Annotated in this window: 39 protein-coding genes and 1 pseudogene (1 of these 40 running past the window's edge); 21 read left to right on the forward strand and 19 right to left on the reverse strand. The window is 64.4% G+C overall.

What is annotated here, in order from left to right; translation table 11 throughout:
• Positions 1 to 450, forward strand: partial view of a polysaccharide biosynthesis/export family protein gene (locus ACN0V4_RS07905; RefSeq protein ID WP_417674856.1) — the 3' portion only. 645 nt of this gene lie to the left of the window's left edge; the window shows 450 of its 1,095 coding nt (coding positions 646-1,095); its start codon lies beyond the left edge, outside the window; the stop codon is at positions 448 to 450.
• Positions 451 to 454: 4 nt separating this feature from the next.
• Positions 455 to 2,461, forward strand: coding sequence for a capsular polysaccharide biosynthesis protein (locus ACN0V4_RS07910; protein ID WP_417674752.1), 2,007 nt, complete (start codon positions 455 to 457; stop codon positions 2,459 to 2,461).
• A 75-nt stretch (positions 2,462 to 2,536) separates the two neighbouring features.
• On the opposite strand, the gene ribD is transcribed toward ACN0V4_RS07910, so the two are convergent.
• The 4 genes from ribD to ACN0V4_RS07930 all read right to left on the reverse strand — a co-directional run bounded on the left by ribD (position 2,537) and on the right by ACN0V4_RS07930 (position 5,089).
• Positions 2,537 to 3,619, reverse strand: coding sequence for a bifunctional diaminohydroxyphosphoribosylaminopyrimidine deaminase/5-amino-6-(5-phosphoribosylamino)uracil reductase RibD (gene ribD, locus ACN0V4_RS07915; RefSeq protein ID WP_417674858.1), 1,083 nt, complete (start codon positions 3,617 to 3,619; stop codon positions 2,537 to 2,539).
• Between the two features lie 20 nt (positions 3,620 to 3,639).
• Complete coding sequence (gene nrdR, locus ACN0V4_RS07920) at positions 3,640 to 4,107, reverse strand: transcriptional regulator NrdR (protein ID WP_417674754.1); 468 nt, start codon at positions 4,105 to 4,107, stop codon at positions 3,640 to 3,642.
• 133 nt (positions 4,108 to 4,240) lie between these two features.
• A complete protein-coding gene (locus tag ACN0V4_RS07925; RefSeq protein ID WP_417674756.1) occupies positions 4,241 to 4,657 on the reverse strand; it encodes a secondary thiamine-phosphate synthase enzyme YjbQ in 417 nt (138 codons plus the stop codon).
• A 39-nt stretch (positions 4,658 to 4,696) separates the two neighbouring features.
• Positions 4,697 to 5,089 (reverse strand): winged helix-turn-helix transcriptional regulator, encoded by a 393-nt coding sequence (locus ACN0V4_RS07930; protein ID WP_417674758.1) that lies wholly within the window; start codon positions 5,087 to 5,089, stop codon positions 4,697 to 4,699.
• A 110-nt stretch (positions 5,090 to 5,199) separates the two neighbouring features.
• On the opposite strand from ACN0V4_RS07930, the gene ACN0V4_RS07935 reads away from it, so the two are divergent.
• Positions 5,200 to 6,066, forward strand: a complete 867-nt coding sequence (locus ACN0V4_RS07935) for an SDR family oxidoreductase (protein ID WP_417674760.1) — start codon at positions 5,200 to 5,202, stop codon at positions 6,064 to 6,066.
• A 48-nt stretch (positions 6,067 to 6,114) separates the two neighbouring features.
• On the opposite strand, the gene ACN0V4_RS07940 is transcribed toward ACN0V4_RS07935, so the two are convergent.
• The 6 genes from ACN0V4_RS07940 to ACN0V4_RS07965 all read right to left on the reverse strand — a co-directional run bounded on the left by ACN0V4_RS07940 (position 6,115) and on the right by ACN0V4_RS07965 (position 13,350).
• Positions 6,115 to 6,534 carry a hypothetical protein gene (locus ACN0V4_RS07940; protein ID WP_417674762.1) on the reverse strand — a complete coding sequence of 140 codons (420 nt, stop codon included), beginning with the start codon at positions 6,532 to 6,534 and terminating at the stop codon, positions 6,115 to 6,117.
• A 20-nt stretch (positions 6,535 to 6,554) separates the two neighbouring features.
• Entirely contained in the window at positions 6,555 to 6,995 is a 441-nt protein-coding gene (locus tag ACN0V4_RS07945; protein ID WP_417674764.1) for a hypothetical protein, read from the reverse strand.
• A 159-nt stretch (positions 6,996 to 7,154) separates the two neighbouring features.
• Positions 7,155 to 9,143: an RNA polymerase sigma factor RpoD gene (gene rpoD / locus ACN0V4_RS07950; RefSeq protein WP_417674766.1), complete on the reverse strand. Its 1,989-nt coding sequence runs from the start codon at positions 9,141 to 9,143 to the stop codon at positions 7,155 to 7,157.
• 116 nt (positions 9,144 to 9,259) lie between these two features.
• Positions 9,260 to 11,248: a DNA primase gene (gene dnaG / locus ACN0V4_RS07955; RefSeq protein WP_417674768.1), complete on the reverse strand. Its 1,989-nt coding sequence runs from the start codon at positions 11,246 to 11,248 to the stop codon at positions 9,260 to 9,262.
• Between the two features lie 15 nt (positions 11,249 to 11,263).
• The gene (locus ACN0V4_RS07960; protein WP_417674770.1) at positions 11,264 to 11,629 is read right to left on the reverse strand and encodes a hypothetical protein; all 366 of its coding nucleotides are present in this window, start codon (positions 11,627 to 11,629) and stop codon (positions 11,264 to 11,266) included.
• Positions 11,630 to 11,922: 293 nt separating this feature from the next.
• Positions 11,923 to 13,350, reverse strand: coding sequence for a Glu/Leu/Phe/Val family dehydrogenase (locus ACN0V4_RS07965; protein ID WP_417674772.1), 1,428 nt, complete (start codon positions 13,348 to 13,350; stop codon positions 11,923 to 11,925).
• Positions 13,351 to 13,678: 328 nt separating this feature from the next.
• Between ACN0V4_RS07965 and ACN0V4_RS07970 the strand changes: the two genes are divergently transcribed.
• From ACN0V4_RS07970 to ACN0V4_RS07980, 3 genes are read left to right on the forward strand one after another with little or no spacing between them, the layout of a single operon-like run.
• The gene (locus ACN0V4_RS07970; RefSeq protein WP_417674774.1) at positions 13,679 to 15,427 is read left to right on the forward strand and encodes a pilus assembly protein TadG-related protein; all 1,749 of its coding nucleotides are present in this window, start codon (positions 13,679 to 13,681) and stop codon (positions 15,425 to 15,427) included.
• A complete protein-coding gene (locus ACN0V4_RS07975; RefSeq protein WP_417674776.1) occupies positions 15,424 to 15,960 on the forward strand; it encodes a TadE/TadG family type IV pilus assembly protein in 537 nt (178 codons plus the stop codon). The genes ACN0V4_RS07970 and ACN0V4_RS07975 overlap by 4 nt, the downstream gene beginning before the upstream one ends.
• Before the next feature lie 3 nt (positions 15,961 to 15,963).
• The gene (locus ACN0V4_RS07980) at positions 15,964 to 16,515 is read left to right on the forward strand and encodes a TadE/TadG family type IV pilus assembly protein (protein ID WP_417674778.1); all 552 of its coding nucleotides are present in this window, start codon (positions 15,964 to 15,966) and stop codon (positions 16,513 to 16,515) included.
• On the opposite strand, the gene ACN0V4_RS07985 is transcribed toward ACN0V4_RS07980, so the two are convergent.
• A complete protein-coding gene (locus ACN0V4_RS07985; RefSeq protein WP_417674780.1) occupies positions 16,516 to 17,007 on the reverse strand; it encodes a hypothetical protein in 492 nt (163 codons plus the stop codon).
• Positions 17,008 to 17,182: 175 nt separating this feature from the next.
• On the opposite strand from ACN0V4_RS07985, the gene ACN0V4_RS07990 reads away from it, so the two are divergent.
• Positions 17,183 to 18,094, forward strand: a complete 912-nt coding sequence (locus tag ACN0V4_RS07990; RefSeq protein ID WP_417674782.1) for a pirin family protein — start codon at positions 17,183 to 17,185, stop codon at positions 18,092 to 18,094.
• Positions 18,095 to 18,667: 573 nt separating this feature from the next.
• Here the strand turns inward: ACN0V4_RS07990 and ACN0V4_RS07995 are convergent.
• On the reverse strand, positions 18,668 to 19,258 hold the full coding sequence (locus tag ACN0V4_RS07995; RefSeq protein ID WP_417674784.1) for a TetR/AcrR family transcriptional regulator: 591 nt from the start codon (positions 19,256 to 19,258) through the stop codon (positions 18,668 to 18,670).
• Between the two features lie 153 nt (positions 19,259 to 19,411).
• On the opposite strand from ACN0V4_RS07995, the gene ACN0V4_RS08000 reads away from it, so the two are divergent.
• Complete coding sequence (locus ACN0V4_RS08000; protein WP_417674786.1) at positions 19,412 to 19,681, forward strand: hypothetical protein; 270 nt, start codon at positions 19,412 to 19,414, stop codon at positions 19,679 to 19,681.
• Positions 19,682 to 19,772: 91 nt separating this feature from the next.
• Positions 19,773 to 21,059 (forward strand): homoserine dehydrogenase, encoded by a 1,287-nt coding sequence (locus tag ACN0V4_RS08005; RefSeq protein WP_417674788.1) that lies wholly within the window; start codon positions 19,773 to 19,775, stop codon positions 21,057 to 21,059.
• A gap of 10 nt (positions 21,060 to 21,069) precedes the next feature.
• Here ACN0V4_RS08005 and ACN0V4_RS08010 read toward each other — a convergent pair whose 3' ends face one another.
• Positions 21,070 to 22,746 (reverse strand): amidohydrolase, encoded by a 1,677-nt coding sequence (locus ACN0V4_RS08010; protein WP_417674790.1) that lies wholly within the window; start codon positions 22,744 to 22,746, stop codon positions 21,070 to 21,072.
• A 49-nt stretch (positions 22,747 to 22,795) separates the two neighbouring features.
• Positions 22,796 to 23,932, reverse strand: coding sequence for a class II histone deacetylase (locus ACN0V4_RS08015; RefSeq protein WP_417674792.1), 1,137 nt, complete (start codon positions 23,930 to 23,932; stop codon positions 22,796 to 22,798).
• 115 nt (positions 23,933 to 24,047) lie between these two features.
• Here ACN0V4_RS08015 and ACN0V4_RS08020 point away from each other — a divergent pair, with 115 nt between their 5' ends.
• On the forward strand, positions 24,048 to 24,878 hold the full coding sequence (locus ACN0V4_RS08020) for a helix-turn-helix transcriptional regulator (protein ID WP_417674794.1): 831 nt from the start codon (positions 24,048 to 24,050) through the stop codon (positions 24,876 to 24,878).
• A 3-nt stretch (positions 24,879 to 24,881) separates the two neighbouring features.
• Here the strand turns inward: ACN0V4_RS08020 and ACN0V4_RS08025 are convergent, their stop codons facing one another.
• A complete protein-coding gene (locus tag ACN0V4_RS08025; protein ID WP_417674796.1) occupies positions 24,882 to 27,575 on the reverse strand; it encodes an HAD-IC family P-type ATPase in 2,694 nt (897 codons plus the stop codon).
• Between the two features lie 311 nt (positions 27,576 to 27,886).
• Between ACN0V4_RS08025 and ACN0V4_RS08030 the strand changes: the two genes are divergently transcribed.
• Positions 27,887 to 28,873, forward strand: coding sequence for an NAD(P)-dependent oxidoreductase (locus ACN0V4_RS08030; protein ID WP_417674798.1), 987 nt, complete (start codon positions 27,887 to 27,889; stop codon positions 28,871 to 28,873).
• A 168-nt stretch (positions 28,874 to 29,041) separates the two neighbouring features.
• Entirely contained in the window at positions 29,042 to 29,428 is a 387-nt protein-coding gene (locus ACN0V4_RS08035) for an MAPEG family protein (protein ID WP_417674800.1), read from the forward strand.
• A gap of 3 nt (positions 29,429 to 29,431) precedes the next feature.
• Here the strand turns inward: ACN0V4_RS08035 and ACN0V4_RS08040 are convergent, their stop codons facing one another.
• The gene (locus ACN0V4_RS08040) at positions 29,432 to 30,241 is read right to left on the reverse strand and encodes an AraC family transcriptional regulator (RefSeq protein ID WP_417674802.1); all 810 of its coding nucleotides are present in this window, start codon (positions 30,239 to 30,241) and stop codon (positions 29,432 to 29,434) included.
• A 71-nt stretch (positions 30,242 to 30,312) separates the two neighbouring features.
• On the opposite strand from ACN0V4_RS08040, the gene ACN0V4_RS08045 reads away from it, so the two are divergent.
• From ACN0V4_RS08045 to ACN0V4_RS08085, 9 genes are all read left to right on the forward strand, one after another.
• The gene (locus ACN0V4_RS08045) at positions 30,313 to 31,689 is read left to right on the forward strand and encodes an SLC13 family permease (protein ID WP_417674804.1); all 1,377 of its coding nucleotides are present in this window, start codon (positions 30,313 to 30,315) and stop codon (positions 31,687 to 31,689) included.
• 82 nt (positions 31,690 to 31,771) lie between these two features.
• Complete coding sequence (locus tag ACN0V4_RS08050; RefSeq protein WP_417674806.1) at positions 31,772 to 32,851, forward strand: CobW family GTP-binding protein; 1,080 nt, start codon at positions 31,772 to 31,774, stop codon at positions 32,849 to 32,851.
• Between the two features lie 15 nt (positions 32,852 to 32,866).
• Positions 32,867 to 33,943: a CobW family GTP-binding protein gene (locus ACN0V4_RS08055; RefSeq protein WP_417674808.1), complete on the forward strand. Its 1,077-nt coding sequence runs from the start codon at positions 32,867 to 32,869 to the stop codon at positions 33,941 to 33,943.
• Between the two features lie 323 nt (positions 33,944 to 34,266).
• Positions 34,267 to 34,623: a hypothetical protein gene (locus ACN0V4_RS08060; RefSeq protein ID WP_417674810.1), complete on the forward strand. Its 357-nt coding sequence runs from the start codon at positions 34,267 to 34,269 to the stop codon at positions 34,621 to 34,623.
• Positions 34,620 to 35,891 (forward strand): relaxase/mobilization nuclease domain-containing protein, encoded by a 1,272-nt coding sequence (locus ACN0V4_RS08065; protein ID WP_417674812.1) that lies wholly within the window; start codon positions 34,620 to 34,622, stop codon positions 35,889 to 35,891. The genes ACN0V4_RS08060 and ACN0V4_RS08065 overlap by 4 nt, the downstream gene beginning before the upstream one ends.
• Positions 35,892 to 35,982: 91 nt before the next feature.
• Positions 35,983 to 37,785, forward strand: a complete 1,803-nt coding sequence (locus ACN0V4_RS08070) for a type IV secretory system conjugative DNA transfer family protein (RefSeq protein ID WP_417674814.1) — start codon at positions 35,983 to 35,985, stop codon at positions 37,783 to 37,785.
• Positions 37,786 to 37,859: 74 nt separating this feature from the next.
• Positions 37,860 to 38,483 (forward strand): hypothetical protein, encoded by a 624-nt coding sequence (locus tag ACN0V4_RS08075; protein WP_417674816.1) that lies wholly within the window; start codon positions 37,860 to 37,862, stop codon positions 38,481 to 38,483.
• 78 nt (positions 38,484 to 38,561) lie between these two features.
• Positions 38,562 to 38,894 (forward strand): hypothetical protein, encoded by a 333-nt coding sequence (locus ACN0V4_RS08080; protein WP_417674818.1) that lies wholly within the window; start codon positions 38,562 to 38,564, stop codon positions 38,892 to 38,894.
• 328 nt (positions 38,895 to 39,222) lie between these two features.
• Positions 39,223 to 42,942 carry an ATP-dependent DNA helicase gene (locus ACN0V4_RS08085; RefSeq protein WP_417674820.1) on the forward strand — a complete coding sequence of 1,240 codons (3,720 nt, stop codon included), beginning with the start codon at positions 39,223 to 39,225 and terminating at the stop codon, positions 42,940 to 42,942.
• Positions 42,943 to 43,266: 324 nt separating this feature from the next.
• Here ACN0V4_RS08085 and ACN0V4_RS08090 read toward each other — a convergent pair whose 3' ends face one another.
• The 3 genes and pseudogenes from ACN0V4_RS08090 to ACN0V4_RS08100 all read right to left on the reverse strand — a co-directional run.
• On the reverse strand, positions 43,267 to 43,536 hold the full coding sequence (locus ACN0V4_RS08090) for a hypothetical protein (RefSeq protein ID WP_417674822.1): 270 nt from the start codon (positions 43,534 to 43,536) through the stop codon (positions 43,267 to 43,269).
• Between the two features lie 4 nt (positions 43,537 to 43,540).
• A complete protein-coding gene (locus tag ACN0V4_RS08095; RefSeq protein ID WP_417674824.1) occupies positions 43,541 to 43,879 on the reverse strand; it encodes an antirestriction protein ArdA in 339 nt (112 codons plus the stop codon).
• 73 nt (positions 43,880 to 43,952) lie between these two features.
• Positions 43,953 to 44,046, reverse strand: a pseudogene (locus ACN0V4_RS08100) (IS5/IS1182 family transposase); the annotation flags it as partial.

The raw sequence follows: 44,046 nt of genomic DNA on the forward strand, positions 1-44,046 counted from the left end.
AACCCCAGCCTCGACATCGCGCTGCGTGGCGGCGATCGCATCCTGGTCGAGGAAGACACCCGCGCCTTCACCGCGCTCGGCGCCACCAGCCAGCAGGCCCGCGTGTCGTTCCAGACCCAGCAGATCTCGGCGCTCGAGGCCATCGCCCAGGTCGGCGGGTTGATCTCCACCTCTTCCGACCCGACCGGCGTCTTCGTGCTGCGCAACGAGCCGGCCGCGATCGCCAACCAGGTTCTGGGCCGCAGCGATCTGCAAGGCGCCCAGCGGATGATCTATGTGCTGAACCTGACCGAACCCAACGGCCTGTTCCAGGCGCGGGACTTCGTGATCCGGGACAGCGATACGCTCTATGTGACCGAGGCGCCCTATGCGCAATGGACCAAGACCATCTCGCTCCTCGCAGGGTCGATCACCCCGGTGGCCAGCGTCCAGTCGCTCGCCGGCGGCTGATCTCATGACCCGCCATGACGGCACCGATATGGCCGGGGGCAAACGCCCCCGGCTTTTCGTTTACAACGGCGGCTTTCTGACCCAGCGCCGGCTGCGGCGGATGCTGTCGCTGGCCGGCCATGACATCCGTATCGGATTGCCCGGCAAGGAAGATGCCGTCGCCGTCTGGGGCGCCGGCCCCACCGCGCACCGCGGCCTCGCCGTGGCTGACAGGCGCGGCGTGCCGGTGCTGCGGGTCGAAGACGCCTTTCTCCGCTCGCTCCACCCCGGTCGCGCCGGAGAGCCGCCGATCGGGCTGACGCTCGACTGGTCCGGCCCGCATTTCGATCCCGCCCAGCCCTCGGATCTGGAGCGGCTGCTGGCCACTCATCCGCTCGACGACAGCGCGGTTTTGAACCGGGCCCGCGACGCCATCGCCCGCATGCGCGAGATCGGGCTGACCAAATACAGCGGCTATGATCCCGATGCCGCCCTGCCCCGCGCGCCCTATGTTCTGGTGATCGACCAGACCCGCGGCGACGCCTCGGTCAGGGCCTCGGGCGCGGATGTGGCGCGGTTCCGCGAGATGCTGGTCTTCGCCCAGCTCGAACATCCCGGCATGCCGGTTGTGATCAAGACCCACCCCGAGACCGGCGCCGGATACCGCCCCGGCCATTTCGGACCAGAGGATGAAAGTGACCGGGTGCGGCTCCTTTCCGATCCGGTCGATCCCTGGGCGCTGATGGAGGGGGCGGTCGGCGTCTATACCGTATCCTCGCAACTCGGGTTCGAGGCGATCCTCGCCGGCCACCGTCCGCGCGTCTTCGGCCAGCCCTTCTATGCCGGCTGGGGGTTGACCGAGGATGAATTCCCCCTCGCCCGCCGAACCCGGCGCCTGACCCGCGCCCAGCTTTTCGCCGCGGCCATGATGCTCTATCCGATCTGGTACGATCCCTATCGCGACCGGCTCTGCGAGCTGGAGGGGGCGATGGACACCTTAGAGGCGCAGTTGCGGACCTGGCGCGAAGATCGCCACGGCTGGATCGCCGCCGGCATGCGGCTGTGGAAACGCAAACCCCTGCAGGCCTTCTTCGGCGGCGAGAAACGGGTGATCTTCTCGGATGACCCGGCGAAGGCGACGCAGGGTCGCCGCCGGATGATCTGGGCCTCGCGCGCGCGCGAGGCCGACGACGGCGTGCGGGGCGAGGACGGCTTTCTGCGCTCCCGCGGGTTGGGGGCGGAACTGGTGCCGCCGCTGTCGCTGGTGACCGACGATCAGGGCATCTATTACGACCCGCGCCGCCCGAGCCGGCTGGAGGCGCTGATCGCCCGGCGCGCCGGCCTGCGCCCCGATCAGGCCCGCCGCGCGGAGCGGTTGATCCAGGCGCTGACCGAGGCGGGGCTGAGCAAGTACAACCTGGGCGGCGCGCTGCCAGAGCTGCCCCCCGGCCATCGCATCCTGGTGCCCGGCCAGGTGGAAAACGACGCCTCGATCCTGACCGGCACCGGCAAGGTGCGCACCAATCTGGAACTGTTGCAGGCGGCCCGCGCCGCCCATCCGCAGACGGTGATCCTCTATAAACCGCACCCGGATGTCGAGGCGGGGCTGCGCCCCGGCGCGGTCGAGGCCGAGGGGCTTGCCGATCTGGTGCTGCGCCACGCCGATCCGATGGCGCTGCTGCCACAGGTCGACGAGGTCTGGACCATGACCTCGCTCCTGGGCTTCGAGGCTTTGCTGCGCGGGGTGCGCGTCACCACCCTCGGCGCCCCCTTCTATGCCGGCTGGGGGCTGACCCGCGATCTGGGAGAGATCCCGCCGCGCCGCCTTGCCCGACCAGGCCTTGAAGGATTGGTCCATGCGGCGCTGATCGACTACCCCCGATATCGCGATCCGGTCACCGGTCTGCCCTGCCCGGTCGAGGTGATCGTCGAGCGGCTGGCGCGCGAAGAGATCCCGCTGCCGCCGCTGGCGAACCGCAGCCTGTCGAAACTGCAGGGCCTCTTCGCGACCTACGCGCATCTCTGGCGCTGAGCGCGCGGGGGCTCCGCCCCCGGCCTGCGGCCTCCCCCGGGATATTTATAGCTAGAAAAAGGCAGGCGCACGCGGTCAGGCCGACGGCAGCGCGCGGGTCCAGCGGATCATCACATCGGGGCCGATCGGGCGAACCTCGGCCAGATCGAAGCGCGGCGCCTCGGCCAGCCGGCCAAGCCCGAGCGCACCGATCGCCGGCAAGCCTTCGGCACCGATCGCGAGGCCGGCGGTGAAGGTCACCAGGTCGTCGACCAGATCGTCGCCCAGCAACGAGGCGGCAAGCGCGCTGCCGCCCTCGCAGAACACCCGGGTCAGCCCCGCCTGCCCCAATTGCCGCAGCACTTCCGAAGGATCGAGCTGACTGCCGCGCAGCGCACAGGGGATCAGCCGGGCGCCAAGCCCCTGCCAGGCGCGAATGCGATCGGGATCGGCGCCAGGCCCGTGGCACAGCCAGACCGGAACCTGCGCCGCGGTGCGGGCAAGCTGGCCCAGAAGCGGCAGGTCGAGATGGCGCGAGACCACCACGCGGATCGGCTGATGCGTCGCTCCCATGCCGCGCACGGTGAGCGCGGGATCATCGGCCCGTGCGGTCCCGGCGCCCACCATCACCGCATCGTGGCGCGCGCGCATCGCGTGGACCAGCCGGCGCGCCTCGGGCCCGGTGATCCACTGGCTCTGGCCGATGGCGGTGGCGATGCGGCCATCGAAGCTTGACGCCATCTTCAGCGTCACCATCGGCCGGCCCTGTTCGGTCTTGAGGAAAAAGCCGGACAGATCATGCGCGGCCTGATCGGCGAGCACACCGGTGGTCACCGCGATCTCGTGCTGGCGCAACCGCTCAAGCCCCTGTCCGGAGACCCGGGGGTCGCTGTCCACGATCGCCACAACGACGCGGGCCACCCCCGCCGCGATCAGCGCATCGGCGCAGGGCGGCGTCTTGCCATGGTGGGAACAGGGCTCAAGCGAGACATAGGCGGTGGCGCCGCGCGCCAGATCGCCGGCCTGCGCCAGCGCCTGGGGTTCGGCATGCGGCCGGCCGCCCGGCGCGGTCGAGCCGCGCCCGACGATGCGGCCGTCCCGCACAATGACGCAGCCCACCGCAGGGTTCGGCCAGCAGCGCCCCTGACCGCGCCGACCCAACGACAGGGCCAGCGCCATGAACCGTTCGTCAGCGCCGCTCACTCTTCCGGCGCCGGCGTCGGGCGCAGTTCGTGAACGAAGCTTTCGAAATCATCTGCGGCTTGGAAGTTCTTGTAAACGCTCGCAAAGCGCACATAGGCGACGGTGTCGATCCGAGCCAGCGCCTCCATCACGATCTCGCCGATCCGCTTCGAGGGGATGTCGGTGTCGCCCATGCTTTCCAACCGGCGCACGATGCCGGAAATCATCTGGTCGATGCGCTCCGGTTCGATCGGACGTTTCTGCATCGAGATGCGGATCGAACGTTCCAGCTTGCCGCGATCGAAATCTTCGCGCTTGCCGGAGGTCTTGATCACCACCAAATCGCGCAGTTGCACCCGTTCATAGGTGGTAAAGCGGCCGCCGCAGGCCGGGCAGAACCGCCGCCGGCGGATCGCCACGTGATCTTCGGCCGGACGCGAGTCCTTTACCTGCGTATCGATATTTCCGCAAAACGGACAGCGCATGCCGGTCCCCTTCGTTGGTGATCTGCCTCGGGCCCGCCGCGCTTTGTGGATGTGCGGGCTTAGTTATCCACAACTATAGGCGAGCAGCTAGGGTTTGGGTAGGGGGGAAATGCCACCGCTAGATGAGTGCGCCTCAGCCCAGATGCGCGGCCACCTCGCGCCGGTGCGCTGCGGCGCGATGTTCGAAAAGGTAAATCCCCTGCCAGGTTCCCAACCGCATGCGCCCATCCATCACAGGAATCGACAAGCTGACAGGCAACAACGCCGCCTTGATATGGGCCGGCATATCGTCCGGCCCCTCGTAGGTATGGGTCAGGAAGGACATCGACGGGTCGGTCGAGGGCGGCACCAGCCTGTGGAAGAAATTGCGCAGATCGGTCTGCACCTCGGGGTCGGCATTCTCCTGGATCAGCAACGAACAGGAGGTGTGACGAACGAGGAGCGTCAGCAGCCCGTCGCCGGCACGACAATCGCGCAGCCAGTCGGTCACCTCGCGGGTGACGTCATAAAGCCCCTGGCCCCGGGTCGGGATGAGAAAGGTTGTCTGCATCGCCTCAGTTAGCCTTGCCTGCGCGATGGCGGCAAGGGGTCAGGCGCTGACATAGGCGCGGCGTGCCTCGGCGATCGGATCAGCATGGGTTTTCGCCCAGTCGATCAGCGCCCCGAGGGGGCCCAGCAACGATTGCCCCATCTCGGTCAGCCGATATTCGACGCTGGGTGGCTTGGTCGGAAACACCGCCCGCGCGATCAGCCCGTCGCGTTCGAGATCGCGCAGTGACTGGGTCAGCATGCGTTTCGAGATATCGGGCAGCGCCCGGCCGATCGCATTGAACCGCGCCGGCCCCTGGGACAGCTCCAGCAAAATCAGCGTGGTCCATTTCGCCGCCAGGTGATCCAGCACATGGCGCACCGGGCAATTGGCCAGATCCTGGCCCAGCTCCTGCCAGGTCTCCAGCCGATCCGAAAGTGTGGTATCGCTCATGGCGGTTCCCTTCAGGTAACCTGGGCAGATAAACCTGCCTCCTTTTCGAGACTCATTTAAGTCTCTATCTGAGACCTGTCAACGTTTGAAGACTGTGAAAGGAACCGCTCATGTCCGCTCCCCTACTGATGGTAACCGGCGCCTCAGGTCATCTGGGCCGGCTGGTCATCGACCACCTGAAAACCCTGGTGCCGGCGGCGCAGATCGTCGCCCTGGTCCGCAAACCCGAAACGAAAGCGGCTTATGAAGCCGAGGGCATCGCCGCCCGGATCGGCGATTATGACGATGTCGACAGCCTCAAGGCCGCTTTTGCCGGCATCGACCGGCTGTTGCTGATCTCCTCCAGCGCTGTGGGCCAGCGGGCGCGCCAGCACGGCAATGCGATCACCGCCGCCAAGACCGCCGGCGTCGGCTTCATCGCCTATACCTCGATCCTCGCCGCCACGACTTCGCCCATGGCGCTGGCGGCGGAGCACAAGGCGACCGAGGCGATGCTGGCCGAGAGCGGCATCCCCTACGCGCTGCTGCGCAACGGCTGGTATACTGAAAACCTGCTGGCCAGCCTGCCCACCGATCTGGAACTGGGCCAGCATTTCGGTTGCGCCGGCGCGGGCCGGTTCGCCACCGCGCCCCGCAAGGATTACGCCGAAGCCGCGGCCATCGTTCTGGCGGGCGGCGATCATGCTGGCAAGATTTATGAACTGGCCGGCGACAGCGATTTCACCCTCGCCGATTTCGCCGCCGAGCTGAGCAGTCAGGCGGGCAAGCCGGTCGTCTATACCGATATGCCGGAAACCGCCTATGCCGCCGCGCTGGTGCAGGCTGGCCTGCCCGAAGGCTTTGCAACCATTCTTGCCGACAGCGACGCCCAAGCGGCCAAGGGCGCGCTGACCACCTCGCGCAAGGATCTCTCTACCCTGATCGGCCATCCGACCACGCCACTGGCCGACACGATTGCCGCGGCACTCGCCGGCTGAAGCGCCTTCTGGCCCGCCCAAGGGCGGGCCACCCCCGTCAGGTCCGGCTCAATTCCGCCAGAACGGGTCGTCGAAACGATCGTAGCAATATTGCCGCGCCATCGAGGCGCTGAGGTTATCGCCGGCGCGCTTCACCGCCAACGACAGCCCGACACTGGTATCCGCCCCCTTCGGCGGGGTCAGGGCGAATTGTACCGCCCGGTAACCCGGCCGGCTGACCGAGGGGCCGATCGGGCGCCAGATATAGACCCGCTGGTTGGACGGTGCCTTCAGCACGATGGTGGCGTAATCGCCCGCCCCACACCAATAGTCACTGGCGCCGGCGCCAACCCGGCCGACAACCTCGAAAACCCCCTGCCCCAGATCCTCGACCTCATAGCGGTTCTGCGCCCGCCAGGCCAAAGCCAGCCCGGGCAAAGCAGCCAATACCGCAGCTCCAAGGATCGTTCTGGTGAAACGCGACCGCATGGTCAGCCCTCCTGTCACCGTCAGTCGATATTCCGCGCAATTTCGCAATAGCCCATGGCTTCCTGCACGCTCATGTGAATGCCTGGGGTCATCTCGTTCAGCAGATGGAACGGCAGATATTTTTGCAAGGGCGCATCGGCAGCCGAGGGTTCCCCCGGCAGCTTCGGCGCCACCAGCGAGAATTGCACCGCAGACCGCCGGCCGGTGGTGACGCTGGGGCCACGCCCGCGCACCACATAGATCGGCGCCGCCCAATCGGCATGCAGCACCCGCTGAGCATAATCCGCCGCGCCGCACCAATATCCGCCGCCTCCGGCCGAAGAGATGCCGACCACCTCGAACACGGTGTCATTGACCGGATAGGCCCGCATGGTGGGCTTGATATTCACCGCCCCCGCGCCCTGCGGCAGTCCGGAGACCAGAACCGAGAGCCCGATCAGGGCGGCGGCGAAACGTTTCATGGTGATAACCTCAGCGCGGAAGATGTGCTGGTTCACAAGATAGGGCCTGGGCGGGGTGGAGAACAGGGGGCATGGAAAAGATCGGCGGAGGACGGCGGACACGAAAACGCCCGCGCCGCTGTTGCACGGCGCGGGCGTCTATCTGCAGAGAGGTTTCGCTTACTGATCCAAGAAACTGCGCAGCTTGCGGCTCCGGCTCGGGTGCTTGAGCTTCCTCAGCGCCTTGGCCTCGATCTGGCGGATCCGCTCACGGGTCACGCTGAACTGCTGGCCGACCTCTTCCAGCGTGTGGTCGGTGTTCATGCCGATGCCGAAGCGCATCCGCAGAACCCGTTCCTCACGCGGGGTGAGGCTGGCCAAAACCCGGGTGGTGGTTTCCTTCAGGTTCTCCTGAATGGCGGAATCCAGCGGCAGGACGGCGTTCTTGTCCTCGATGAAATCGCCGAGTTGCGAATCCTCCTCGTCGCCGATCGGCGTTTCGAGGCTGATCGGCTCCTTGGCGATCTTCATCACCTTGCGAACCTTCTCGAGCGGCATCTGCAGCTTTTCGGCCAGCTCTTCCGGGGTCGGTTCGCGGCCGATCTCGTGCAGCATCTGGCGGCCGGTACGGACCAGCTTGTTGATCGTCTCGATCATATGCACCGGAATCCGGATGGTGCGCGCCTGATCGGCGATCGAGCGGGTGATCGCCTGACGGATCCACCAGGTCGCATAGGTCGAGAACTTATAGCCGCGACGGTATTCGAACTTGTCGACCGCCTTCATCAGGCCGATGTTGCCTTCCTGAATGAGGTCGAGGAACTGCAGCCCGCGGTTGGTGTATTTCTTCGCGATCGAGATCACCAGACGCAGGTTCGCCTCGACCATTTCCTTCTTGGCCTGACGGGCTTCCTTTTCACCCTTCTGCACCTGCTGGACGATGCGCCGGAATTCGCTGATATCGAGACCGACATATTGGCCGACCTGGGCCATGTCGGCGCGCAGCTCCTCGATCTTATCGGCGCTGCGCTCGATCAGCATCTGCCAGCCGCGCCCCGCCTTCAGGCCCATTTCATCGAGCCAGGTGGGGTCAAGTTCGCGACCGCGGTATTCGTCGACGAATTCGCGCCGGTTGATGCGGGCCTGGTCGGCCAGCTTCACCATGGCGCTGTCGATCGCCATCACCCGCTTGTTGATCCCATAGAGCTGGTCGACCAGCGCCTCGATCCGGTTGTTGTGCAGGTGCAGACCGTTCACAAGCTCCACGATCTCGGAGCGCAGCTTTTGATACTGCTCCTCCTGAGTGGCACTGAACTTGCTGCTTTCGTTCAACGTGGCGGCGATCCGGTTGTCCTGCATTTCGGAAAGCTGGACATAGTTGTTGGAAATCCGCTCCAGCGTGCTCAGCACCTGGTCCTTCAGCGCGGCTTCCATCGCGGCCAGCGACATGCTGGTCTGATCGTCCTCGTCCTCGTCGTCTTCCCGGGCGATCGGATTGCCGTCGGCGTCGAACTCGGGATCCGAGCCGCCTTCCGATTTCTTGGTCGCCAAAGAACCGGAGGAGACCAGCGTTTCCGCCACGGCATCCTCGTCGTCGCCAAGCTGGTTGCCAAAGGTGGCCTCCAGGTCAATGACGTCACGCAGCAAAATCTCCTCGGACAGGAGTTCGTCGTGCCAGATGGTGATCGCCTGGAAGGTCAGCGGGCTTTCGCAAAGCCCGGCGATCATCGTGTTGCGGCCGGCCTCGATCCGCTTGGCGATGGCGATCTCGCCCTCGCGCGACAGCAGTTCGACAGAGCCCATCTCGCGCAGATACATCCGCACGGGGTCGTCGGTCCGGTCGAGCTTTTCGGTCTGCGCGCTGGCCAGCGTCACCTCACGCGCGTCCGAGGTCGTCGCGATCTCGGTCGAGCCCTTGCTCTCGTCGTCTTCCGCCTCTTCGTCCTCGATGATGTTGATGCCCATCTCGGAAAGCATGGACATCACATCTTCGATCTGCTCCGAGCTGACCTGATCGGGAGGTAGAACCTGGTTAAGCTGATCGTAGGTGATGTAGCCTTTCTCGCGGGCCTCGGCGATCATCTTCTTGACCTGGGCCTGGCTCATGTCCAGCGAGATTTCCTGTTCCTGGTCCTCAGGTTTCTGGTCGTCGGTGTCCTTAGCTGCCATTCGGTGCTCCTGCAGAGGCGTGGGGCGATTCGCGCGGATCCGAATCATCGGATAATCCCGTGATTCGGTCATCGGTTCGCCCGGTTGTCCACCTCTATTCGTTACAAATTTCCGCCCTATCCGCCCGATTTGGAATACCCGATCCGGTTCAGCAATTCGGCGAAGGCATCCCGCTCCTCGCGGTTGATCGTGGCGCCGTTTTCGGCGGTATCATATTCCGCCTTATTCTCGGCTCCCGTACTTCGCATCGCCCGATCCCGCGCCTGCGCCGCCTGTCCCAGACGCCAGGTCACGGCTTCGTCCGCCATACCGGTCAGTTCTTCCTCGGCCTCGGCGACCTCGGCATAAAGCCCGCGCCGCGCTTCGAGTTTTGCGAGTTCCTCGGCCAACGTCATTCGGGCCAGGTCTATATCGCCGGGTTTGCGCAGGCAGGGGCTGATTGCGACATGGCGCAAGCCAAACAGGTTTTCAAGGGCCTCAGGCCCGGCAGCGGCGATGATTCTGTCTTTCAGTGCCCCAGATGCCTCAGCCCCGTGGCGCAGGATGAGATCGCGCAACAGCGCATGATCGGGATCGGCGCAGCTCATCCGCTCGATCCGATAGTCGAATTCCGCGATCAGCTCGGGGGCGGAAATCGCCGTTGCCAGGATCACCGCCTCGCGCAGCTGGGTTTCGGCCTGATCCCCGGCAGCGACCAGAAGCGAGGATTTGGTACTGGCCTGCGGTGGCCGCGGCTGGTTCCGTCCGACCCAGGGCGCCGACCGCCCGCGCGACTTTGCCTTGCCCTGCCCCGGCACAAAGGCCTCGCGCACCGGCCGGTCGGCATGGAACAGCTGCCAGCGCATCTCCTTGATCGCCTCGCCGTAATGGCTGCGAATCGACGGGTCGCGGATCAGCCGCAGCTTGTCACGCAGCACCTTGTCGAGCGCGGCGCGCCGTTCCGGGCTGTCAAAGCTCTTGCCCTCGGTCTCCCGCCCCCAGAGCAGGTCAACCATCGGCCGGGCGCGATCCAGCACCGCCTGCACCGCCGCCGCCCCCTTGGCGCGGATCAGATCGTCGGGATCCTGACCGTCGGGCATCAGCGCGAAGCGCAGGGACTTGCCCGCCTCCAGCAGCGGCAGCGCCAGGTCGATCAACCGCAAGGCCGCGTTGATCCCCGCCTTGTCGCCGTCGAGCGCGATGACCGGCTCGTTAGCGATACGCCACAGCATCTGGAGCTGGTGTTCGGTGATCGCCGTTCCCAGCGGCGCGACCGCGCCCTGGAACCCCGCCTCGGACAGGGCGATCACATCCATATAGCCCTCGGCGACGATCAGCGGCATGCCCTTGCCCGTCGCCACCCGCGCCGGCCCGTGGTTGAACAGGCTGCGCCCCTTGTCGAACAGCTCGGTCTCGGGGGAATTGAGGTATTTCGCGTTGTCGCCCGGATCCATCGCCCGGCCACCGAAGGCGATGGCGCGGCCTCGGGCGTCACGGATCGGGAACATGATCCGGTTGCGGAAAGTGTCATAGGGCTTGCCGCCCTTGTTCGACGGCTTGGCCAGCCCGGCGCCCAGGATCAACTCCTCGGCCACCCCCTTGCCGCGCAGATGATCCCAAAGATGCTGCCAGCCCTCGGGGGCAAAGCCGATCTCCCAGCGCTCCAGCGCCGCGTCGCTCAACCCCCGGCGACGCAGGTAATCCCGCGCCGGTCCCGCGACCCCGGTTCTCAGTTGCAGGCGATAGAATTGCGCCGCCTGCTCCATCACCTCGGCCAATTGCCCGCGCCGGTCGACCTTCTGCTGCACCTTCGGATCTTGCTTGGGCATCTCCATCCCCGCCTCACGGGCCAGGATCTCGACCGCCTCGATGAACGAAACGTTCTCGGTCTCCTTCACGAAGCTGATGGCGTCGCCCTTGGCCTGGCAGCCGAAGCAGTAATAGAACCCCTTGCGGTCATCGACATGGAAAGAGGCGCTCTTTTCCTGGTGGAAGGGGCACGGCGCCCACATGTCCCCCTTGCCCTGGTTCGACTTGCGCGTATCCCAGATCACCTTCCGCCCGACCACATGGGTCAGCGAGATCCGGTTGCGCAGTTCATCCAGGAATCCGGGAGGCAGTGACATCGGGGCCTTTCGTCGTCAGTTCTTCAGTTGCTTGATCATCTCTTGGCGCTGGTCCCACATGTCCAGACATTGCTGGTTCCAGATGGCACCGAAATCGTTCTTCTTCAGATCGCCGCGCGTTACCTGATATATGTAATCAACCATCCCCGGAATCGCGGCGTTATACTGTTCCGGCCAGGTGACCGGACCAGCGGCGATATGGTCGGCCACATTCTCCTGCGCCACCTTGTCGAGCCGGGCCTTTTGCACCGCGGCCATCACCTGCGCCTCATATCCGCAGACGGCCTCCTTGGTCACGGCGGCGGCCTCTTCGGCGCCGGCAGGCAGGACAGCCAGCGGCATCAGCGCGAAAGCGGCAGCAAGGGCAAGACGGGTCGTCATCTGGGACAGCTCCTGAATCGGTTGAGGTAGTCTAGGTTACCCCCACGCGGCGCCGGCTGCCATCGCCGTTTTCGCGCACCCGCAGCAATGCGCCCGAAGCCGCTGCCGCCCGACCGAAACCGCAGCCCCTCCCCCTGCTTCTTCTCTGCAAAAATACTCAGCTCTCCCGCCGCCCGCCGCCCGCGCCGGGGGCGGGCAGAGAGGCCGCGCCTGATGCGCCCTGCCCCGAAAAGGCGCCGCCCCGCAGCCGGGACGGCGCTCTTCCAGGCTCTCGCCAAGTCAGAAGGCGGGGTTCAGAGCCCCTTGGCTCGATAACTCCGCGCCACCTTGTCGATGCTCACCAGATAGGCCGAGGTGCGCAGATCCTTCACCTCGGGCCGGCCGTGCCAGATCTGTCGCATCGTCTGATAAGCCTCGCGCATCGCGTCATCGAGACCCGAGCGTACCAGCTCCAGCTCATCGGCACCGCGTAGGTACTTCTGCTTGAAATCCGGGCTCGGCGACCAGGTCTTGCCCAGCGCCTCGCTCAGCGTCTCGAGCTGATCGACCACCAGCTGGTGGCGCGCCTCCTCCTGCCGGCGCTGCATGCGGCCGAAGCGGATGTGGCTCAGGTTCTTGACCCATTCGAAATAAGAGACCGTCACCCCGCCGGCATTGGCATACATGTCGGGGATGATCACCGTGCCCTTGGCCTGCAGGATCTCGTCGGCGCCGGCGGTGACCGGACCGTTCGCCGCCTCGATGATCAGGGGCGCCTGGATGCGATGGGCATTCTCGAGGTTGATCACCCCCTCCAGCGCCGCCGGGATCAGGATGTCGCATTCCTCCTCCAGCACCGCGGCACCCTCGGCCCGGTGACTGGCGTCGGGATAATCCGCCACACCGCCATGGCTGGTCAGCCAGGTGTGCACCGCCTCGACATCCAGCCCGTTCGGATCGTACAGCGCGCCGTCGCGTTCGATGATGCCGATGATCCGGGCGCCATCCTCCTCGGCCAGGAACTTGGCAGCGTGATAGCCGACGTTGCCCAACCCCTGCACGATCACCCGCTTGCCGTCGAGCGTGCCCGAAAGCCCGGCCTTGGCGGCATCCTCCGGATGACGGAAGAATTCGCGCAGGGCGTATTGCACACCGCGCCCGGTCGCCTCGACCCGGCCATGGATGCCACCGGCATTCAACGGCTTGCCGGTGACACAGGCCTGTGCGTTGATGTCGGTGGTGTTCATCCGGGCATATTGGTCTGCCATCCAGGCCATTTCGCGTTCGCCGGTCCCCATGTCGGGCGCCGGGACGTTCTGGCTGGGGTTGATCAGATCGCGCTTCGCCAACTCATAGGTGAAGCGGCGGGTGATCATCTCCAGCTCGTGCTCCTCATATTGCCGCGGGTCGATGCAGAGCCCGCCCTTGGAGCCGCCGAAGGGCGCGTCGATCAGCGCGCACTTATAGGTCATCAGCGCCGCCAGTGCCTCGACCTCGTCCTGATTGACCGACAGCGCATAGCGGATGCCACCCTTGACCGGCTCCATATGTTCGGAGTGGACCGCGCGATAGCCGGTGAAGGTCTGGATCTGGCCACGCAGCCGGACCCCGAAGCGCACCGTATAGATCGCGTTGCAGACCCGAATTTTTTCCTCGAGCCCAGGCGGCAGCTCCATCAGGGCGGCCGCCCGATTGAACATCAGATCAACGCTTTCTCGGAAACTCGGTTCGTGGCGAACCATGGCCTAACACTCCTTTTTCTTCTGTTTTGGCCTTGCGGCGACTCGCGGGCCGCGACCAATTCGTAACAGGTTCTGACGTTGCGTCAAAAGATTGCCTCATTTTTGATCATAAATTCGCCGAGACCTCGCACCACCGCTGAAGACCCCCCTTCCGCCCGCCGCAACCTCTGGGTGAAAACCAAGCCCTGCGTTGCGGAAATCCGGAAAATCCCCGGCTTTCGCCCAAATTGAGCCATCTTTGACGCGCATCCCGGACCCGTCTCCCCCGCGACCCCGCCCCGGTTCTCGTCTGATCCATGCGGCCCCCCGTCAGGAAGAAGAGGTCTTGATGCATCCGAAGATGCGCCCCCCTAGCTGCCTCCGGCTCGGTGCCGGAACATCGTCCGATCGTCGCGCCGCGCCGACCGGCGGGCTCGGCAGCGCCCTGCGCCGTTTCGCCCGGGACGAGAACGGCAATCTGATCATCTTCAGCATCTATGTCCTGGTGATCATGCTGATGTTCGGCGGCATCGGCATCGACCTGATGCATTACGAACGCAATTGCACCGATCTGCAGAACACCCTGGACCGCGCCACCCTCGCCGCCGCGGACCTCGACCAGCCGCTGGACCCCGAAGCCGTGGTGCGTGACTATCTGACCAAGGCGGGGGTGATCGGTTCTCTGACCAAGGTGACCGCGGACAAGGGGATGAGCCACCGGGTCGTCACCGCCACCGCCACCTGCAGCATGGCCACCCAGTTCATGCAGATGAGCGGCGTCACCCTGCTGAGCAACCAATTGACCAGCACGGCCGAGGAGCGGATCGACGGGGTTGAGATTTCGCTGGTGCTCGACGTCTCGACGTCGATGAACGCCAACAGCAAGCTGGCCAACCTCAAGACGGCGGCGAAGGACTTCGTCGACACGATGGTGGACAATACCGAAGCGGGCAATCTGTCGATCTCCATCGTGCCCTATGCCACCCAGGTTTCGACACCGGCCGCTTTCCTGAACAAGTTCAACGTCACCAGGGAGCAAGAATATTCCAACTGCGTGAATTTCGCCGCCGCCGATTTCAACACCACCGAGATTGATCCTGAGGCCGACCTGAAACGCACCCTGCATTACGATCGATCACGCACCAGTTTCGACGGCCGCGCCTATACCCCCGAACGGCTGGTCAGCGACCCGGTCTGTTCGAATGATTCCGCGCGCGAAATGCAGGTGCTGCAAAGCGACCGCGACGGGTTGAAGACCTATATCGAGAACCTTTCCGCCAGCGGCAACACCTCGATCGACCTGGGGATGAAATGGGGCACGGCGCTGCTCGATCCCAGCCTGAAGCCGGTAGTCGCAAGCCTGGTCGACGACAAGCTGATCTCGGCGGCTTTCTCGGACCGCCCCAAACCCTATACCTCGAAGGAAACGCTGAAGGTCATCGTGCTGATGACCGACGGCGAAAACACCAGCCAGTATTACCTGCCCGATGACCTCCGCACCGGAGCCTCCAATGTCTGGTGGAACCCCGAAGCCAAGGAATATTCGATCTACAAGGGGCGCGACAGCTCCGACAAGGACGGCGACGGCAACACCAGTGAACCGATCTATTACTGGTACACGAAGGGACTCTGGCGCGATCACCCCTATGGCAATCTCGACGGCTATACCGAAACCCGATGTGTCAGCGAATTCCTGGGCATCTGCTGGCGTTACGGCGAGGTGACGGTCGATGAACCGGGCACCGCCACCGAGCTTACCCTGGGAGAGCTCTACGCCCGCACGGCGATGTACCGGATCTCGCAGATGTTCGAGCCGGTGATCGGCAGCAGCGCCTGGTCCAAATGGTATAACCCCGCGCGCGACACCTATGTTGGCGGCACCACCAAAGACACCCGCACCAAGGCGATTTGCGACGCCGCCAAGGCCAAGGGCACCATCATCTATACCATTGGCTTCGAGGCCCCGACCTCGGGTCGGAATCTGCTGAAATACTGCGCCAGCTCCGACAGCCATTATTTCGACGTCTCGGGATTGGAGATCGTCGATGCTTTCTCTTCGATCGCCTCCTCGATCAGCAAACTGAAGCTCACCCAATGATCCGCGCGCTCCGCTCCACCCTGCGCCGCTTCCGGCGCGACGAGGCCGGCAATGCCACCATCGAATTCGCCATCACCTTCCCGGCGCTGATCGTCCTGATGCTGTCGGGGCTGGAGCTGGGCTTCGTCACGCTTGAGCATTCCATGCTGGAGCGCGCCCTGAACCTGACGGTGCGCGACATCCGGCTGGGCACCGGCTCCGCCCCCCAGCACGATGAGATCAAGACGATGATCTGTGACCGCGCCGGTTTCATCCCCAATTGCAGCACCAGCCTCAAGCTGGAGATGATCCAGGTCGATCCGCGCGCCTGGACCGGGCTCGACCTCACGCCCGACTGCACCGACAAGTCGGAAGAGGTCCTGCCGGTGCGCAACTTCGTCAACGGCCAGTCGAACGATCTGATGATCCTGCGCGCCTGCGCCAAGATCGACCCGGTATTTCCCACCACCGGCCTTGGCAGCAGCCTGGCGACCGACGCCTACGGGCAGTTCGCGCTGGTTTCGACCACCGTTTTCGTTCAGGAGCCGAGGTAGACGATGCGCAACCGTCTGGGCCCCCTTCTGAAACGCTTCGCCGAAGACAGCCGCGGCAGCGTCGCGGTGGAATTCCTGATCATGGTGCCACTGCTGTTCTGGGCCTTCATGGCGATCTACGTCTATTTCGACGGCTACCGGCAGAGCGATCTGAATCTCAAGGCCGCCTATGCCATCGCCGACATGATCTCGCGCGAGACCGGCGCGGTGAATGACACCTACATCGACAGCATGGAAAAGGTGCTGCGGCTGATGACCCGCACGGATACAGAGGTCAAGCTGATGGTCACCGTGGTGCGCTGGAACGAGACCGACAAACGCTATTACGTCGATTGGTCGAAGGCCCGCGGCTTCCCCCAGGTCCGCACCAACGCGGATATGGTGGCATTGGCCAACAGGCTGCCGGTGATGCCGAATGGCGAACGCGTCATCCTGATCGAGACCGAGGCCACCTATGTGCCGCCCTTCGACGTGGGCATTCAGACGCTCGCCCTGGACAATTTCGTCTTCACCCGCCCCCGCTTCGCCCCGCAGGTCGCCTGGTCGGACAGCTGATCAGCCGGCGTCGCCGCCCCCATCGCGCTCCAGGATCATCGCCTCGATCATCTGCGCCATCGCCTTGGTCTGCGGCGCCGAGGTGACACCGCCGACCCCGATCCGCCGACCCAGCCGCCACCACAGCCCGGGCGCCCAGGCTCGCGGCCCGGTCTCGCGCATCCGGATCAGGAACCCGTTCGAGGGCTTGAAGGCGAAAGCGCCCCGCTCCACCGCGACGATCTGGTCGATCGGGGCGATCATCCGCCCGTCGCTGAGGCAGAGCCCGCCGGCGCGCAGATCAAGCCGCAGCGCGGTCGCCCGCCACATCCGCTCTGCCAGCCACAGCGCCAGGCCACCGATGACGATCAGAAAGGCCTGCCAGCCCAGCGGAACCGGTTTCCAAAGCGCGAAATAGAGCACGATCCCGGCAAAACCGATCAAGGCCCCCACCCCCATCCAGCGCCGCAGCGGCGAAACGCTGACGCTGATCAGACTGTCATCCTGTGGCATGTTTTCCTCCGCCCGCTGAGCCCTGCCCCGGCGCCATAGCGGAAAACACCCGACCGGAACAGCCCATTGCCACCCCGGCGGTGCGCCAGTGCACAATCAGCGTGCCGCGGGCCCCATTTGCACCAGCCCGCTCCGGCCCTATCTTCCCCCCAAGCATCACGACGGAGGCATAGCCATGTCGCTCAGACCCATTCTCGAAACCCGCCGCGCCATCCCTGCAATGGAAGGTGCCGGCGTGAAGCTCCACCGCGTCTTCGGCTTTCAGGATCCGACCGAACTCGATCCCTTCCTGATGATGGACGATTTCCGCAACGAACGCCCCGAGGATTACATCCGCGGCTTTCCCTGGCACCCGCATCGGGGGATCGAGACGATCACCTATGTGCTCTCCGGCACGGTGGAGCATGGCGACAGCCTCGGCAATACCGGCACGCTCGGCGGGGGCGACGTGCAATGGATGACCGCCGGTTCGGGCATCCTGCATCAGGAGATGCCGAAGGGGAACGCCCAAGGCCAGATGCATGGCTTCCAGCTCTGGGGCAACCTGCCCTCGGCGCAGAAGATGACCGCGCCGCGCTATCAGGACGTGCGTGGCAGCGATATCCCCGAGGTGATCGACGATGACGGCACCCGGGTGAAGGTGATCACCGGCGAATTCTGGGGCAAGCGTGGCCCGGTCGATGGCATCGCCGCCGATCCGCAATACCTCGACATCACCCTGCCGGCCGGGGTGAAGAAGACCTTCAAGATCGACACCTACCGCCGCGCCTTCGCCTATGTCTTCGACGGCGCCGCCGCCTTCGCCGATGCCTCGAAACCCTCGGGCGTGCTGCTCGAGAAGGAGGTCGCCGGGCAAGAGGTCAATATCCGCGACCTTTCCGGCAACCGCACCCTGATCCGCTTCGGCTCTGGCGACGAGGTGACGGTGCAGGCCGGGCCGGAAGGCGTGCGTTTCCTGTTGATCTCGGGCGCGCCGATCGCCGAGCCGGTGGCCTGGCACGGGCCGATCGTGATGAACACGCAAGCAGAGCTGATGCAGGCGATGCGCGATCTCAGAAACGGCACCTTCATCAAGCCACAGCACTAAGTCCCGCCCCGCCTCGCGCCCTGGTGCGCATCGCGGGGCCTCAGACCCAGCCGATGCACCCGTGATCAAGGCCGGGTCGTGAGTGGCTTTGCAGAAAAGAAGACGGCCCGGTCAGCAGGATGACCGGGCCGTTTCGATTTAAGACCCGCGCCGCAAACCCCGCTCAGGACGCCGCGCAACGCTTGGCCATCGCACCCGCGCTTCTCCGCTGCGACCCCGCCTTTTCCTCTCCGCCTGCGGGCGTCGCCCGCCCCGGCTTTCCGCCTCACATCTCTTCGACGTCCTGCACCCATTTGGCACCGGAACAGCCGCCTCATGCATCCGCCGGGCGCCTCCCGGGGCGACGCCCGTTCGCGGCTGAGTGAGGCGGATCAGGAAACTCTCTGGGGGAGAGTTTCCCCGCCGAACAGTCCACTGGACTGTTTGTCCCTGCGCCTCCCGGGGCTACGCCCGTTCGCGGCTGAAAACAGTCCACTGGACTGTTTTCCTGGCGCCGCTCACCCCCCCTTCTTCTAGCCTTAAATATCCCGGGGGGAGGCCGCAGGCCGTGGGGGGCAGGGCCCCCCTCCTGCCTCAAACGGCGGCCACCGCCTTGCGGACCATGTCCCAATAGATGGTCTCGACCTCCTCCAGCGACAGCCGGCCGGCGGCGCGATACCAGGTGTTCACCCCGGTCAGCATGGCGATCACCGCAAGGGTGGCGATCTTCGGATCGGGCACTTCAAAGCTCCCCGCGGTGACGCCGTCGCGCAGGATGCCTTCCAGCGCATCCTCGTAGTCGCGCCGCAGCCCCTCGATCACGCTGAAATTCTCCGGGCTCAGGTTGCGCAGCTCCATATAGGCGATAAAGACCTCCTCCGGCCGGCCCAGGTGGAAACTGATGTGAAACCGGGTGAAATCCTCCAGCCGCGCCAACGCCCCGGAGGCACACGACCGGCTGCGCCAGGTCGCCAGCAGCTCTTCCATATGGTCTCGCATCAACCCGAACAGCAGGCTCTGCTTGTCGGGCGTATAGTTGTAAAGCGCCCCCGCCTGCACGCCCACCTCGGCCGCGATCTGGCGCATCGAGACGGCGGCATAGCCGTGGCGGGCGAAAAGCTTCAGCGCCGCGCTCTGGATGCGCGGGCCGGTGATATCGGAATGGGAACCTGCGGTACGTGCCATGCGGCGAAGTTATATGAACATACGTTCAGAAAAAACCCCGGGGTAGAGCGCGGACCGAAACCGCGGCGCCAACACCACAGCCCCTGCTGGCACCGCTTGCGCCGGCTCGCCCCAGCGGGCAGAAAGGGTGGGATACCGACGCCCCGAGGCCCCATGTTCCCGCGCCCTTCGCCCTTTACCCTGATCGCCCTGCTCACCGCGCTGTCGCTGGCGCCGGCCTGCACCCCGGTGCCCGAGCTCAATGACACGGTAACGGCGGATCTGCGCGCCGCCCCCTATCCGGCGCTGATTCCGCTGGAACCGGCCCTGGCCCAGAACGCGCCCGAGCCACAGAAGGCCGAGGATCTGGAGCAGCAGATGCAGGCGCGGCAGGCGGCGCTCAACGCCCGGGCCCAGCGCCTGCGAACCCGCGCCGTCGAATAACCCACTCTCCGCCGCTGCCGCGTTGCGCCGCTATGTCGAAGCGGTTAAGGCACGGGTCAGCGTTTCAACGACAACATGAAGGAAGGACCTTATGACGAACGCTCTGCGCCTTGGGATTGCCGGTCTGGGCACTGTCGGTGTGGGCGTTGTCCGCATCGTCCGCAAACACGCGCATCTGCTGGAGGCCCGCACCGGCCGCAAGATCGAGATCACCGCGGTCAGCGCCCGCGACGCCGGCAAGGACCGCGGTGTGCCGCTGGGCGATTACGCCTGGGAAAACGACCCGGTCGCCCTGGCCCGGCGCGATGATGTCGACATCTTCGTCGAGCTGATGGGCGGCGCCGAGGGCGCGGCCAAGGCCTCGGTCGAGGCGGCGCTGACCACCGGCAAGGATGTGGTCACCGCCAACAAGGCGATGCTGGCCCATCACGGCCAGGCCCTGGCGCTGCTGGCCGAAGAGACCGGCCGCCAGATCCGCTATGAGGCTGCCGTCGCCGGCGGCATCCCGGTGATCAAGGCGCTGACCGAAGGGCTTGCCGGCAACGAGATCACCCGGGTGATGGGCGTCATGAACGGCACCTGCAACTATATCCTCACCCGGATGGAGGCCACCGGACAGGGCTATAACGCGCTGTTCCAAGAGGCCAGCGATCTGGGCTATCTCGAAGCCGACCCGAACCTCGACGTCGGCGGCATCGACGCCGGCCACAAGCTGGCGATCCTCGCCTCGATCGCCTTCGGCACCCAGGTGAATTTCGACGGGGTGGAACTGGAGGGCATCCAGCGGGTGTCGCTGGAGGATACCCGCCAGGCCGCCGACATGGGCTATCGCATCAAGCTTCTGGGCGTGGCCCAGCGCAGCCCGCGCGGGCTGGTGCAGCGGATGCAGCCCTGCCTGGTGCCGGCGCATTCGCCGCTGGGCCAGCTCGAGGGCGGCACCAATATGGTGGTGATCGAGGGCGACGCCATCGACCAGCTGGTCCTGCGCGGCCCCGGCGCCGGTGAAGGCCCGACCGCCAGCGCGGTGCTGGGCGATATCTGCGACCTGGCGCGCGGCTTCAAGCTGCCGGTCTTCGGCCAGCCGGCCAAGACGCTCGAGGCGGCGCAGCCGGCACAGACCGGGCTGCCGGCGCCCTATTACCTGCGGATGTCGCTGTTGGACAAACCGGGAGCGCTCGCCAAGATCGCCAAGATCCTGGGCGACGCCGGCGTGTCGATCGACCGGATGCGGCAATACGGCCATACCAATGGCGCCGCCCCGGTGCTCTTCGTCACCCACAAGACCACCCGTGCCTCGCTCGACGTAGCGCTGGAGGCGATGGCGCTGACCGATGTGATCGCCTCCGAACCCGTCGCGCTCAGGATCGAGCACGTCTGAGCCACGATTTTCAGGCGCCGGCCTCGTAGGTGACGCGGCCGGCGCAGATCGTCATGCCGATCCCCAGCCCGCCGACCTGATCCGGCGGCGTCGCCTCGATATCACCGCCGAGGATCACGATATCGGCCAGATAGCCCGGCCGCAGCATGCCCTTTTCATCTTCGGCGAATTCCACCCAGGCGTTCATCCTGGTGTAGGACTCCAGCGTCTCCAGCAGCCCCTGCCGCCGATCGCCCCAGAGCGGGCCGAGATCGAGCGGCGCGATCGCCGCCTGAATGGAGGCGAGCGCCGAGACCGGCACCACCGGCCAGTCGGTGGAAAAGATCAGCGGCACCCCGGCCTCGCGGATCCATTTCCAGGCATAGGCGCGGCGATAATCGTCCTCGAAGAACACCGTGTCGGGCGCCGGCGGCGCGAAGAACCCGGCGGGCGAGGCATGGCGCGGCTGCATCGAGGCGACAGCGCCCAGCGCCTTGAGACGCGCAAGATCCTCTGCCGTGATCAGCTCGATATGTTCGACCCGGTGGCGGGAATCGCGTGGGCCGTTGGCCTTTTGCGCCGCCTCGAAGCCGTCGAGCACCCGGCGCACCGCCAGATCGCCCACCGCATGCACGCTGAGCTGCAACCCCATGGCATCGGCCAGGACGCAGGCCTGATTGAACACCTCGGGGTCAAAGATCGCCTCGCCGACATTGCCCGGCGTATCGGGATAGGGCCGCGTCATCAGCGCGGTGCGCGATTCCATCACCCCGTCCATGAACATCTTGACCCGGCCGGACTTGACCATCGGACTGTGGTATCGGCGGTGCATCTCGGCCGCCACTTCCAGCCGGTCGAGGCCGTCGAAATTCTTCAGATGCAGCGGCACCTGCACCCGGCATTTCAGCCGGCCTTCCGCCTCCAGCTCGGTCAGCAGGTCGAGCTGATAGAAATTCCCGTCCATATTGTGCAGGCTGGTGATCCCATGGGCGGCGCAGTGATCGAGCCCCTTGAGCAGCAGCGCCTTGTCGGCGGCGCGCTGCGCCTCGGTCGCCGGCGGTTCCGGATCGCGGCCGCTGACATAGCCCAGCATGTCGCGCCCGCCGGTGCGCGACAACGCCAGCACCGGGCCGAAGGCGCCGGTTTCAAAAAGCGTGCCGGTGGCAAGCCCGTCTTCGCCCATCACCACGATGCTGCCCTCGGGCATCGGCGCGCCATGCGAGAGCCCCGCCGCCTGAAGCGCCCGGGTATTGGCCCAGACCGTGTGCAGATCGGCGGCCAGAATGGCGAAGGGCCGGTCAGCGAGGATATCGTCCAGCAGCAGCCGCGGCGGTTCTGTCTGACCGAGGAAGAGGTCGTAAAAGCCCCCCACTCCCAGCACCAGCGGCTCATCCGGCCGGGCGGCGGCGTATTCCGCCACCAGGGGCCGGACCGCCGCCAGATCGGTGTGGCCGCCAAGCGGCAGGAAATCCAGCTCCGCCGCGCCCTGGAACAGGTGGACATGGCTGTCGATCAGCCCCGGCAGCACGGTGCGACCGCCGGCATCGACCACGCGCGTCCCCTCCCCGGCAAGCGCCGCGATCGCATCGCTTGAGCCGACCGCGACAAGGCGATCGCCGACAAGCGCCAGCGCCTCGGCCCGGGGGTGGTCGGGGTCCATGGTCAGAACATGGCCGTTCAGGATCACCAGGTCGGGAGTTTGGGTCATGCTGTCCTCTCCATCACCACGCGCGCGCCTAAAGACGCGCGCGAAGGTCTCATTCGCCGAAATAGGCCGCTTTCGCCGCCTGAATGGCCTTTGCCTGATCGCCGCTCAGATCGTGACCGCCATAGCCCGCGATATGGACATGGAAGGGATCCTCCAGCGTATCGGAGACGCCCGACATCTCCTCGACCACCGCCAGGCCGCAATAGGGCACATAGGTCGCCGAATAGCCGCCCTCATGGGTGACGATCAGCCGACCCTCGCAATGGCGATCTGCCACCTCGAGCACCTGGCGGATCATCCAGCGGTAATCCTCGGACGACAGCATCATGATGCCCAGGGGATCGAGGGCCGAGGCGTCATAACCGCTCGGCACGAAGATCGCCTGCGGCTTGAAGGCCTCGAGCGCCGGCAGCACGATTTCCTTGAAAGCCTCGCGATAGGCGCCCGATCCCGATCCCGGCGGCAGCGGGATGTTCAGGTTCACCCCCTGCCCCGCGCCCTCGCCCGTTTCCTCGATAAAGCCGGAGTTCGGCGGGAAGAGGTTGTTCTGATGCAGCGAGATCGTCAGCACCGACGGGTCGTCATAAAAGATCGCCTGGGTGCCGTTGCCATGGTGCACGTCCCAATCAACGGTGGCAATCCGCTCGATCCCATAGGTTTCCTGCGCGTATTTGATCCCCAGCGCCGCATTGGCCAGCAGGCAGAACCCCATCGCCAGCTCGGGCATCGCATGGTGCCCGGGCGGCCGGCAGAGCACATAGGCGTTGTCCACCGCACCGGTAAAGACCGCATCCACCGCCTTGAGCACACCACCGACCGCCAGTTGCGCGATCTCATAGCTGGCCGGCCCCACCGGGGTGAGCTGGCCGGCATCGCCGCCACCCGAGGCGCAGACCGCCTTGAGGTGATCCAGATAGGATTGCGGGTGCACCTTGGTCAAAAAGGCCTCCTCCACCGGCTCGGGCCGGATCGGATGCAGGCAAGGCGCCAGCCCGGTGGCCTCGACCAGCCCGTTCATCCGGCGCTTGGTCTCGGGGTTCTCGAAATGCTCGCCCGGCTGCACCGTCAGAGAAGGTTCGAAAAACCCGCTCCAGTTCTGCGTATCGTGCCAGTAATAGAGTTCCGATGTCACCCAGCCGGTGCGGCGGGTGGTGGTCTTGGGCGCATCTTTCGGACGGAACGGCATTCGGTCCCCCTGCTCGTGTGATCGGTTCCTGTTGGCGGCAGTCTTGCCCAGGGCGTCCCCCGCGCAAATACCACCAAGTTGGTATTGCTTTTCCATTTTGACGGTTTCTAGTGGTATGATGACATCCGCTTCTCCCCCCTCCGACAGCCAGCTTGCCGAATATGATTTCCTCGGCCATCTCGCCGCGCTGGAGACGCTGCCCGACTTCGAGGCGGCGGTCGCCCCCTATTGCAGCCAAGTCTTTGAGACGCAAAGCGTTCTGGCGGTGCGTTATTATCGGGACCGGCAACCCGATGTGCTGTTTCGCTGGATCCCCGGGGCGGCGCTGCGGCAGACCTTCGACAGCTATTATCGCGGCCTCGGATTCATGCTGGATCCCTTCTATCAACTGGCCCTGCGCAGCCCCGATTTCGCCGTGCATCAACTGCGCGAAATCGCCCCCGACCGGTTCGAGACCAGCGAGTATTTTGCCACTTATTTCGGCACCACCCAGATGGTGGACGAATTGGGCGCCACCCTGCGGCTTGATGCCGACAGCGCGGTGCACCTGTCACTGGGCCGCAGCGCCGGGCACAAGCGCTTCCCGGCCCGGCAGGTACGGCATTTCAAACTGCTGGCACGCGCGATCATGCCCAAGCTGCGGGCGGTGGCGCTGCAGGCCGATCCCAGCCGGCAAGCGGCGCCGGGCTTCGTCGATCTGCATCTGCGGTTCCGCAATCTCAGGATCGCCGGTCAGGCGGCACTGTCGGACCGGCAGGCGGAAATCGCCGCTCTGATCGTCCAGGGCCATTCCAGCCGCGCCATCGGGCTGAAGCTGGCGATCTCGGAGCAGACGGTGAAGGTCCATCGCCGCAATATCTTCAAGAAGCTCGGCATTTCCTCGCAAAGCCAGCTTTTCGACCTGCTGATCTCGGGCCTGTCGCACCTCGCAGCCGAGACCGGCTGAGCCTCAGCCCCGCCGCCGGCCCAGCGCCAGGCGCATCTGCTTCTCGGTTTCGACCAAGGCGAAGAACACCGCCCCCACCGCGACGATCATCAGCCCGTCGGCGAAGGACACCGCCTCTGTCCCGAAGATGCGCTGCAGCGGCGGCAGATAGGTGACGGCAAATTGCGCGCCCACCACGGTGACCAGGCTGGCCCAGACCATCGGCGTGCCCTTGACCGCCTGCCAGGTCAGCGAGGTGCCATAGATGTTGCGAATGAAGAAGAGATAGAAAATCTCCTGCACGACCAGCATGTTCATCGCCATGGTGCGCGCCAGCTCGTCGCTATAGCCCTGATCATGGGCATAGCTGTAGACGCCGAAGACCGCGATCAGGCAGAGGAAAGAGACCAGAAGGATCGTCCAGATCAGGGCCCCGGTCAGCAGCGGTTCATCGCGCGGACGCGGCGGCCGGCGCATGGTGCCCGCCTCCGACGGCTCGAAGGCCAGCGCGATCCCCAGGGTGATGGCGGTGATCAGGTTGACCCAGAGGATCTGCACCGCGGTGATCGGCATCGGCAGGCCGACGAAGAGCGCCACGATGATGGTGATCGCCTCGCCGCCATTGGTGGGCAGGGTCCAGGAGATCACCTTCTTGATGTTGTCATAGACGGTTCGCCCCTCGCGCACCGCCGCCGCGATCGAGGCGAAGTTGTCATCGGCCAGCACCAGTTCGGCCGCCTCCTTCGCCGCCTCGCTGCCCTTCTGGCCCATGGCGATGCCGGCATCGGCGCGTTTCAGCGCCGGCGCGTCGTTCACGCCGTCGCCGGTCATCGCCACGGTCAGCCCGCAGGCCTGCAAGGCCGTGACCAGCCGCAGCTTGTGCGCCGGCGAGGTGCGGGCGAAGATGTCGGTCTCGACCGCCGCCTTGGCCAGTTCGGCATCACTCATCACCTCGATATCCGCGCCGGTCAGCACGCTGTCGGGGTTGCTGAGGCCGATCATCCCGCCGATGGCGCGGGCGGTCGCCGCATGATCGCCGGTGATCATCTTCACGTCGATGCCGGCGGCGTGGCATTCGGCCACCGCCGCGATCGCCTCGGGACGCGGCGGGTCGATCAGCCCGATCAGCCCGATCAGGGTCAGCCGGCCCTTCATCTGCTCCTTGTGCAGCGGCTCGCCCTCGTCGGGCGGCTGCCCCACCGCCACGGCGATCACCCGCTGGCCACTGGCCGCCAGCTCCTCGACCCTCGCCGCCCAGTGATCGGGATCAAGCGGCGCGCTGCCGCCATCGGGCGCGCGCTGATCGGCGCAAAGCACCATCAGCGCCTCAGGGGCGCCCTTGACATAGAGCGCCCGGCGGCCGTCCGGCGATCGCTGCAGCACCGCCATATAGCGATGCGCGGCGTCAAACGGGATGGTGTCGATCCTGAGCCAATCGGCGTAGGGATCGGCGCCGCGGCGGGTGATCTTGCCGGCGAGCGCCATCAGCGCCCCCTCCATCGGGTCACCCTCGACCCGCCAGATGCTGCCCGCGTCGCTCAGCACCGCGTCATTGCAAAGCCCCGCCCCTTCGGCGAATTCCATCAGCACCGCATGATCCTCCGGGTCGGCATCCGCCTCGCGCCAGCGGATCGCGCCCACGGGGGCATAGCCGTCGCCATCGACCGAGAACACATGGTCGGCCGAGGCGAGCGAGGCGACCATCATCTCGTTCCGGGTCAGCGTGCCGGTCTTGTCCGAACAGATCACCGAAACCGATCCCAGGGTCTCGATCGCCGGCAGCCGCCGCACGATGGCGTTGCGCCCGGCCATGGCACGCACGCCCACGGCAAGGGTGATGGTCAGCACCGCCGGCAGCCCCTCGGGGATCGCCGCGACGGACAGGCCCACCACCGCCATGAAAAGCCCGGCGAATTCCATATGCATGACGAAATAGCCATAGCCCAGGAGCATGGCGCCGAGGATCAGGATGAACAGCGTCAGCCAGCGCGCGAAGACATCCATCTGATGCACCAGAGGGGTCGTCAGCACCTCGACCTGCGCCAGCATGCCGCTGATCTTGCCAATCTCGGTGTCGGCCCCGGTGCCGGTGACGACCCCCCGCGCGGTTCCCGCCGCCACGAGCGTGCCGCTGAAAAGCATCGAATGCCGATCCCCCAGTGGCGCGTCGACCGGCACCGGTTGAATGCCCTTGTCGACCGGCACGGATTCCCCGGTCAGCACCGCCTCTTCCGCCTTCACCCCGTGGGTCTCGATCAGCCGCAGATCCGCCGGCACCCGGTCGCCGGCCTCGAGCAGCACGATATCGCCCGGCACCAGATCGGCGGCGTCGAGGCTTTGCCGCCTGCCATCGCGCAACGCCGCGCAGCGCGGTGCGAGCATGCCGCGGATCGCCGCCATCGCCTGTTCGGCGCGCCCCTCCTGGATGAAGCCGATCACCGCATTGGCCAGCACCACCGCCAGGATCACCCCGGTGTCGACCCAATGGGCCAAGGCCGCGGTGACCGCCGCCGCCCCCAGCAGGACATAGATCAGAACATTATGAAACTGCAGCAGAAACCTGAGGATCGGGCCACGCCCCGGAACGGAGGGCAGAAGGTTCGGCCCATATTCGGCGCGCCGCCGCGCGACCTCTGCGCCGCTCAGCCCCGCCGGGGTGACGGCAAGCGCCTCAAGACAGTCGCCCTCGCTTCGGGCATGGGGATCGGCAATCGACATTGTCGTCTCCTTTGGTCAGGCGCATGCCGCATCGCGGCAAAAGCCTCGCTGCGATCGCAGCATAGACAGGAAGCCACCACGCCGACAATGTGGCAAAGCCGCCAATTTTCCGCACTGCCGCCGGGGCTGTCCGCCGGATGGTCCATCCTTGGGCAGTTTCCTCCGCCACGGCTTGGGGCCGACGAATTTCCCCGCCGCCTCCCTTTAACTCCCCCGCCCCTTGCCTATGCTGGGCGCGATCCTTCCGGCGGTCTGCCGCGGTCCTGCCCCGGGGCCGCCCCGCCGCTCTCGCAACCTGACGGAGCCCTTTCATGACCACGCCTTCCTCCGCCGCAGGCCCCGCCGGCGGCCCCGTCATCGTCAACCAGATCGGACCGGAGGTCACCGCCTGCCTGCGCGATCATCCGGCCAATTTCACCGTGATCGAACGGCTCGACCGCAGCGTCGCCCCCTGGGAAGGGCTGCCGGAAGAAACCGAAATCCTGCTGACGGGCCCATCGGCCGGCTGGCGCAAGGCCCCGGCCGAGGCGCAGCCGCTGCCCAAGGGGCTGCGCTGGGTGCAGTCGCTGTCGACGGGCATCGAGGCCTATCCGCGCTGGATCGTCGAGGGCCGCAGCTTTACCTGCGGGCGCGGCGTCGCGGCCTCGGCCATCGCCGAATACGTACTGACCGCCATTCTCGACCACGCCAAGGGGTTCAGCGCCCTGAAGGTTCACGACGAAGCCGGTTGGAAGGCCAAGCATGACCTTGACGGGTTGGTCGGCAAGACGCTGGGCATCCTGGGCTATGGCGCCATCGGCCAGGCCATCGCCCGGCGCGCCCATGGGTTCGAGATGGAGGTCCTGGCCTGCCGGCGCGGCGCCTGGGACGACAGCGATCCCTATGCCCGCCCGGCGGCGACTCCCGAGGCGCTGTTCGCCGCCTCAGATTACCTCGCCATCGCGATGCCGCTGACCCCAGCCACCCGCCACATGGTCGACGCGGCGCTGCTGGCGCAGGCCAAGCCCGGCCTGGTGCTGATCAATATCGCGCGCGGCGAAATCGTCGATCAGGACGCGCTGGTCGAGGCGATCGGCAAAGGCGGTCTGGGCGGCGCCATTCTGGATGTCACCACACCCGAACCGCTGCCCGATGGCCATCCGCTCTATGCCCTGCCGACGGTGGTGATCACGCCGCATATCTCGTGGAAAAGCCCGGCCTTCATGGCCGGCTTCCTGCATGACCTCACGGCCAACCTCGATGCCCATCTGGCGGGCGAGCCGCTGATGAACCAGGTCGACCTGACCCGCGGCTACTGACCCCGGCGGGAGGGGCCCACCCCTCCCCGCCACGGGCGGCCGCAGCCGATGATCGCACCGGCAGCCGGCGCCGGCGCGCAGATCCGCGACAAGATGAACAATGGTTTTCGAATATATCTTTCCTCAGGCCGTCGGCCTCTCCTCCTTGCCCAAAAGTGACGCAAAATCATGACCCTGACCATCACCGCCCTTTATGCCGGCCTGGCCGGTCTGCTGTACCTGCTGCTCTCTGCCCATGTGATCAAACAGCGGATCGCCACCCATCAATCGCTGGGCGATGGCGGCGACGACACGCTGAACCGGCGCATCCGCGCGCATGCGAATTTCGCGGAATATGCGCCGCTGACGCTGATCCTGATCGCGGCTTTCGAGGCTCAGGGCGGCGCCGCGCCGCTGGTGCATCTGGCCGGGATCGCCCTGCTGCTGAGCCGGGCGATGCACGCCTATGGGATGCAGGGCGACAGCCACGCCTGGGGTCGCAAATACGGCATTGTCACCTGTTTCCTGCTGATCCTGGTGCTGTCGCTGGCCGATATCGCCTTGGCGCTGATCTGACCCTCAGCCCGGCGCCAAGCGGAAGGCCGAGGGCGGCGCGTCGAATTCGCGGCGAAAGGCGGCGGTAAAGGCCGAGGGGCTGGAATAGCCCAGCCGATCCGCCAGCGCCGCGCTGGTCTCGCCCCGTTCGATCCCTTCGAGCGCCACCATGCAGCGCAGCTTGGCGCGCCAGTCGCGGAAGGTCATGCCGGTCTCGGTCGCGAACAGCCGCTCCAGCGTGCGTTCCGAGGTACCAAGATCGCGCGCCACCTCGGACAGGTTGCGCCGCTCCCCCGGGTGGCGCAGGAAATGCGCCATCGTCGCCGCCAGTCGGCCGTCGCGTCCGCCGGGCAGATGCAGCGCCGCCGGGGGCAGCCGGGCGATCTCGTCCAGCGCCACCCAAGCCAGCCGCCGCGCGGCGGCGCCGGTCTGATCCGCCTCCTCCGCCAGCCGTTCGACGATCCCGCGCAACAGCGGCGAGCCGCGGAAGACCGTGCAGGCCTGCGGCAACCCGGCCCGCCCGGCATAGCGTGGTGCGACGTAGAGGTGGCGCACCTGCAACGAGGTCTGCGTGGTCAGCTGATGGCCCAGCCCGCCGGGTATCCAGATCGCGTGCTTGTGCGGCACCATCCAGACATCATCACCGGCACGCAGCCGTAACACCCCGTCCAGACACAGGATCAATTGCGCCCGGGGATGCGCATGCGGCGCGACGGCAACCCCGGCGCCCAGGGTGCCGCAGCGGGCGATCACCGGACGGCGCGACGACAGGTCGTACCCATCCCGGGTCGGGGTTCGGGAGAATTCTGGCGGAAATTCGACATGCTTTGGCATAATGTCGCTCTAGCGCAAATCTGACCTTTTTCATAGGACTAATAGTCGACCCGCCCGCCGAGGACCCACCCATGACCTACTTCAAAGAACTCATCATCACGGTGATCGCCGTGATCGCGATCGCCATCTCGCTGACCCTCCCCGGGGGGCTCGATCACAGCCAGTCGCTGACCTTCGGCATCGTGCTGATCACCCTTGGCCTCTGGGCCACGGGGATCGTGCCCGGCTATGTCGCCTCGACCTTCTTCTTCACCGCGCTCCTGCTCCTGAACCTTGCCCCGCCGACGGCGGTGTTCTCCGGCTTCTCCTCGGCGGCGATGTGGCTGGTGATGACCGGCTTCATCATCGGCGCGGCGATCACCCACTCAGGGCTGGGGGTTCGGATCGGGGCGCTGGCGCAGCCGCATCTGTCGAAAAGCTATCCCATGCTGATCGGTGGGCTGATGCTGATCGGGGCGCTGATGGGATTCATCATGCCCTCCTCAATGGGTCGCGCCGCGGTCCTGATCCCGGTCGGCATGGCGCTGGCCGATGTTCTCGGGCTGGAGAAGGGCAGCAAGGGGCGCACCGGCGTCGCCGTGGTGATCGCCTTCGGCACCAATATGCCCAGCTTTGCCATCCTGCCGTCGAACATCCCCAATATCGTGATGTCCGGCATGGCCGAGCGGACCTGGGGGCTGCATTTCGGCTATGCTGATTACCTGCTGCTGCACTATCCGGTGCTGGGGATCGTCAAGGGGATCGCCATCGTGCTGCTGGTGCTGTTCTATTTCCCCGCCAAGATCGCAGTGACCCCGCCGGCCCCGGCAGCGACCGCACCCCATGCGGCGCGACGCCAGGCCATCCTGCTTGGCATTCTGCTGATCACCGTTGCGTTTTGGGCCACCGACCAGTTCCACGGGATCAACGCCGCCTGGATCGGTCTGGCGACGGCGCTGGTGCTGATGGTGCCGCAATTCGGTTTCCTGCCACCGCCGGTCTTCAAGGGCGCCATCGACTTCGGCGTGCTTCTCTTCGTGTCGGGCGCACTGGCGCTTGGGGCGGTCGTCACCTCGACCGGCCTCGGCCCGGTGATCGCCAAGCATGTGATCTCGGTGATGCCGCTGGAGGAAGGCCGGCAATTCCTGAACTTCGTCTCACTGTCGACCCTCGGGATCATCACCGGCGTCTTCACCACCATGGCCGGGCTGCCGGCAGTGCTGGGACCGATGGCGCAGGATCTGGCCAAGGCCACCGGGTTCTCGATCGAAGCCGTGATGATGACCCAGGTGATCGGCTTTTCAACCGTCTTCTTCCCCTATCAGATCAGCCCGCTGATCGTCGCCATGGGGCTGGCCGGCGAATCCACCCGGCCCCTGTTGAAAATGACCCTGTCGCTGGTGGTGCTCACCTTCCTGGTCTTCATCCCGCTCGATTACCTCTGGTGGCACCTGCTGGGCTGGATCTGAGCCGGGCGGCGAGGCGCTGACATCAGCTTGTATTCTGGTGCGTGATACTATAACACTTCGATGGTTTTCGCGGAGTGTTCCGATGTCCCTCCCCTCGCCCCAACCCGGCACCCCCCTGCCGCTGACGCTGCTCACCGGCTTTCTGGGCAGCGGCAAGACCACGGTGCTGAACCGGCTGCTGTCGCATCCAGACCTGGCGCGCACCGCGGTGATCGTCAACGAATTCGGTGAAATCGGGTTGGATCACGATCTGGTGCGCAGCTCCTCCGACAGCATGGTGCTGCTGCAATCGGGGTGCCTGTGCTGCGCGCTGCGCGGCGATCTGCTGGAGACGCTGGAGGAACTGGCCGAGCGGCGCGAGGCGGGCGAGCTTGAGTTTGACCGGGTGGTGATCGAAACCACCGGCCTCGCCGATCCGGCGCCGATCCTGCACACGCTGATGACGGCGCCGAGCCTGGCGGATCGCTTCACCCTCGATGGCGTGGTGACGACGGTCGATGCCGTCACCGGTGCCGCCACGCTCGACCGCTATGAAGAGGCGCGCCGACAGGTGGCACTGGCCGATCTGCTGCTTTTGACCAAGACTGACCTGCCCGAAGCGGCGGCCGAGGCGGCGCGCCATGCCATTGCCGCGCTGAACCCGGCGGCGCCGCTGCTGACGGTCACCGACGGCCGGGTCGATCCGCAGGCGCTGACCGGGCTTGGCCATTTCGACCTGACGATGAAATCGGCCGAGGCGCAGGCCTGGCTGCGGCAGGAGGCGGTGCCGGAGCCGCAGCTTCTGGGCACCGAGGCGCTCAGGCATCTGGACGAAATCCGCTCGGTGTCCTGGGCGACGGATGCGCCGATCACCGCCGCCGCCTTCGACGCCTGGATGGATATGCTGATGGCCCGGCGCGGCGAGGATATCCTGCGGTTCAAGGGGCTGATCCACCTGACCGATGTGCCCCATCCCTTCGTGGCGCATGGGGTACAGCATATCTTTCACCCGCCGGTGCCGCTGAAGGACTGGCAGGGCGAGGATCGGCGCACCCGGCTGGTGATGATCGTGCGCGATTTTACTGACCCGGAGTTGCAGGATCTCTTCGCCTTCCTGAAATCCATGCCGGCCGAGACCGCGGCGCTGCCGGTCGGATACCTCAGCGCCGAAACCGAAGACTGACGAAAGGACCAGCCCGTGCCCGCGACCAAGGATCAGATCCCCGTCTTTCTGCTGACCGGTTTTCTCGGCGCCGGCAAGACCACGCTGCTGAACCGGATGATGCAGGATCCGGCACTGCAAGACAGCGCGCTGGTGATCAACGAATTCGGGCTGGTGCCGGTCGATCACGATCTGGTCCGCAAGGGCGACGAGCGGCCGATGGTCACCACCACCGGTTGCATTTGCTGCACCGCCGGCAGCGATCTGCGCAGCTCGCTCGACCAGCTTCTGCAGGGCCGGCGCGACGGCAGCCTGCCGCCCTTCTCTCGCGTGATCGTCGAGACCACCGGCCTGGCCGATCCGGCGCCGATCATCAACAGCCTGATCCCCGGCGGCATGACGGCGGTGTCACTGCGTGATCACGCGGTGGCGCGGGCGTTCCGGCTGTCTTCGGTGATCACCGTGGTCGATGTCGAGGGGATCGAGGCGGCGCTGGCCGCCCATCCCGAGAGCCTGCGCCAGATCGCCTTTGCCGATCACGCGGTGCTGACCCGGACCGATCTGCGCCCGGCCGGCGACTGGCCCGACCGGCTGCGGGCGATGAACCCGGCGCTGCGTATCCACGACGCCACCGACCCCGGGTTCGATCTGGCCGCGCTGCTGACGCCGGGCAGCTATTCCGCCTTCGGCAAGGGCGGCGACGTCGCCGCCTGGCTTGCCGCCGAAAGCGAGGTGGAGGCCTGCGACCATGTCCACGATCCCAACCGACACGGCAATATCCAGGCGATCCCGATCACCTGCGACCAGCCGCTGGAGGAGGACGCGCTGCGCCGCTTCCTGTCGGTGCTGACGGCGCAACCGGGCAGCGGGTTGTTGCGGATCAAGGGGTTGGTGCCGCTCGCCGACGACCCCGCCGCCCCGGCGGTGGTCCATGCGGTGCAGCACCGGCTTTACCCCTTCACCCGGCTCGACGGCTGGCCCGGTGGTATCGCCGAGGGGCGGCTGATCTTCATCGGCAGCGGGTTGGACGAGGTGGCGCTGCGCCGGCAGTTCGGCATCATGACCGGCAAACCGCTGAGCCTGCCCAGCTTCACCGCCTTCCGCCCCGGCTGACAGAGCGCGGGGCACCGCCCCCGCCCTTCCCGCCAAAGCTCCCCATCAAAGACCACAGCGCCGCGATCCAAAACGCGAAAACCGCCCGGCCCGGATCGGGATGGCGGCTTAACGATCTGTCATATCTGGGAAAACTTGGGCTCAGGGCCCTCGATGGTGCGCTGGGACGGAGTTCGGTCGAACGCTCCTGAAGATGATAACGGCACCGATCAAGACGAGCCCGAAGCCCTCAGCAACAACAGGATTTTCGAAGAGCTTGAACGCTGGGATAATATCCTGCGTCCCCATGCGAAAGAGTTGCGCAAATTGCGGGGGCCACGTCCATGAGCCGTCCTGCCCCGTTTTCATTGCGCCTCACACCACAGGAACGGTCGCAGCTTGAAGCTCAGGCCGGGCCGATGCCTCTGGCGTCCTACATCAAGTCCGTGGTTTTCGCTGCCGAAGCCCCGAAGTATCGCAGGCAGCGGAAACCACCTGTTGCGGAGCAACAGCTTCTGGCTGAGGTGCTGGCGCGGCTGGGCAGCAGCCGGACGGCCAGCAATCTCAACCAGATCGCAAAACACCTCAATCAGGGAACGCTGATGCTCGATGAGGACCTTGCGGCGGACTTGCACCGGGCTGTCGCCGAAGTTGCCTGGATGCGCGTGACCTTGATGCGGGCGTTGGGGGGCAAGTCATGATCCTCGTCGCGTCACAACGGGCTGGAGCCCGTGCCCTGGCCGATCACCTGATGAATGATCGAGACAACGATCATGTCCAGCTCGCCGAACTCTCGGGGTTCATGGCCGGTGATCTGCATGGGGCGCTGGACGAAACCCATGCGATTTCCAAGGCAACAAGATGCAAACAATATCTGTTCTCGGTCAGCCTCAACCCGCCGGAAGATTATGTGGTTTCAGAAGAGGGTTTCCGTGAGGCTGCGGATCGCATCGCCGTAAAGCTCGGCCTGTCCGACCAACCACGCGCTATGGTCATCCATGAAAAAAATGGCCGTCGCCACGCCCATGTCGTGTGGTCTCGCATTGATGCCGAGACCATCACCGCGATCAACCTGCCGCACTTCAAGACGAAGCTGCGGGACTTGTCGCGTGAGTTGTTCCTCGATCATGGCTGGGAGTTGCCGAAGGGGCTGAAGACCTATGGGGACAAAGACCCACTCAATTTCACCTTGGCCGAATGGCAGCAAGCGCAGCGAGTTGGCATCGACCCCAGAGAGATGAAACAGCTCTTTCGCGAAGCTTGGGGCCAATCCGATGATCTAAACTGCTGGTCCCGTGCCTTGTCGGACAAGGGCCTGTATCTGGCGAAGGGCGATCGGCGCGGCGTCGTCGCCCTCGATGTCCACGGCAATATCTACAGCCTGTCTCGCTGGTCCGGCGTCAAATCCCGGGATGTGAAAGCGCGCCTTGGTGATCCAGCCGACCTTCCAACGGTTGCCGATGTGGAGGCAAAGCTGCGCCTCAAAAAGACAGAACAAGTGCATGATTATATTCAACAAGTGAAAGATCGCCATGTTCAGGACATGCAGCCATTCAATGAAGAACGGGCAATGATGGTCCTGGCTCAACGCCAGGAGCGCGCTGATCTAAACGCGAAGCAGGAACAACGCTGGATCGAGGAAACCAAAGCCCGCTCAGATCGCCTCAACAAAGGTCTGAGGGGGTTGTTTGACAGGTTGACCGGCGCCCATCGCAAGACCGTGCAAGAAAACGAACGCGCGGCGAAAACTTGCGCGCATCGCGATCAGGAACAACGCGACCGGTTGATCCTGGCACAGATGACCGAACGCAAAGGCCTGCAAGAACGCGCGAAGGCGATCAAAGCGAAACACCGGAAAGATAGGGCTTTGCTGGCCAAGACTATCGCCGCCTATCTGCGGCGTCCGACGGTCGAACATGGTGCATCGCAGACCCAACACCGATCGCGGGGGCCGAGCCTCGATCGCTAATTCACCCGTTTGTACCTGCGCTCTACCCGCGCGGACATGAGGAGTCCTGCTTCATCTGACAAGCACTCGAAACTCTATGAGGAGAAGTGCTTTGTCACCCTTCACGAAACGGATTGCCCTTACGGGCCTCTCTCTTGCCCTTGGGCTTGTCGCGACACATGCGGCGGCGCAAAGCCTCTTTGCCCCGAATGCGAGACGATATTACTCGTCGGAAGAGCTCTACTTCTGGATGGCGGTCACACGCGTGACCGTGATCTTTCTATCCACGACGGCGGGCTTTGCCATCGGATGGTTTTGCTCCCCCCAAGCCAGACCGTTCCGCCAGAAAGTCATGACCGTTCTTGCCCTGGCCGCCGTTGCCATCGCCGTACTTAACAATGGCATGCTCGGCTGGAGCCTGGCGTCCATCCTTGCCATCGTCGGCTTCTGCGCAGGCCTGGGCTATTGGCTGGGCCGTGCCATCAGCCGCATGCTGGAACGGCCCACCACCCTCGGGTCGGCCCAATGGGCCAGCATCTCCCATCTGCTCGAAAAAGGCCTCTTTGGTCGAGACGGCATTATTCTCGGCCAGATGCAAGACGGGGACGGCAAGCTGGACCTCGCCTACAAAGGGCTGCGCCACCTGTTTACCTTTGCCCCGACGCGATCGGGCAAAGGTGTGGCGCATATCGTCACCAACCTGTTGAACTATATGGGGTCGGTGCTGGTGATCGACCCCAAGGGCGAGAACCTGACGATTACCGGCAAGGCCCGCGAGGCGATGGGGCAGAAAGTCCTGGCGGTTGATCCCTGGGATATTGCCGCGACCAAGGCCGGGTTCACGCCCGCCCGGATCAATCCGCTGGACTGGATTGATCTTGCTGATCCCGATGCCCCCGAGAATGGCATGCTGCTTGCCGATGCCATTGTGCAGGTCAGCGATCGGGGTGAGCCCTTCTGGGACGAAGAAGCCAAGGCGCTTTTGCAAGGGCTGATCCTTCTTGTGGCTTTTGATGCGGCCTATAACGGCTGCCGCAATCTCGGCACGGTGCGGGACTTGTTGCTCCTTGTCGGAGACGAGCAAACTGCCCTGTTCGAGCGTATGGCCAACTCGCCGCATGCGCTGATTGCCAGCACCGGAGCGCGCTGCTTGCAAAAGGACCCCAAGCTTCTGAGCAATGTCATGGCATCGCTCCAGGCGCAGACGCATATGCTGGACAGTGAGCGTGTGCGCGAGGTCTTGTCGGTATCGGATTTCGATTTTGCCGACCTCAAGACCGGGTTGGTGTCGGTGTTCCTGGTCCTTCCTGCCGATAGGCTGGAAACCTTCAACCGTCTGCTGCGCTTGCTGGTGCAACAGGCGATCACGGTCAACGCCCGGAATATCGACGTGCAGCCGGAAAGGCCGATCCTCTTCATCCTCGACGAGATGCCTGCCCTGGGGCGGTTGAAGATGGTCGAGCAAGCCTACGGTCTGATGGCGGGATTCGGCATGCAAATCTGGGGCATCGCCCAGGATTTGTGCCAGCTCCGTAAGGTCTATGGTGAAGACTACGAGACCTTCATCGCCAATAGCGGTGCGGTGGCGTATTTCGGGTCGGTTGATAACCGCTCGACGGAGTATTTCTCCAACGCCTGCGGGCAGACCACAGTGTGGAACCTTTCCACGGCGGTGGCATCGGCCTTCAGCTCCTCCACCGGGCCCGGCGGCGGGTCCTCTGGCCAATCTGTGACGAAAACCGACACACGGTCGGCCACGCAGCGCAAGCTGATCTATCCGGATGAGCTGCGGCGGCTGGATGACGATCTGCAACTCGTCCTGATCGAAAATGCCGATCCGATCATCGCTGACAAGCTGCGGTGGTACGAAGACCCGATCCTGAAGGACAAGGGCGTCAACCTGCACGAGGCCTGACGCAAATCCAGCACCTCCCCGGTGGCGCTACCGCCGGGGAGGTTTCCGTTTCATCTTCGACCAAGAGGCCTCCCATGACGGACCGCGACAGCAAACCTGCAAAAATCCCGTTCCAAAGAGTCGACCCCGAGCAAGGCAGAATCGCCTTCAGGCGTTCCGACGCGTCGGCTCAGACAATCACCACCCCTGATGGTTCGCCCCTGCGCGACAAGGACAACGCACATCCCACGCTGAAACCGGCCAATGCGGCACAGCCAGCTCCAAACCTGGCGCCGGGCGGTGCCATAGGGATCAGGACCGGCCTTGCCGCCAGATCACCCGATGCCGATCCCACACAAGACATGCGCTTCCTGCCGGAGTTCGAGGAGGGCGATCTGGCCTACGATCACGGCATTGAGGTGGACCCCAATCTCCACACCGAAGGGCAGGTGCTCACAATGCCCGGCTACAGCTTTGTTGCGCGTGTCGGCGACGAGCCTCGTCGCGAGGGGATCGACGGCGGCAAGATCGACCAACTGGCCCTGATGAAGGACGGAACCACGGTTGCCCGCTACGACCATGGCTGGGAGGTTGAACCGACTACGGCGGAGCAACGGGAAGCCCTGCATCGCGTTCGCACCGGCCTCGACGACACACCGGAAAAGCGCATCAGCGCGCCGGAGCACGATCAAAGCAACAGCCATGAGATCGACCGATAGCCCGTAATTGGGATTATCATCCTACGGCGGGATGGCACAGTGTCGTGCTATCCTGCCGATATGTCTCAAGTTGATTTTATGACCTATTTACAATCCCGTGTGGCCGAGCATCCCGACAACCAACCGATCGGGCGCATCTACCAGAACAGCGCAGGCGCGGATGTTCTGATCCATCTCCCGCAACATTATTGGAATTACGTGGACTGGTCGGAAGCGCGCGGCGATATAGACTTCCAGCACTGGGTGACCCACACTGAACGGCACCCGTTCGAAGACTGGTCGCTCTCACAACTCCTCATGTATTGGCTCTGGCTCGACGAATGCCGCCGCCATCGCTACGGACACCCGACACCGACCAATACCCCGCCGGAAGGCTATGAACCCTACGGCGAACGCGCAAATGATGCATGATTGGCCCCGAAGGATGAGGGCACTGCGACGAAACAAAGGGGATTTGCCTCACCGGAACATATTGGCCCGAACCTGCACCTCAGATTCGCGAGATCGGCCCAATCCGGACCTTCGCCGGAAAGGTCTGCGCTGCGGTGCGGCGAAGCCGGAGCGGTCATTCTGGTCTCGTGCAGCACCTATTGGAGCAAGCGCCGGCTATCAGCGCAAAAGACCCTTGATAAAGGTCGCGATTGGATGAACAGTTTGTGGCAAGTCACACGGAACCTCTCAAATGATTGATGGATAAGAAATAATTTATGAAATTCGATTTGTTTCTAAGGGATTTGACTTGAGCCAAGCAGCTATACGGCATGTGTCAGTTCGTGTTCCTTGGCATGACAGCAAGTGGAATGGCCGTGTCTGTAAGGATCCGAAGGGGAATTCAGCTTGCCTTGCTGTGCGCAGGACCGCGCAAAATCGCGACGATGAATTCGAGACGCAGTCCGCAGGCGCCGCGTTCGCCGAGCTTGAACAGATGCCGCCCTGTCTCGCGGAACGAGGGACTTTCCTGTCTCCGCAGCCTTTCATTCACCGGAGCAGGCTGGACTATTCCAACTATAGCAAGGAGCATGAGCACATCCTGCCCACGCCGGTCCATGTGCCGGCGTACGGTGGCGTACTCACGCCCTTCAAATGGATGCTACGTGAGCATGCATGGCAGCTGTCCGAGGATCTTGGGCTTGATGTAGAAGAGTCGCGTGAGCCGCAGGAGGGCAAAGCACCCCAGCTGATCGTCGATACGCCGTGGGTTCAGGAATGCGATAATCAAAGAAGCTTGCTCGAAGGGTTTCACTCGCTGCTCGAAGACGGCGAATCACTAGTCTTTTTCTATGCGCGTCAAACGCCGATGGCCGAAAGCCAGGCCCGCCAGATCGTCGCCGTTGCGCGACTGAGCGCGACCGGGAAAGTCGACGAATATCCTTATGATGGGGGCAAGGCCGCAGGCCGGATTCGATCCATGGTGTGGGAACGACCGTTCCAGCATTCCTTGCGCCCCGACCCTGAAAATCCAGGTTTTTGGACTGGAGGTGTCGTCCTTCCCTATCACGAGCTGATCGAAGCGGCCGCCAAAACAGACGACATCGACCTTGCCGAATTTGTCGCTGAAGTGCCGAGCGAGGGCTATGAGCAGTTTCTCTATGCCAGCGAGCATGTGACGCATGGCAGCGCGATTACTGCGCTGCAGGCTGTGCGGACGGCAATCGACGCCGCATCAAAGGTGCTGCCCGGGCCTTGGACCAATTATCTCGCCTGGATCGATAGCGAGCTCAGCCGCCTGTGGACCATGCAGGGCTCGGCACCAGGACTGGGCAGCGCGCTTTCCTGCTTCGACCCGAAGTTCAACGGCACTTTGTTTGCGCTGGCGCTCGCCTCCGAGATCGAGGAAGGCGAAGATCCGTGGCCAGCAGTCGAAGCCATTTTTTCTGGTGCGCGCACGCCGCCAGCCCGCGCTCCGAAAATTTCGTCGATGCAATCTAAGCGCTTCAAGCGGCTAAGGGAGCAGGAACCGGATCGCTATGATCTGATGCGCCTTCTCTCCTGCTTTGAACTGACGAAGGAGCAAGCCCAAACAGCATATGCCCGGCCTGACATATTGGCCGTGTTGGCCAACCCCTATTTGATCTTTGAAGACACCCGCCTTTCCTCCAATCCGGTCAGCCTGACGACCATTGATCGCGGTCTTTTCCCGTCTCAGAAATCCGCTGCAAAGCCAGCACTGCCTCGCGAATGCGAAATCGATCTGGACGAAGCCGATCATCCGCTGCGGCTCAGGGCCATCGTCATTGAGGCGCTGGAACAGGCTGCGCTGCAGGGACACACGTTGCTCAGCGCCGAAATTCTCTCGACCGCGGTGGCCGAACTGCCCTTGTCCCGAACCGTCACGATTGATGGACCGACGCTCGATCTGTGCAGGGAGGAGTTCGAGGGCGCGATCTGCGTGCTTGACTATGAAGGCACGCTATTCGCGCAGCTCGGCCGCTATGATAAGGCGCGCGACGTCATCGCATCTCATGTCCAAGCCCGCCTCAAGGCCGGAACGACTGCCAGCGTCGACTGGCCAAGTCTGGTCACCGCCAAGTTCGGTGACCCGGTGGCCGGAGATGAGGATGAGCAAGCCGCACAGAACGAGAAAGTCCTGGCGCTCGAAATTCTGGAGCGGTCGAAAATCGCGGTCCTTACCGGGCCTGCTGGCACCGGCAAGACGACGCTGCTCAAGATCTTTCTCGATCAGGAGAAGGTGGTGGGCCGGGATATTTTGCTCCTAGCTCCAACCGGCAAAGCCCGCGTGAGGCTGGGACAACAGACTGGCAGGCCGGAACAGGCGCGAACGCTCGCACAATTCCTCAACGAATTCGGACGCTACGACGGCGAGACCGCGCGCTATCTGGTGCGAACCGATGGAGCGACGGCTGAGGTAACGACATGCATTGTCGATGAGTCATCGATGCTGACGGAAGATCAGCTCGCCTCGCTTTGCAGCGCCCTTCCGAAGGCCGCGCGCCTTATTCTGGTCGGCGATCCGCAACAGCTCCCGCCCATCGGGGCCGGGCGGCCTTTCGTCGATATCATCAATCATCTCGATGCGCACGATGGCGTGGGCCTAGCGCGGCTAACCGTCAGCCGTCGCCAGTCCGAAGGCGGACTTGTGCCCGCCCTGTCTCTGCCCGATGTCCAGCTGGCCAATCTCTTCTCCGGCAAACCGCTACCGCCAGGCGAGGATGCGGTGATTTCCGCAGGCCAGACCCCAGCGGACTCCACACGCCTGAAATTCCGTTCTTGGGACACGCCTAGCGATCTGCGCGAAACAATCATCGACGTTCTCGCGGAGGAATTGGGTTCAACCGGTGATGATCTGGAACGACAGGTTGAGCTGTCGTTAGGCGGCACCGGAAGCGGCGATTTCATATATTTCAACGAAGGGTGCGGCGAAAAGGCCGAAGCTTGGCAAATCCTCTCTGCCCATAGGAACATGGCTAGCGGATCGGCCGAGATTAATCGCCTGATCAAACAGACTGTGCGTGCCGAGCGACTGGCCTCCGCCCAGCGCTGGGGAAGAGGTTGGAGGATGATCCCGCCGCGAGGCGCCGATCAAATCACCTATGGCGACAAGGTCATGTGCTTGCGCAACCATTCGCGTAAGCGATGGAACAGAGAGGCTGGTCAGCGTGCCGGCTATCTCGCAAATGGAGAAGTTGGCATCGTCAATGGCGATGCCGGCAAGCACAAGCTCTATTGGACGAAGGTCGAGTTTGCCTCGCAGAGCGGCGAAAGCTTCAGCTTCAAGCCGGGCGATTTCTCAGACGAAGGCAGCCCCTACCTCGAGCTCGCTTATGCCGTCACCGTGCATAAGGCACAGGGATCGGAATTCGGCGCGGTGATCCTCGTCCTGCCGCGCAGCAGCAATCTGCTAACCCGCGAGATGCTATATACCGCGCTCACCCGCCAACGAAACCGTGTCTGGATTCTGCATCAGGGTGCCTTCAGCCACTACCGTAAGTTGAGATCGGAATTCTTCTCCGAGACCGCGAGGCGGTCCACCAATCTGTTCGGCGCGCCTGATATGCGTCACCTGTCGGTTCAGGATATTGGCGGTATCCGCTGGGGCTGGCTGGCCGCCAAGCTCGTTCACGCCACACGTCGCGGGGATCTCGTCAGCTCCAAATCGGAGATATTGATCGCCGATACGCTCTACGCACTCGAGCAGGCAGGCAAGATCCGATATAGCTTCGAGAAGCCGCTCACCGACGGTGCTGGCGGCTATCGTCTCCCGGATTTCACCATCGAGCATGAGCAGGATACCTGGTACTGGGAGCATTGCGGCCTGATGGATAAGGCGGACTATGTCGAGCGCTGGACGCAGAAATTAAGCTGGTATGCAGCACAGGGCATCAGCGTTTGGGACAACAACAATCCATCTGGCCGGCTCATCGTGACTGAAGAGACCAAGGATTCCGGCTTTGATAGTAGGGCAATCCATAACCTTGCCGAGCACCTCTTCGGCATGTGATGGCGCTGCAATTTTGGGGTGGTGGACCCTTTTGTAACGTTGAGTATCCTAATCTCTGCGCCTACGAGATGGCTCCCAGGCCCAAGGTAAGGTCCGCTTCCTGCCGCATCGCGGCCGTTCGTGCGGGACGCAGCGAAGGTCGGTTGTCCGCCACTCTATCGCCTTGCATCGGTCACCCCGTGAACTGCCCGTGCCAGCACCCCCTAAACCCTATGGCCAGCATCCTAGCCTGTACGGCGGGCAGGATGCGGGTGTTTGGGCGCGTGACCGCAAAGCTGATATGCTTTCACAACTTGGCCGCCCCGTTTACGGGGCGGTTTTGCGTCAGAAGAGGGAAAGTTGGCGCTGTTCCTTCCAGCGATCCGAACGGGCATTCTCGTCCAGCCACGCTATGACGTGATCCGCCAGAGCCTCGGGCGGGATCGTTCCCGCCACGACGAAATGCGACTTATACCCCGTTTCGGGGACGGGCAGTGGCACCCGACCGTCACTGAGGATTTCGATATGATCGCAAGGGCCACCCCAGCGACAGGGGTGGAAGATCAGCGTCATGCCGATCCCCCGCCAGTCGATCCGGATTTCCCGAATGCTCATGTCATCAACGGCAGGCGTAGATGAGCGCCTCCCCCGCGACGGTGGTTTCCGCGAACTCCATGCCCAAATCGCGGGCGATAGCGTCATAGTCGATATAGAACCGCAAAGGTTCGGGAATATCGCCATAAAGCCCATCCTCCACGAAGCTTTCGGCCAGCTCCCTCAAGGTCTCCACCGGATAGATGTCCACCTCGTAATCCTCAGGCTGTTGTTCGGGGTCGAAACGGTAACCACACTCGCCCACGGCGATGATCACGCGGCGCTTCTGATCGTCGTCCCAGTTCTCCACACAGTCCAGATAGCTGTGCAAATTGGCCTGATTGAGGCCGATAGCCTTGGCCAAGGCGCAATCGAGCGCCTCGCCGTCGATAAACTGGAGTTCGAACTCCTCGACCGGATGGCCATAGGCTCAGGACTCATAGCCAATAGATGGGGATTGCGGCGAGAGCGATGGCGGAGAAGAAGGCCTTGGGGCACCTGTCGTATCGGGTTGCCACGCGGCGCCAGTCC

The sequence above is a fragment of the Pseudodonghicola sp. genome (assembly GCF_048268305.1).
In the GTDB taxonomy this organism is placed as follows: Bacteria; Pseudomonadota; Alphaproteobacteria; order Rhodobacterales; family Rhodobacteraceae; genus Pseudodonghicola.

Bases quoted from the DNA above. Each gene is read 5' to 3' on its own strand.
- ACN0V4_RS08010 (WP_417674790.1), bottom strand. From the start codon at position 22,746: ATGACCCAAACTCCCGACCTGGTGATCCTGAACGGCCATGTTCTGACC.
- ACN0V4_RS07925 (WP_417674756.1), bottom strand. From the start codon at position 4,657: ATGCAGACAACCTTTCTCATCCCGACCCGGGGCCAGGGGCTTTATGAC.
- ACN0V4_RS07965 (WP_417674772.1), bottom strand. From the start codon at position 13,350: ATGGTTCGCCACGAACCGAGTTTCCGAGAAAGCGTTGATCTGATGTTC.
- ACN0V4_RS07935 (WP_417674760.1), top strand. From the start codon at position 5,200: ATGTCCGCTCCCCTACTGATGGTAACCGGCGCCTCAGGTCATCTGGGC.
- ACN0V4_RS07945 (WP_417674764.1), bottom strand. From the start codon at position 6,995: ATGAAACGTTTCGCCGCCGCCCTGATCGGGCTCTCGGTTCTGGTCTCC.
- rpoD (WP_417674766.1), bottom strand. From the start codon at position 9,143: ATGGCAGCTAAGGACACCGACGACCAGAAACCTGAGGACCAGGAACAG.
- ACN0V4_RS08015 (WP_417674792.1), bottom strand. From the start codon at position 23,932: ATGCCGTTCCGTCCGAAAGATGCGCCCAAGACCACCACCCGCCGCACC.
- ACN0V4_RS07980 (WP_417674778.1), top strand. From the start codon at position 15,964: ATGCGCAACCGTCTGGGCCCCCTTCTGAAACGCTTCGCCGAAGACAGC.
- ACN0V4_RS07970 (WP_417674774.1), top strand. From the start codon at position 13,679: ATGCATCCGAAGATGCGCCCCCCTAGCTGCCTCCGGCTCGGTGCCGGA.
- ACN0V4_RS08000 (WP_417674786.1), top strand. From the start codon at position 19,412: ATGTTCCCGCGCCCTTCGCCCTTTACCCTGATCGCCCTGCTCACCGCG.
- ACN0V4_RS07910 (WP_417674752.1), top strand. From the start codon at position 455: ATGACCCGCCATGACGGCACCGATATGGCCGGGGGCAAACGCCCCCGG.
- ACN0V4_RS08030 (WP_417674798.1), top strand. From the start codon at position 27,887: ATGACCACGCCTTCCTCCGCCGCAGGCCCCGCCGGCGGCCCCGTCATC.
- ACN0V4_RS08060 (WP_417674810.1), top strand. From the start codon at position 34,267: ATGAGCCGTCCTGCCCCGTTTTCATTGCGCCTCACACCACAGGAACGG.
- ACN0V4_RS08035 (WP_417674800.1), top strand. From the start codon at position 29,042: ATGACCCTGACCATCACCGCCCTTTATGCCGGCCTGGCCGGTCTGCTG.
- ACN0V4_RS07960 (WP_417674770.1), bottom strand. From the start codon at position 11,629: ATGACGACCCGTCTTGCCCTTGCTGCCGCTTTCGCGCTGATGCCGCTG.
- ACN0V4_RS08040 (WP_417674802.1), bottom strand. From the start codon at position 30,241: ATGCCAAAGCATGTCGAATTTCCGCCAGAATTCTCCCGAACCCCGACC.
- ACN0V4_RS08005 (WP_417674788.1), top strand. From the start codon at position 19,773: ATGACGAACGCTCTGCGCCTTGGGATTGCCGGTCTGGGCACTGTCGGT.
- ACN0V4_RS08075 (WP_417674816.1), top strand. From the start codon at position 37,860: ATGACGGACCGCGACAGCAAACCTGCAAAAATCCCGTTCCAAAGAGTC.
- ACN0V4_RS08065 (WP_417674812.1), top strand. From the start codon at position 34,620: ATGATCCTCGTCGCGTCACAACGGGCTGGAGCCCGTGCCCTGGCCGAT.
- ACN0V4_RS07940 (WP_417674762.1), bottom strand. From the start codon at position 6,534: ATGCGGTCGCGTTTCACCAGAACGATCCTTGGAGCTGCGGTATTGGCT.
- ACN0V4_RS08045 (WP_417674804.1), top strand. From the start codon at position 30,313: ATGACCTACTTCAAAGAACTCATCATCACGGTGATCGCCGTGATCGCG.
- dnaG (WP_417674768.1), bottom strand. From the start codon at position 11,248: ATGTCACTGCCTCCCGGATTCCTGGATGAACTGCGCAACCGGATCTCG.
- ACN0V4_RS08090 (WP_417674822.1), bottom strand. From the start codon at position 43,536: ATGAGCATTCGGGAAATCCGGATCGACTGGCGGGGGATCGGCATGACG.
- ACN0V4_RS08020 (WP_417674794.1), top strand. From the start codon at position 24,048: ATGATGACATCCGCTTCTCCCCCCTCCGACAGCCAGCTTGCCGAATAT.
- ACN0V4_RS07930 (WP_417674758.1), bottom strand. From the start codon at position 5,089: ATGAGCGATACCACACTTTCGGATCGGCTGGAGACCTGGCAGGAGCTG.
- nrdR (WP_417674754.1), bottom strand. From the start codon at position 4,107: ATGCGCTGTCCGTTTTGCGGAAATATCGATACGCAGGTAAAGGACTCG.
- ACN0V4_RS07985 (WP_417674780.1), bottom strand. From the start codon at position 17,007: ATGCCACAGGATGACAGTCTGATCAGCGTCAGCGTTTCGCCGCTGCGG.
- ACN0V4_RS08050 (WP_417674806.1), top strand. From the start codon at position 31,772: ATGTCCCTCCCCTCGCCCCAACCCGGCACCCCCCTGCCGCTGACGCTG.
- ACN0V4_RS07990 (WP_417674782.1), top strand. From the start codon at position 17,183: ATGTCGCTCAGACCCATTCTCGAAACCCGCCGCGCCATCCCTGCAATG.
- ribD (WP_417674858.1), bottom strand. From the start codon at position 3,619: ATGGCGCTGGCCCTGTCGTTGGGTCGGCGCGGTCAGGGGCGCTGCTGG.
- ACN0V4_RS07975 (WP_417674776.1), top strand. From the start codon at position 15,424: ATGATCCGCGCGCTCCGCTCCACCCTGCGCCGCTTCCGGCGCGACGAG.
- ACN0V4_RS08080 (WP_417674818.1), top strand. From the start codon at position 38,562: ATGACCTATTTACAATCCCGTGTGGCCGAGCATCCCGACAACCAACCG.
- ACN0V4_RS07995 (WP_417674784.1), bottom strand. From the start codon at position 19,258: ATGGCACGTACCGCAGGTTCCCATTCCGATATCACCGGCCCGCGCATC.
- ACN0V4_RS08025 (WP_417674796.1), bottom strand. From the start codon at position 27,575: ATGTCGATTGCCGATCCCCATGCCCGAAGCGAGGGCGACTGTCTTGAG.